This is a genomic window from Vibrio sp. Y42_MX_L11, from assembly GCF_024181785.1.
GTDB classification, from domain to species: domain Bacteria; phylum Pseudomonadota; class Gammaproteobacteria; order Enterobacterales; family Vibrionaceae; genus Vibrio; species Vibrio diabolicus.
In genome coordinates this window covers 115,344-160,878 of record NZ_JAMZAP010000012.1, presented here as the reverse complement: position 1 = coordinate 160,878, position 45,535 = coordinate 115,344, and the positions used below count along the sequence as shown (strand labels likewise).

Sequence of the window (45,535 nt, the reverse complement as noted above, 5' to 3'; positions counted from 1 at the left end):
AATAACAGTAATAGATCAAAACTGGGGATCGCGGTCAAGAGGTCTGTCGCACTAACATTTGTAAACGATCACTGGATCACATTGTTTTAATTCTGAAATTGGCTGCGGAATGACGGTTATACTAAAAGTGATTGCGTTCTTTTTTTATCAAGATATTTTGACTATCGTTTGTTGGTTATTTTTAATGATTATTGTGACATTAATGTTTGTGGTTATTTTAATGGCGTTGTTATTCTAAATTAATTGATAGTAAAAGTGTCGGATTTATTAGTTTTAATGACTTTATTTACACAGTTTTATATGGTTATTTTCACTTTTTAAAGTTAGAACAATTTATTATTATCTTAATCCAACTTTTTGGTTTTTTATCCAATAAATTGTACTCAAGATATTAGTGAATAATGCCTTGATTTATTTAAGTCATTGTTTTTGTTGTGCTTTCAAAGTTGGCACGGACTTTGATTATACCAAGTAGTCGCGGTGATAAGCGATTTGGTGATTTAAACAAAACAGATTTTAGAAAAGGAAATAGCGATGCCAACTCCAGCATATATGTCTATCCAAGGTGAGACTCAAGGCCATATTACTAAAGATACTTACTCTGCAGATTCAGTAGGTAACACATGGCAAGAAGCTCACGTTGATGAGTTCCTAGTACAAGAACTTGATCACGTGCTAACTGTTCCACGTGATCCACAAAGTGGTCAGCCAACTGGTCAACGTGTACACCGTCCACTTGTTGTAACTAAAGTTCAAGATCGCTCATCTCCACTACTATTCAACGCACTAGTATCTGGCGAAAAACTTCCTGAGTGTGTGATCCGCTTCTACCGTACTTCAGTTCAAGGTAAACAAGAGCACTACTACTCAATCAAATTGATTGATGCGCTACTTGTCGATATCCAAACTCGTATGAACCACTGTCAAGACGCAGCAACAGCTGACCGCGTGACAGAAGAAGTGCTTAAGTTCACTTACCGTGCGATCGAAGTAACTCACGAAAACTGTGGTACTGCAGGTAACGACGACTGGCGTGCTCCACGCGAAGCTTAATTGCTCGTCGCGTAAAGATTCAGGGCCAACGATTGTTGGCCCTAATTCGATTATTTGTATCAGGTAAAAGATATGGTGAATGACGTAGAATTTAAATTTGAAGTGCCTGGGTGTGGGCATGAATTTCGGGTTGAGAGCTTTCATGTTCATGAAGAGTTATCTAAGCCTTTCCACATCAATCTCTCATTACTTTCACTTGATCCAGATATCTCGTTCGATGAGTTAATACGTAAAGCAGGAACATTGACACTTTACGGACAAGGTGTTGGGGCTGCGCGTGTGTTCAACGGCGTGGTGAATGAAGTTCGTTACTTAGGGACTGGACGTCGTTTTTCTCGTTATCAATTAGTCTTGGTTCCTCAAGCTTGGTTCTTATCTCAGCGCCAAGATTGTCGTATTTTCCAGCAAAAGTCAGCGCAAGACATCATCACAGAAGTACTCGATGATGGAGCAGTCACCGATTACCGATTTGAAGTGTCGGGTACTTACCCTCCAAAAGAATACGTTCTGCAATATCGTGAGTCTGACTTGCACTTCGTGCAGCGCATGATGGCTGAACACGGTATGTGGTATTACTTTGACCATAGCGATTCAAATCATACGATGGTCATTGTCGACAGTAATGACGCGATTGCACCTTTGATAAGCTCGCCACTAAATGCTTCATACATTGGGCCGATTGTTTATCATGCCGATGGTGGGGGTGTTGCCGATCGCGAGCATATCTCTGATCTCGAGTTAGTTAACCGCGTTAGAACGGGACAGGTTACGTACACAGATTACAACTACGAACACCCTAAAATTCCACAAGAGATGACACAGGCTGGTGAGCTAGACCAAGATCTCAAGCAGTTTGATTATCCTGGACGATACGTTGACCCACTGATGGGTCAGGTGAGAACCACGGAATGGATGTCGGAACACATTGTCGATAATCAACAAGTGGAAGCAACGAGTGACGTAATGCGCTTAGCATCTGGTTACAGCTTTAACGTCAGTGACCATCCGCGCTCCGAGATCAACCGCGATTACCTTATGCTGTCAGTAATGCACACTGGGCAAGATCCGCAAGTGCATGAAGATGAAGCGAGTGGTATGCCAACCACTTACTACAACCAGTTCTCATGTACTCCACGTGATGTGATATTTAAAGCGCCTAAACTAGCGGCACCAGTAGTGGATGGCCCGCAAACGGCGGTTGTTGTAGGACCAGAAGGTGAAGAGATTTACACCGACAAACTTGGTCGAGTGAAAGTACAGTTCCATTGGGATCGCTATGGCGATAACGATGAACACTCAAGTTGCTGGATCCGCGTAAGCCAATCCATGGCGGCGCCAACATGGGGCGCAGTTTATTTGCCGCGTATTGGCCATGAAGTCGTAGTGACCTTCCTTGAGGGGGATCCAGATCGTCCGTTAGTTACGGGCGCAGTTTACAACGGTTTGCATTTCCCACCGTACTCTTTGCCGGAAAACAAAACTCGTACCACGTTCCGCACGCAAACGCACAAAGGAACAGGTTACAACGAGTTGAGTTTTGAAGACGAAGCGAACCAAGAAGAAGTCTATATTCACGCTCAAAAAGACATGTCGACCAAGGTGCTCAACAACCGTTACCGTGATATCGGTCAAGATGAATTCTTGAAGGTTGCACGTCACCAAACGAATGAAGTTCATGGTGACCATAAAGAAACCATTCATGGGCATAAAACGACACAAGTAAACAGTACGTTTACCGAGACAGTCGAGCAAGACGTTACCGTCACATACAACGCGAACGAAGCCCAGTATGTGAAAAACAATTCTGACTTAGAAATTGGTGATAACCGTACGACTAAGATCGGTAAAAATGATGACTTAGATATTGGTGAAAATAGTAACCTTACTATCGGTGCATCTAAGAGTTCAGACATTGGTGCGGATGATAACCAGACGGTTGGTGGCAACTTAACGGTATCAGTGAAAGGTAACACCGCTTATAAAGCCGATGGTGCGACGCAAATTATCAGTGGCGACAAGATCGTATTGAAAACGGGTGGTTCCTCTTTAGTGATGAACAGTGATGGTTCAATAAAGTTATCAGGCTCGGCTATTACGATCGAAGGCAGTGACAAAGTCGTCGTGAAAGGTGGCAACGTAGTGGTTAACTAACAATGGAAAAACAACCTCTTACAACAGAAGTAATATCAGAGCAGCAAGCCGAATCAACGGCTTGCTTTTCGCGTTTTGGAATAATAGTGGCTATCAATGAGTCTACGGGCAGTGTGCGAGTTGATTTTGATGGTAACCCATTTAAGCAGCCACTCACTGCGAGACTAGGACGTGGCTTTCGTCGTTCTGAACTGCAAATGGCTATCGATAATCGATTAAGTTGTCGAATTGAGTTTTTGAACGGCGACTTAAGCTTGCCTCTTGTGACGGACATTTTTTTCTCCATTCTGGATGACTCTGATGAGTTTGTACTGCGAGCGAAGAAGATGGTTATCGAGACAGAACAAGAATTGGTAGTCAAAAGTGGTGAGACAGAAACTCGCTATAGCGGGCGCGATGGACGAATTACCACTAAAGCGAAGTACGTCACTTCTCAAGCAGAAAAAGCACAAAAAATTCAAGGCGGAACGATCGCAATTAACTAGTTACATCGCGTTAGCTAATGGTTTTGTGTTAACAAGTCACGCCGAGTGAGCTAATTACTTCGAGTTAACTAATTGCAATCGCGTTATGGCACGCTAATAACGGACAACTAGATGCGACAAAGAATCGGTGCCGAGCACCTAAAGGCACCCATAACCAATCAAGAAGTCGAAGGCGCGTTAGCAAAAGCTGAGCGCGCTGTGAATGACCTTTCCCAGTTGCCAGTAACATGGCTGGATTTCTGTAATGAAAAGCTGTCCATTGCTTCTGAAAGTATCGGGTTTTTAATCAGGCAGCGAGTTCAAATTCACAAAAGGGGTTATCCAAGTCGTGAGTTGGCGTATCTCAAACTTATTGAACGCCAAATTGAAGAACTGAAGCAGGTGTACTTGTCGTTTTATCGGCTAGCGCCGGGCTTACTCCATCAATTAAGAAGCAAAGAGCCAGAAATCTATATCTGGCTCATGTTACAAGGAGAGCTAGGTTCAGATCTTGATAACCTTTTGTGTGGACTGAGTTTGCTCGAAGATATTGACGCTAAAACTGCAATGGTCGTTGCCGTGCAATCTCCGGTTGAATCTATGGATAGCACGCTTTCGGAGCTTATTGAGGGTAATGCGACATCCGGTGCGTTTTACTTTGAATGCTTACGTGTACGTCAAACACTAAGCGTCTCTCTCATCAAGCGTTGGCACAAAGCAAGCATCATTAGCTCTCATGTTGCTTTGCCACTACTCGCTTTACAAGACGTGAAAGAGGGGATTGATTGGCTCAATGACAATGAAGGCAGCGAACAATATCTATTTGAACGCTTGATTACCAAACGTGACAGAGGCACTTGGTTCCGTCAGAGCTTTGGCATCGAACCAAGTGGATTACCATCAGCGCAAGTGCTCACTTATGCCAAGTTGCTTGAGTTAAAAGAGTTTGAGGCGTTTGATATCTCTTCTCCATTAGCACCTGTTGATTTTGCTCTGAGTGGTGATTGGAAGTTGATGCCCCCAATCATCGAGCACTTGGAAAGTCTGGAGGAAGCGGAGGGTGAAATTTGGCTTCAAGCCTTGTATGTCGTCTACGGAAAACTTCTTCCTCTGACTCCGCAAGATGTTGGTGTCGAGTATGAATGGGAAGATATCGTCGATCTTCTCAATGAGTGGGTGGAAGATGAAAAATATATCCAAAATCTACCAAGCCGCTTGGGTTACGCATTGAGCTTCGAGTCTACGTTAGCTGCGATGCAAGATGCTAACGTTGATGTGCTGTTCCGCGATTGGCTATGGCGTCAACTCTGTATTCAATCCAGAGCCTACGTGCCTTGGGATATGGCAATGCCGATTCATCAACAAGACTGGAACTTTAACAATTTAAAGGCCGCACCTTCTGCGAGCGAACGATTCAACTTAAGGAATAGCAATGCAGTTATGGGATATTGAGGCGCACCCTGAGCTATCACTTAAAGGTCGTTTTCAACGTGACGAAAATGGCGATGAAGTCTGGGTTGTGGTCGCCAAACGCACATGGCAATTCGATGGTGTGGTTTGGCACGAATTAGGTGAAAGTGAAATCTTCGATGATCCCCAATATTTGGGCGAAGAAGGCTTCTCTGCGATGAAAGTTGACCACGAGTTCGCGTATACCAAAGAAAACACAGATGTACTTGTTTACGGCAAAGCGCGCAGCTACGCGAAAAAGCCAGTGACATACCAAGAGTGTCGTGTGCTGATTGATGGTCATATCGATAAGACTCTCGCTATTCACGGGGAACGCGTATGGGTTGAGCATGCTGGCAGTATCACGCTGAGCAATCCAGTCCCATTTATTGAAAAAGACATTGATTACACTTGCGCGGTAGGCGGTGATTTACGTAACCGAATAGGCGGTGGGGTTGCCGATTCCAACAAAGAATTGCTTGAACAGAAAGCACCTTCGGTTTTTTATCCTCGTGAGGATTGGAGTTCCGACGTGAAAAAACTACGCGTTGCGGGGTTCGGGCCAGTGCCTCCGTTCTTTGAGTCGCGCCAGAAGCTGGCTGGCACGTTCGATGACGACTGGATTGAGAACCGCAAGCCAATGTTGCCACTCGATTTTGATAAGCGGTTCTTCCAAAGCGCGCCTATTGATCAACAGTGCAAAGGCTTCCTTCGTGGGGGGCAGCGTTTGATGATGAGTGGTTTTTGTCATGATGACACGCTTTCATTTCGAATTCCTAAAGAAAAATACCGTGCGATCGCGACGTTCAAAGATCAAAGTTATCAAGCTGATATGGCGATGTACACCTTATTCGTTGATGCGGAAAAGAAAACCATATCAATCAGTTACACCGCTGCGTTTCCTTGTCAGGGTAAAGAGCATTTGTTGGTGTCGACATCGATCACTAAGTTGGAAGAGGTAAGCGAGCATGCATAATTCAACAGGTCGCTATGTGTTGGGTATGGAAGTGATGACACCAACTGGTATGAACTTAGATATTGCCAGTGCAGTTTCGTATGCTGATTTAGGAAGATTCGACCAATGTGTAGGGGATGATGGTATCGAGCGGTTTACTTACGCAAAAATCGAATACACCAAAGAAATGGAACAGTTTGAGAAAACGTGTGAGTTAATAACCCACTTGCTTGATTCATTGTTAGCGCAGTTACCACGTTCATTGAGACCAATACCTTTGCTTATAGCGGTGCCTGCGTCTGTTTCACTAGTAAAGGTGCAAGAATGGCTTGGTGAAAGTCACTACGCTGACTTTCTCTCTGTGGTGAATGCAGTTCATGCCAGTGGGCCTAGTTTCGTTCTCCAGGCCATGAAATCATTGGATAAATATGATGCCATGATGTGTATCAGTGTCGATTCCTTGGTGAATTCGATGCAAACACTCATCGACGATGCGATGGTAATGAGTACGAATAATCCATGGGGCGTTATTCCGAGCGAGGGTGGGGCAGGTTTAATTCTTTGTCGCAGAAATACCATAGAGACATTGAAACTTAAGCCTCAAGCGCAGCTTGGCTACATTGATACGGAATTAAACACTTCAGACCGAAGAGGCATGTTTCGACTTGTTCAACGTGCGAGTAAAAAGCTCGATTCATTTGGTGAAGTGTATTCCGATATGACGAACCTTCGCATGCACTCGGAAGATTACGGCTTTGCTCTGGGGGCTAAAGCAGAACGATTCACGAACCCAGAACAACCGCAGCTTATCAATGAGTTGTGGGGCACGATGGGCAGTTGCTCTTCTCTAGCTTTAATCGCCTTTGCGGTCAGAGATCACCATTTTAGGCAACCAACCACGTTGTTAATGTTTGACTTTCATGGTGACAAGGGGATTCTCCAGTTGCTGCAATGTTAGTAGGCACTCATCGATCAAATGGCAATGAAAATACACTCATATTATTAGGTTTACGTTTGTATCATGAAAAAGCGTATAACTGATGCAGTGAAAGCGTAAGTAAAAAACTCTAATAAGTTAGTAATAATAACTAAAATAATAGGCTTACTGTTTGTTTTAAATACTAGCCTTGATACAAGTATGTTCAAGAAAATATTATTCAACTCTAATAATATTTATTCTATGAAAGAGTACTAAGTGTCTAATAATCAGAGTACAGCCAAAGGATATATCGATCAGTTGGTTGTGAAAGCTATTGAGAAAAAGAAACTGAATGAGCAAAGGCTAGCAGAAAAAAATAAGCCAAAGCTTGAGTACGTGCTTTTTTCACAATTTGATGTATTAGACAAGCTTCCTTCTAAAAATGGTAAGACAACGGTTTACCATCTTGCAAAAAAAGGGCAGCCAGAAAAGCAGATCTGTTGCAAAGTTATCAATGATGACTCGCCAGAATTTGCGAGTAAAATGTTGGTTAACGAAGCGAGTCGATTAGAGCTTTCCCAACATCCTAGCGTGGCTAACTTCATAAAAATCGGCAACGAATTCGAACGCCCATATTTGATGTACGAGTGGATCCAAGGTGAATCACTGGCAGAAAAGATGGAGCGTCACTCTTCTAAAGGTTTCCGCCACGACCATATCGCTTGGTTGGTATATCAACTCGCTGGTGCCTTAGAGTTTATGCACACAAGAGGCATCTGCCATCTTGATATTAAGCCATCCAACGTGCTAGTGAGTGAAGGCGATTACGTTAAACTCATCGATTTCGGTGCTGCTCGTTATATTGGAGAAACGGAACCTTACGCAGAAGCAAGCTTGAACTACGCTTCACCTCTTTATATCGAAACTGGCATCGCGGAACCGCAAGATGATGTTTACTCCCTTGCTTTGCTCGCTGGACATTTATTTTTGGGTTCAATATTTGGTGATACTTGGAATAAACAATTAAAAGACCGAAAGCGTCCTGCATTGATCCCGGCTCATATTTGGAAGTTGCTCAAACAAGTCATCAATAAACCAAGAGGGCATGGCTATACCGCTATTTCTTTCGCCCAGCAGTTAGCACGAATCGATACTCAATCGATTAACTCAAATTCTAACGCACCAATTTTCAGTAGCTTGCGTAATGCGGATCTTCTGCTTACACACTGTAAGTCGAATGATAAAACAGCGTACGGACGCTTTAAAATATTAGAGGCGAGCTTAGTGTTGAGTGTGCTGGCAATGACAGGAAGTTATTTGTATCAGCAAGATTCGGATGCATTGGATGCTATTTTTGCCCAAGAAACGACACCTTTAAGTCACACAATCACGCCCGCAGATACTGCTTCTTTTTTGGCTGAGCCGCCATGGAAAATCAAAGAAGTATTAGCAAAAACTGAGCAGAGCGTTGATACGACTGAAGCCTACCGAGAAGCGTATCGAGTTCAGCAATTAAGCCTTTCGGGTTTATATAATGAAAAACAGACTCAGTTGAAGTCTTACCAAGCTTTAGCTGATGGACTACCACAGACACTAGTGGATTTACGCAAGGAGCTTGTCACGTTGCGAGAGGAACTCGTTCGTGATGGTGCATTGTTTCCCTATGCGGACGAAACACTGACTAAAGTGATGTCGGGTTTGAATGTCGCCTCTGTTGATTCCATGAAAGTATCTGCCATTGCTGGCAGTCGTGATAAGCAGGTTGCTCACTTAATTTTAGATGGTGAAGCTAAGCTCGCAGAAGAAGAAATGAAAGAGGCGTGGTTATTAAACCAGTCACAGGCATATTTCTATAGCCAAATTTTACCAAAGAGAGTGATGGAAAATATTAATGACTCCATTGATAAACATGCAGAAGCTCACTTTTATACCAAAGCGATTGAAGAAGCTGAATTAGCCAAAGACTACTTTGGTAATACGCCAGAACTAGAAAAAAAAATAACAGACTTAATCATCGCAAGAAGCGAATTTATTTTGTTTAGTACGGTGATGGAGCAATCCATTTTCGACAAACAGAAATTGCATGAGTCCCTTGCTGATTTAGAACGAAATGCGCCAAGAAAATTTACAGAAATCACAAAAATTCTAGATAGCATGGCGTCGGATGCGATTAATCAGAGTCATCAGTTTTCTAAGCCTGCAAATGGTGCCATTGCCGTAGCTCGTGCATTGAGAGACTACTTGACTGAAGGAGATGCGAATTTTGTCCAACATTGATACTGATCACCTTCTTAAACCGATTTCTGATGAATCTCCTGCGGGTAACGATGCTCGTTACGAGTTTTGCTATGAAATGATGGAAGCCGAGGTAAAAAAGTTCGGCTCTCTATTTGGCGAAACGGTCGACTGGAATGTAGTAAAAACCAATGCAATGGAAGTGCTCGAGCATCATAGTAAAGATTTAAAAGCACTTTGCTATTTAGTACGAGCGCTTGCCGAGGAATCTGGGCTCAAAGGTTTTGAGCAAGGTCTGAAACTGCTTAATGAGGCGTTAGCTTGCTTCGGTAGTGATCTTTACCCGTCACGGAAACGCGGTAGAGACGGTGCGGTGGAGTGGTTGAACCATCAATTTAAATTGATGAGCACTAAGCTTGCGGACAGTGCGCAATCTTGGGAATTAGTTTCAGGCTGTATTTCGGCGATTGAAGAAGTGCAGCGTCAGTACGACGATGTTTACCAAGATTCCGAAGCTGACTTCTTTGAGATTCGCACGCAGCTCAATGTGTTATCTCAACAAGCGGCGGCCGATGACCAGAGCGATGACGCAATAGCTACCATCGAACAAGCGGCACCAGCTACGCAGCCTGCCGCGGTAGAAATGCCAGCACAGAACGACGTTCAAACCGCTTCAGCGAAGATGGTTCCGCCGGCCCCTAAACCTGCGCCAGTTAAGAAAGCCGTAGCAAAAGAAGTCGATGTCGATACAGATTTCTCGTCGCCTACGGCTTCAAAACGCACGTTAAAAAAAGTCGCGGAAGTCATGCTTCATGCAAACCCAAGTGATCCGCTGGCTTACCGAATTTATCGTCATCTGACTTGGGATGACATTGATGGTCTACCTGACCACCAAAACAATCAAACGCCATTGAGCTTGGCGGTATCGTCCGATCAACAAGCGGAATACCGCGACAAAGCCAATCAGGAAAGTGACATCGACACGATTAAACGTTTGGAGCGCACGCTAACTGATGCGCCATTTTGGCTCACAGGCCACCATTTCGTGTATTTGATGCTTACTAACTTAGGTTTTGATGACGCAGCACTTGCCGTGAAACAAGAAGTAAAGCGGTTTGTTGAGTCACTGGAGGGCATCGAACACCTCTCTTTTAAGAATTCTATACCATTTGCAGATGAAGCAACATTGAGTTGGTTGTCTACTCAAGATGCTACTTCATCGGCAGCACAAACTGTCGTACAGACGGTTGTGATCGCTGAAGAAGATTCATTGCTGGTGGAGGATATCACTCTAGAAAATCTAGGGGAATATGCCGCAGAACTTGCCCGCAAGCTTGAGCTGGATGGCTCAGGGCGTGGACAGTTCATGCTGTATTTACAATTGATAGCAGCTTACCAGTCTGTTGGATTATACCCGTTGTGTTTGCCGTATCTTGAGAAGGGGTGGGAAGTACAAAATGCGTTTAATCTCGCGAGCTGGGAACCCCACTTATCGTCGCAGTTAGAAGACCTGATTCGAAAGACACTCCATCAGTTATTCAGAAGTAAGGATCTTTTACCTGAGAAGTATGAAGAGTGGAAAGCAATTTATGACTAATTAAAGAGTTAGATAAGGAACGAATTATGTCACGTGACGGCTCGGTGGCTCCTAAAGAGCGAATTAATATCCGTTATGTTCCAGCAACTGGCGATACGCAAGAAGACGTAGAACTGCCGCTAAGCATGATGGTGGTTGGCGACTTTACTGCACGTGCAGATGAGACGCCAATTGAAGAACGCACTCCAATCAATATCGATAAAGACAACTTTAACGAAGTGCTAGAAGGCATGTCTCCAAACGTTAAAGTGAACGTTGAAAACCGTCTTTCTGATGAAGAAGGCGGCCAAATCGGTGTTGATCTAACGTTCCAAAACATGAAGGACTTCTCTCCAGAAGCGATTGCGAAAAGCGTGCCTGAACTAAACAGCCTGCTTGAACTTCGCGAAGCCTTGGTGGCGCTGAAAGGCCCTCTAGGTAATGTTCCTGCATTCCGCAAGAAGATCGCATCGGTTCTTCAAGATGAAGACGCGAGAAAGAAACTGTTGGATGAACTAAGCATTGGTAACGACCAAGAAGCAAAAGAAGAGTAAGGGATATCATGTCTGCAGAAGCACAAGCGCCAGAACAAGAAGCAGCCTTAGTTGAATCAGGCTCACTTCTGGATAGCATTCTTAACGAAACTCGTTTAAAGCCAAGTGATGAAGGTTTTGACGTTGCAAAACGTGGCGTAGAAGCATTCATCAGTGAGTTACTAAGCAGTTCGAACACAGAGAAAGTCGACCAATCTCTGGTTGATCTGATGATCTCTGAAATTGACCAAAAACTGTCTAAGCAAGTCGATGCAATTCTTCACAACGAAGAAGTTCAAGCGATTGAATCAACGTGGCGTGGCCTTAAGTATCTGGTTGACCACACTGACTTCCGTGAGAACATTCAAATTGAATTGATCTCTGCGAAGAAAGATGAAGTTCTTGATGACTTCGAAGACGCGCCAGAAGTGGTGAAGTCTGGTTTGTACAAACAAATCTATACGCGTGAATATGGCCAATTTGGTGGTAAACCTGTTGGCGCAGTCATTTGTGACTACGATATGTCGGCTTCGTCTCCAGACATCAAACTGATGGAGTACATGGCAAACGTGGGTGCAATGTCTCATGCTCCATTTATTACATCGGCGTCTGCGAAGTTCTTTGGTCTAGATAGCTATGAAGAGCTACCGAATCTAAAAGATCTTAAGTCAGTATTTGAAGGCCCACAATACACTAAATGGCGTAGTCTACGTGAACACGAAGATGCACGTTACCTAGGTCTATGTACGTCTCGCTTTATGCTACGTACACCTTACTCTGTAGAAGATAACCCAATTAAGGCGTTTGACTACGATGAGCAAGTAACAGACAGCCATGACAACTACCTATGGGGTAACTCTGCGTACGCGATGGCATCAAAAATTAGTGAGTCTTTCGCTAAGTACCGTTGGTGTCCAAACATCATTGGTCCTCAAAGCGGTGGTACTGTGCATGACTTACCGGTTTACAACTTTGAAGCCATGGGTCAAATCGAAACTAAGATCCCAACTGAGATTCTTGTTTCTGACCGTCGCGAGTACGAGCTAGCAGAAGAAGGCTTCATTGCGCTAACCATGCGTAAAGGTTCTGACAACGCGGCGTTCTTCTCTGCAAACTCTGTTCAAAAACCGAAAGTGTTTGCGAACACGCCAGAAGGCAAACAAGCAGAGATGAACTACAAGCTAGGTACTCAGCTTCCTTACATGTTCATCATCAACCGTCTAGCACACTACATCAAAGTGCTACAGCGTGAGCAAATCGGTTCGTGGAAAGAGCGTTCAGACCTAGAAATTGAACTGAACAAGTGGATTCGTCAATACGTTTCTGACCAGGAAAACCCGCCAGCAGAAGTCCGTGGTCGTCGTCCACTACGTGCTGCTAAGGTTGAAGTATCAGACGTAGAAGGCGACCCAGGTTGGTACAAAGTATCAATGTCTGTACGTCCTCACTTCAAGTACATGGGTGCAAGCTTCGACTTGTCTCTAGTTGGTAAGTTAGACCAATAACCCATTGCTGAAACCATAAAGCAGCCAGTAAAGACTGGCTGCTTTTTTCGTAGGAGTGAAGATGGAAAAAGGTTATCGCCTTTTAGAGCGGATTGAGCTTGGTGAGCCCAAAAACTGTTACGAGAAAGTCGTTTCTCACAAGCATTTGATTGAATCTATTCATTCTCATCTCGCAGACTTGCTGAATACCCATTCTGGGAATGCAATGATCGACAATGAGTATGGTTTACCAGATTTTAATGACGTACTTTCTAACAACACGAACCTAGTTCGCCACATTCAAAAAAACATCACGTCAACCATAGAACGCTTTGAACCGCGACTGTTGAATGTCGAGGTTAATTACCGTGAAGATCACCATAACCCGCTACAACTCGGCTTTGGTATTCGCGGCGAAGTTTCCCATAACGGCGGTAAAGTCCCAATGTCGATAGACGTCTACATGGGAACCGACGGCCAATTTAACGTTTAGTAGGTGCCACTTGAGTAACAGTAAATACTTTCAAGATGAACTCACGTATTTGCGTGAGTCGGGTAGTGAGTTTGCCAAATATCATCCAAAGTTAACTCACTTTCTCTCTGAGGGAACCTTTGACCCAGATGTCGAACGACTGCTCGAAGGTTTTGCCTTTCTGACAGGTCGAATCCGCGAGAAGATTGATGATGAACTGCCTGAGCTGACGCAATCTCTGATGACTTTGCTGTGGCCACATTACATGCGTTCGATTCCGTCTTTGTGCATTAGCGAACTAAAACCGCATACCGGAAGTGTTACTGAGAAAACCGTGGTGAAACGTGGCGCAGAAATGGCGAGTGAACAGGTAGAGGGCACGCAATGTTTGTTCCGTACTTGTTACGACGTCAATCTATACCCAATTACGATCACTAACATCGAACAGACCAACAGCCGCACCAGTTCGATGATTGATGTGACTTTATCGACGGAGCATGGTCTTGAACTGTCTCGGATCGGTTTAGACACGCTGCGATTACACCTGCATGGCGAGATTCATATTACTCGAACTGTCTTTTTATGGCTGTTCCGTTACCTAGATTATGTCGAATTAGATGTTGGTGGTGGTTACAAACATCGCTTAGGGCCAGAATACGTTAAGCCAGTTGGGCATGAAGAGGACGAAGCGCTCTTGCCTTACAGCAAAAATTCATTTGCAGGCTATCGTTTGCTGCAAGAATTCTTCTCTTTGCCAGATAAGTTCATGTTCTTCGACATTAAAGGCTTAGAGTGGTTAAAAGGCATTCCACAACGTAGCACGGTCAAAATCAAATTCCACTTTAAGCGTGCATTACCGTCAGAAGTGGTGCTTAAAGATAAACACTTGAAATTGCACTGTACGCCTGCCGTTAATTTATTTGAAAAAGATGGCGATCCAATTCGTTTAGAGCACCGACGTAACGAGTACAAGGTACGTCCGCAAAGCAACACTCAGGAGCATTACGAAGTCTATTCCATTGAGCAAGTGGAAAGCTGGAGTAAAGACGAGCGTCGTCGAAAGTCTCTGATTGAATTTGAATCATTTGAGCATCAAATTAACCAACGAGATAAGCGCGAGTTCTACAAATCTAAAGTCGCTGAGCGTGTAAGCGGTAGAGGCCTTGAACGCTACATATCATTTCATACTCATAATGGGGACATTGCGGAACTGGGAACAGAAACGGTACTCATGAAACTGCAATGTAGTAACGCAGATTTGGCGGAACGTTTGTCAGTGGGGGACATCACTTACGCGACTCATAAATCACCGACCTATGCGACGTTTAGGAATATTACCAAGCCCACTCAATCGGTCAGTCCGCAAGTGAATGGTGAGCTTCAGTGGCAGTTAATTGCGAATATGTCACTCAACTACTTATCGCTGGCAAATATTGATGTACTTAAAGTGCTTCTCTCTACCTATGATTTCCACTCTCGTGTTGACAGACAAGCGCACCGTGCATCCATTCATCGGCTTGATGGGGTTATCTCTTCGGAAATGAAACCAATCGACCGAGTATTTCGTGGTGTTTCTGTACGTGGCAATCAGTTTAAGTTGGTCACCAATTCCAAATTTTTTGTCAATGAAGGCGACATGTTCTTGATGGCGACGGTGCTTAACGAATTCATCCGTTTGTATTCGAGTGTGAACTCCTTTACCGAACTGGAAGTGTTTGATGAAGCGACAGGCGAGGTTTATAACTGGGCAAGTCTTATCGGACAGCAGACGATACTATGATTAATACACTTTCTGATAAGTCGAATGAGTTTAGTTTCTATCAAGCAGTCTTGCTGCTAGAGAAGCATTATCAACTAGAGCAGAACTCTAACTTTGTCGCCGTCGGTGAGAACAAGTACTTCCACCAAGAACGTATTGAGTTCAGCGTTTCGCCAAACTTATCTTTTCCAAAGAGCGATATGGACTTTATTGCTCATATGGAGAGAAATGGCCAGCAGTATTCTAGAGTCGAAACTAACTTTCTTGGCTTGCATGGGTCAAGCTCACCACTTCCTGCTTCTTATACTGAGAAACTGGCAGGGCGAGATCCTGAAGACAATCCGGTAAAAGATTTCTTTGATTTTTTCCATAATCGGTACACCAGTTTGTTGTATCGGGTTTGGAAGAAATACCGATATCACGTGCAGTACCAAAGCGGGGCAAGTGATGCCTTCTCTGGACGTATTCTGCACTTGGCAGGCCTATCTAGCGTAATGCAAGATAGTAAGGTCGCAGAGTTAGATCGAGCGAAAATACTGTCTTATGTAAACCAACTTTCTACGCGTACGCGTTCGCCGAAGCTGATTTCCGGTATTGTTTCGCATTACTTCTCGTTGCCTAGCGTGCGCATTGAAGAGTGGGTATATCGCCGCGTAGAAATCGCAGAAAGCCAACGGAATAAACTCAACCGTGCTAATTGCATATTAGGGCAAAATTTGCACTTAGGACAAAGCATTGCGGACTTAAACGGCAAATTTAATCTCTGCATCGACAGCATCGATTTTGAAACATTTAAGCAGTTTTCCTACGATGGTGAGTTACACAAAACACTGGTTGGCCTGATGCGTTTCATTTTGCGTGACCCGATGTCGTGGGACTTAAAGTTGACAGTTAACTTAGATAGTATTCCAGAGAATAAGCTAGGTAATGGGGAAGGGAACCACTTAGGACAAACATTCTGGTTAGGTAACCCAAGTGATAAAGATGCCAAAATCCGAGTCATCGGAAGCATATAAGAAAGCCGCTCTACGAGCGGCTTTTTATGTTGTCATCAAAAAGGTCAGAAAAGCTTAACGACTGATCGGCTGGTGAAGTACGACGGTAGTATCAAGCCTTTGAATCCCGTTAAATGACTCAATTTCGTTACAAAGATGATGAATAGACTGCAGATCGGGCGCTTCAATTAGGGCAATAATATCAAAGTTGCCACCAACAACGCTTGTTAAGCGAACCTCAGGGATTTCTTTAAGCGCATTTGTTACATCATTTTTCTTACCCTTTTCACAAGATATCAATAGATAGCTTGCGGCTTTGCGCCCTTCGTTTTCTACACGAATTTGTGCGGTATAGCCTTTGATAATACCGGTCTTTTCTAAACGATTAATCCTTTCTGCTACTGCTGTACGAGACAAACCAATGTTTCGAGATAGATTCGCAATAGACTCACGCCCGTTTGACAATAGACTTGAAAGTATTTTTCGATCTAATTTATCTAAACCTTGTAAAGTCATGTTTGAAATCATGTGTTCTGCCTATTTTGTTTTTATATTGTTATTTAATCGACTCTGGGAGCGTAAAGTTATATAGCTCAGCAAGAGTGAATGGGTTTTTCTGCGTCAATGGAGTGATGCGTAAGCTTAAGTCCCTCCCTGACACTTTTATGTCACTGACAAAGCTGCCGTTATGAGTGTTTGTCAAGGTCGAGTCACCTAGCAATCTGTATATCGCCCATTGACCACTCTTATTTAAAACGTGCTGTCTACCTTCGTCTGTTACATCCTGGAGCGTGATACTAATATTGAAGTCACCATTTTGCGGTGGCCAGGCCATTTCACGAATTCGGCTTGGACCGTGGTAGTAACTCATATTGGTATCTGCAATTTTTAAACTGGCTCTAATTGCACTAGAGTCAAGGTCGAGTACTCTTGCACTAAACGGAATATGAACTCGGTTGGTGCTTTTATTAATTAATGTATCTCGAATGACATTATAGTTGCGTAGTTGCACTAGCAGAGCTGGAGAGATTGGCATCGTCTCACCATCTACCTGCTTTGGCGTCCACAAGTTCGTATCGTAGAACGGTGCAAAGTTTTTCTGAATAAATGTGTCTAACAAGCCACCTGAAGCAAATAGCAATTCGAAATCTTCAATTGAGATTTCCTCGGTCGCTGTTAGGTCAAATGGATATTTCCCTAATCCAATCTCTTTAAACTTGGTATAAATTTCACTGTACCACTGAGTTTGGATGCCTTTTGCGGACTCTGTAATCATTACTGACCAGCTTTGCTGAACCACATCTAGTAACCAGCTGCGAACGGGTTCTGGTGATTTTTGTGCAATCTGTTTAAGCTTGATTAATGGGTCCGCCTCAGTACTGTTCATTCGATGCTGTGCTGCTGCTAGCGCCGCCATTTGTGGATCTGGCGCGTCGGCGATGTCCTTCATGTAGGTGCGAACACGGCTCAACGCTGCAACGGTCTCATCCCAAGGAGTAGGGGAGTTTGGTGTCTCACTCACTTGAAGCTGGTTTAATAGGTGAAAGGCTTGCTCAACACGTTGCATTAGCAAGTAATCAGGCTTTACCACTTCTTCTACAGCATCTGATGCCGAATCTGCTGCTGCCGCGAGTTTCGGGTCAAGTTTTGAAATTAGAGCGCTTTTTTCGCCAACGGGTGAAAATTGTGTGTTGGCATAGACCTGCTTCAATACCGTTGTCATTGGTGAAGAAGGCCCAGAGATTAAGTCTATCGCGTTGGTCAGGTCACCAACGTTGTCATAGTTTTGGACTTTGAGCTCACTCAGCGCATTACGCCAGTTATTGATGTAGTCATCAGTATATTTTTTTCGCACTTCTTCTTTAAAGGCTTCTTGCTCTTCGTTGGTAGGGATGACATGTTGCGATAGACCTAGAACCCAGTTGTCGCTGATTACTCGTTGCGACATTAAGTCCACGCGTGGTCGATAAAAGGTGCTAAAACCAGTGGAGGTATAGATCTTATCGACGATTAAGCGTTCGCTATCGATTGGCGTATTAAATACATTGCTAAACTCAAAACCGACGGCTCGTTGCAGATCTAATGTTCCTAAATCAATAGAGCTTGCTTCGTTTAAAATGCCTGAATACACGAGGTCGACATTCGAATTTGCAAGTAATGAACGACGTGTTGCACGAACAAGATCCATATTGATATCGATTGGAGCAAATTGTGTGCGAAAGTAGGCGTCTAAGTAGCGCATGGCCTGATCAACGACGTCACTTTGGTTACTCAAATCACTCATCATTTGGAGTGTTTGATGACGTAAAAAACGGATATCACGCTTAGATGGATCGTTAAGCATTAAATACCCCTTCAATAGAGGTAAAGCGCGCGTGAAAGCGTTTTGATTTTGTGCCAATTGTAGGCGGTAACCTTTCTCAATCAGAGGTATTAGCTGCTGAGCGACTTCCTTAAGTAACGCTTCGTAGGCAATGCGAGTGCTTTGATCCAAACGGCTAATATTGAGTGGTAATATTTCCTCATCTAAAGCCTTAGAACCTTTAAGCCATGCCCCATAAGACGGTTCTATCGCTTTGGTTGCATTCCCTAAAAGCTCACTAAATCTTGCATCGTGCTCTGCTTGTGATTTGTCATCAATACTTAGTAGTTGATTCATCACATGTAAGTTACTGTCTAACGTAGTTGCAAAAAAGTAACTACCGCCAGCAAGCAGAATAATGGAGCCGAGTATGGCTAAACGGCTTTGTCTCTGAATTAGACGAAGATACGTCTTGTTTTCTCCCGCAAAATCGCTTTCAGGCAATATTTGCGAATCAATCAGAAAGCGAGAAAAATACGGTGTTTCCGTCAACTGGGTATGCTCAGAGGCGATAATTGGTAAGTTGAAGTAGTTACTACAACTTTTTGCTAGTAAATTGTATTTACGACCGCCTTGTAAACTTGAGCTAAAGAAAATTTCACGGATATCTAGCGAATAAACACCGTTGTTAACATCACACAGACGCTCAAGAACATAGCTGACTTCAGACTGACATAGCTCAAACTGCTTAGGGAAAGCGAGAATTGCCTGTTTCTCGTCGATATCTGTTGAGTTAGCTGATGCATCTAGCGCGTTACTTTCAAGCACTTTAACTAGATTTCGGTAGCTATCACGGTAGTATTCTGAAAAAACACCTTTGGCCTCTTTCAGCGGGATAGAAAGGAACTCTACACGTGTCTTAAGAGAGCTAAAATGCATGTATTCTTTAAATCCATCTAACTTGTCTAGCTTCGACATAATTAGATAAATGGGTAATGCTGACGACGTTTTAGAGTTGATAGTGCTCAAGCGCTCCAATAACGACGAAATAGTGTACTCTTTTTGTTCTGGCTCAGAGACGATCATGAACTCGAAGTCTATGAAGAATAAACAGCCAGAAAAGGGTTTTCTAGGTCGGTGGCGAATTACTTCTTCGATGAATGTATTCCATAAAGAAGCATCACTGCTTGATATTTCTTGAAACACTAAGCGTTGGTCAGGTTTGATGTATACAGCGCTGTCAGATTCGTACCATTCAAAAAAATCATTCTTAGCGGTTCTCGTGCGATCCATTGGTTTAATTGCACTAGAATTAAATAAAAATTGACGTCGCCCTGACCCTTTATTACCAAGCATCAGATAAATTGGTTTCTTACCTGAGTTAGCAAGAAGAGGTTGGATAACCATAGAAAGAGCTTCTTCCTCAGTTTCCAAATTTTGAGCTTTAGCGCTGTTCTTTTTTTTCAACCATAGTGTGAATTGAAAAGTGATGTAGAAAATGGCGATAACACCAAGGCTCAGCCAAAGATACAGTTTATCTGCATCTTTTAGAAAAAGAAGATAAATAGCGGTAATGGTTATCGCCACTAAAAGCGTTAATATAGTAGAAATCACAACTGGATTTCTAAACAGTTTTTGTTTGAACATAAGCCTAAAACTTCTTTAATTGTATTGTTATTTATTGTCAGTTTTTTCAGCTTGTAGCTGACTCAATTTATATAGGTAGATGTTCAGTAAAAGGGTTGCGCGGTCAATTTCCTTTTGCTGTGAATACTTTTCAGCGTATTCAATACGACCTAGAAGCGGGAATAGTGAGTTACTATATTCGTACGCCGTTTTAGAGTTCTTATCTACATTCTGTCTAGCTACGTTGGCAAACACCGTTCTTGCGTCTGAGAATCGCTTATACACATCCATAAACTGGTCTTCTAAATGGGCGCTCTGTGTCAAAAAGTTTTGACGTAGCTGCTGGGCAGAAGATGAATCTGGATAGATTGCGATTAATTCATTGGTCAAGCTATCGAGCTCGCTGACGTTACTTACTTTGGCCGAGTCTAAAAACCAGTTATTCATCATAATATCTACGCGATTAATAGTTGGTGTTTTCAGTGACTGGGCATATTTTTTATTTTCGTAATCTAACGAGGCGACCAACTTTACAAGTTCATTAAGTGAAGCTTGACTAATTTTTTGCTCCAGCGTTCGATAGCGTTGTTGTTCGTACACAAAATGTGAACATATCGCCGTAACAATCAAGCCAATGATGAAGTAGATCATAAATCGGCCGGACTTTGTTGGGGTCGTTTTTTCACTGTTATTGAGGGGGGATGGCGAGTCCGGGGCAGGAGAGGGAGATACATTCACTTTAATTTCAGGTGTTGCCTGTGCGGAAGCTGAAGCGTTAGTATTTGCTTGTTTTTTCTCGCGTAACTCTATGGCATGTTGTTGTTCTTTTATCTGTTCAGCCCATTGGTTTAAGATACGACGAATGCGACCAAATGAAGGCGCTTGAATACCGTAATGAAGGCGAAGCTCTTCCTCTATTCTTAAACACAACTGGTGCGCAGCTTCAATCAGTGGAAGTTCTTCCGGCAACGCACGGTGCTTATTAATACGTTTTTCAGTATGCTCCACCATCCATTCAATTGCGCTCATTCGTGCTTTTGACTTTGAATGTTCAGGGTATGCGGTGTTCCAATAGACGACACACACATCAAGCAATGAATTTAACCCTTCAACAAGGCCTCTTAGACCATCGTTATATGTTGATGCGACCGTGAAGTAGCAGCAACAACGTAAGTCTTTAGCGTGAGTGCTCAAGATTTTTTTTGAGAGTGTTTGAACCGTTTTCCAAGAGACTCTTCCGGTGACTTTATTAAGATTATTTATTTGACGTTTTATTTCGTCAAAGTCTTCAGAGCCATTAGGGTTAGAGCCGCTTGGGTTATTTTCATCGATTGGTCTTCGAGCGAAGTCGCTAAAAAACATAAGGCAAATTCCAACTGATCATATAGAAGTATTAAGGTATATAGGACTCCACTGCTGTTATATTAAATTGTAAGCAGTGCATTACCGAAGTGATTCTATAGATAAAAGAAGTTGTTTAGATAATAAAAACACTTAAAAAATAAATTAAATTATCCTTAGTGTGATCTTTGTTCATAATATTAATGTCAATAGTTCGATTTGTTTTTAAGGAGAGCCTTATATATGACGAAGTCGATCTTTTGAGTTAATAAATGTGACTAAATTGTTAACTTTGTCTGTTTTTTGTTCGCCTGTGTTCTTTAAATTAGCCCTCTTAAATTGGTGGTAGAGCCTTCTTAATTTTTATTTAATTAAATAGGTTTACAGGCTCATTGCTTTAACTCAGTTCGGTCCATTAGTTTTTGTTTGTAGGTAAAATAACCAACCCTATAGTTGAAATGTATTAAGTTATAGGTGTTTTTTTAGGCTTATTGAAAAAGAGAATATAATTGATATCTTTCGCCTCTAAGTAGAATATCGGTTTTCCTAGAGGGACGAAATGCTAAAACCAAGTCAAATCGGGCTGATTTCAGCCATGTGTCTATTTTCTTCTTTTGCAGTCGCAAAGGGAGAGCGTTATGGACTCTCTGCCAGTATGTTGACTATCGATAGCATTAATTACGAAGAAGGTAACAGTGGTGAACAAGACACTCTAAGGTTTGGCTTGGTTCATTCTCGCCCTATTGATGAAAATAATAACCGTTGGCGCTGGTGGTTAGGGCTTAACTACCTAGCAGAAGATATCGAAGCGCCAGCTAGCGGTCTATATCAAGAAGTAACTAACTATGAACTTCGTGTTGTACCGCAATATGCGCTGGCTTCTTGGAGCGTTTTCACACCGTACGTAGGTGCTGGTTTATCTGCAGGTTACTCACAATATTCAAACCGTTGGCAAGTTGACCCAGAAGGTTACCGCTATAAGAGTGTCGAGGACATCGATCAGTTCGAGCTGGGTGCAGTTATCGCCGTTGGTACGGTCATTAAGCTAGGTAGTAACCCAGATGCTCATATACAAATTATTCCTCAAGCCTCTTATATTCTCCCAGTTATCAATGATGGGATAGGTGGGCTTGAACTGTCTGTTTCTATGCTATTTTGAGGTATATAGATGCACTCAAATCAGCTAGTTCTATTTATTTCTAAATGCCCAGAGGAATACACGGGTGCTAAGCACATTGAAATGCCCGAGAATGGTGGTTCAATGGGGCGTTCACCAAGTTGTAGTGTGTCTTTAACCGATCACAACCGCTTTATATCAGGCACTCATTGCCTGATCAGTGTGTATGGAGATACCTACTATATTAGTGACGTATCCACTAATGGCACTATGGTTAACGGAAACAAAATACTCAAAAATCAACCTGTTGCGATAGTCGATGGCGATATTATTTCTTTAGGACAATATGAAATTGGCGTTTCTCTGGAGCATGTTACCTCGACACAAGACATTGCCGCTGATATAGCCCCTGAGCGAGTATCCAATGATCCTTTGGTTAGCCTCGGAGATGCAGTTGTCGAAGAAGAAGAAAAAGTAGGCGCTTTAGAAGATTTGTTTATGGAGACTAAACAGGATGACATTGATTGTCATGATCCTGTTGCGCACCTTAACTTTTCAATGCAGCGAGATGATGATCATTTAATTCGTGACGATGAGCATCCAGAACCTGAACAGCCTAAAACGGTGGAAAGCACACGTCAGGTGGTCGATGACAGTTTCAGCATATACTCCGAGTTCGATCAGCCAAGCCTCATCCCTGAAGATTGGATGGCTACGGAGACCAAGAGTAACGCATCAATAAATGGTTCGTTAGGGATAGAGGTAGAGAACGGTACGCCACATAGAGAAGATATTGTCTCAGAAGAGACGGTTCAACCCCAAACGACGATTCTAGATAGGGCAGTTCAAAGACAACATCGTGCACCTAACTCCACAGAGACGATCGTCGAACATACTGCTAAAGGTTCAAAATGGGAAGAGATGACACAGTCATTTACTCCTTCTTCTCAAACTAATCAGCCACTTCAAATGCCTGCGGTAGAACCTACGATAAACAGTACGACTAAAGAGCAAGCGGGTATCGAAGCAACCGCCTGTTCTCAAGATATAGCACAAGCGTTTTTTGATGGTTTGGGTATAAGAAATCCTGAGCTAATGACGAATGAAGCTCAGTTGTTCAAACAAATGGGCACTTGCTTGCGCTTATGTATTGATAACCTGCAGAAAGAATTACACGAAGTAGAGTCCTTGAAAGAAGAGCAGAGTACGAGTGAGTCTAACTCTAACATTGCAGAGCTGATGCTGACTCTCAATAGCCAACATCTACTGGCTCCAAATGAACTGGTAGAACAAATGCTTGATGAGTTGAATGACCACCAAGTCATGTTTAACAAAGCGCTGAATGAGCTCATTTTAGAACAATCAGAGACGAACGATCCCGTTGCATTTGCTAACAAAGTGGCGAGTCAATCTTTGTTCTCAACGAAGTCAAAACTGTGGGGCGAATATTTAGATTTCTACTCTAACAATCGTCGCCTGCTCAACGAAACATCCTTAAAAGGGCTGATTAAGAAAAACTATAACAAAGTGATTAAGGGAAACCATGCGTAGTATCGCCGTATTACTCGGATTTGCCATGTTGTCCGGTTGTTCCATGTGGGATCAATTTAAAGAGTCCACGGGTATCACACCAGAAACTTCGTCCATTGAATTGGTTATTGAGGCGTCACCTGTACTCAATGTGAGAGATGGGGGGCAGTCATCTCCGGTCATTCTCCGCCTTCACGAATTAAATTCGCCAGTTTTATTCCGGAGCTTAGATTTTTTTGCGCTGTTTGAAAACGATAAAGCGTCGTTGGGTGATGAGTACATCAAACGTTATGAATATCAAATACAGCCAGGTGGAAAAGTTCATGAAATGCTAACGCTAGACCCTGACACTCGTGCCATCGGTTTTTCTGTGGCCTTTCGTGATATTGATGGTTCGTCATGGCGTAAAGTTGAAGTCATTGAAGAGAAGAGCGAGTACTACATCAAGCTCAAGTTAGAAGGCAGTGAGTTAATTTCTGATAATACTCGCGGCATTGAACAGGTTTACTTTTAAGGGATAGAAACATGTCTTTATACAATCCAGTTGTTTGGCAAGATGGAATGTTCATGAAGCCGCAGCATTTTCAACAACTCGATCGTTCGCAAAGTAAACTGTCGAGTATGTTGAGCAGCAACGCATCTCCTTTACATTGGGGGATTAAGCGTTTGGAAATAAATTCACAACTGCTAGCCCTCGGTAAAATTGGTATTACGCGTGCAGAAGGTATCCTACAGGACCGCACGCCATTTGAACTTCCACTGCTCGCTGAACTACCAGAAGTGAAAGATGTGGATCCTTCGATTGCCGATAAAGTGGTTTATTTGTGCTGTCCGTTACCATCGGAACGTTCTGAGTTATTTGGCACTAAAAAAGATGGTGCACGTTATACGATGGAATCTCAAGAAGCGGTTGATGCTTGTTATGATTCGGAAGACATGGCAAATATCGTCGTCGGTAAGCTTAACTTTTGCTTAATGTACGATCATGAAGATAAAAGTGCTTACACGTCTATTCCGATCCTCAAGATCTCGGAAGTGAAGCCAGATGGTAGCGTGATCTTAGATGATAGTTTCATTCCTACCTGTATTGATATTCACGCATCTACGGTACTTAATAAGTTCGCGACTGAGTTTGCTTCTATGCTGAAGCACCGCGCAGAATCCATAGTTCAGCGCCTGGGAGTGGTGGATCAACAAGGCGTATCATCAGTTTCTGACTTTATGCTATTGCAAGCGCTCAATAGATACGAACCCTTGTTTTGGCATTTTGCAAACACAGAAGCTGTACACCCTGAGTCTTTGTATCGAATTCTTCTTCAGGCAGAGGGCGAGCTTTCGACGCTGTGCTCGACGACACGCCGACCTATTGAGTTTACTAAATACAATCATGGTGATCTTACTAGCTGTCTTTCTCGCGTTCTAGACAGTGCGAAAATGACATTGAGCGTGATGTCTGAACAAAGAGCAATTCCACTGACCTTAAAAGATCAGAACTATGGCATCAGAACGGCAGCGATACCTGACAATAAGATCATTGATACGACGACCTTTATCCTCGCAGTTAAAGCCGACGTAACCTTGGATGTCCTGCATACCCAGTTTGTCAGCCAAACGAAGATCGGCTCAATCGATAACATTCGCGACTTGATTAACCTTCAACTGCCTGGGATTGAGATTAAACCAATGCCAGTTGTGCCACGCGCGCTGCCGTATCACGCTGGCTATACCTATTTCGAGCTCGATAAAACGGGCGAAGAGTGGATGGCATTGAAGAACACTGCTGCGATTGCGATTCACGTTGCGGGCGATTTCGCTAACTTATCATTGCAACTTTGGGCCGTTCGTCTATGAGTTACGCAGAAACAGACGTCACCGTAGTCTTATTCCAACCAGAGCCTGGCAAACCAATGGAGGTAATGCCAGCGCCTGACTTATCGAGAAACATCGCAGTACAAGATCTATCTATCGACAACATGGGTATTAACCCGCTGGTGGATCAATTCTCATGGTTGATCGCCAGTCTGTCTTGTATGTCTTCGATCCCTTGGCTTGATGACCCGATGCCATTTCGTGAACAAGTGGCACGTGAGATTCGAAAAGGTGAACGAAAACTTAATGAAATGGAGCTCGATCGTGCTTCGGTTCTTGTTATTCGTTACTGCTTGTGTGCGGCGATTGATGAATCTGTTTGTCGGCAAGAATGGGGGGCAAATAGTCACTGGAGCCAGAACAGCTTACTGTCTGAATTCCATAACGAAACATCTGGTGGTGACAAGTTTTTCGTTATTCTCGACCGCTTAAAAGCCGACCCTCGCAAATACCGTCACGTTATAGAGTTTCTCTATTTATTGCTTCAACTTGGTTTCCAAGGCAAGTACGGCCGTGAAGAGCGTGGTAACGAAAAGTTAGCGGAAATTGGCAGCACCATTTATCGATTAGTGCGAGATGACCGCCTAGCAGAACAAGAAAAAGTTTCTTTAATTAACCTTAAAGCTAAATACCTAAAGAAGCCGTTAAAAAGGGTAATTTCACCCAAGCTGATCTTGAGTCTTAGTGCGATTACGTTTGCGCTTATGTATGCGGCAACCTACATCGTCATAGACTTAAAATTCCAGCAACTGCTTGAAGTGTATAGATAACCAGAAATCTAAAAATGAGATCTTCTGCCAGTTTTAAGGTTTGCTGTGAATATCACTGGTCTTTTAGTGAAATTCACTAGTCATTTAGAGAGATTGCAATGTGCGATCTCTTTTATCATTCAATCAATAAAATTCAAATGGATTGGTTATGGGCGTAACAGTTGGTGCGAATGGACTTTCGATAGTTCATAAAGGCTCAGGTGGTGAAGCGAATGCAACGCTCCCAGATGTTTGTTTAACTAAGGTCGGCAAGCCAGTCGTTCCTATCCCTTATGGCAACAATGCTAAATCAGCAGACCTTGCAGGTGGGACTACGACGGTCTCTATGGATGGCGGTAACAGTGTCGCTATCAAGGGCAGTACGTTCTCAAAAAGTACTGGCGATGCGGGCGGTGACAGAAAAGGCGTTGCCTCAGGCACGATAGAAGCCGAAGCAAAATTCATTTCAGCTTCACCAACGGTTAAATTTGAGGGCAAAGGCGTATGTCGTCTATCCGATCAAATGACCATGAACAAAGCTAATACCATGTGTCTTGGTGGGGCACAAAACCCATCGGTTTCTGTGACGGAAGAGCAGGAAGGGACGTATACGGTTGACTTATACCTCTCATACTCAGACGGTGAACCCGTTCAAGGCGCAACATACACTCTCACAGATCAATCTGGCGCAGTGTTTGAAGGAACTCTCGACAACAACGGTAAAGCATCTGTTAGTGGCGTTGCTCCGGGTGAGTTTGCCATAGAGTACGGCGAGGACAGCCGAGACTTTATGCCGAATGTTCCAACTAAGACCAATCCGAACTTTAATCCTAGTGCTAACGCTCAACTGATCATTGAAGAAACAAAGAAAGGCGAAGTTGGTTTCTGGGAAAATGCTTGGACGCGAATGTCTGGTGCTGCAAGCTGGGTTTGGGGCGTCATTCTTGGTGACTTTAACGATGATGCCTCCGTAGAACAGATCATTGCCAATACGGCCCTGACCATGATTCCTGTTGTCGATCAAGCAGCAGATGTCCGCGATTTATCAGCGAACATTATGACGTTGTTGAATGAGGAAGAACGTGAAAAGTCGGAAAACTGGCTGGCTCTTTCATTAACGCTTATCGGTTGTGTCCCGACATTTGGTAGTGCAGTCAAAGGTACGTGTAAAGTAGCCCTTAAAGGCGGAAAAGGAACATCAAAAGATACTTTACTGGCTGTTTTAAGAGGCATGGGTAAAGGCGATCCAGAGAAGTTCTTGCGTACGTTAGATTGGATGGATTATGCAAAACAAACCAGCCAGATTGTTAGTGATGTTTTAAAACCTTGTATTGAAGTGGCAACCGAGTTGGCTTCATACGCAAACAGAATGGGCGCGGATGAGCTCGGTGCGTATTTCTTGAAGCTAGCGGATGAGGTAAAAATCATCGACAAGATGGTACCCGACAAACTAAAAGAAGCGATGGGCGAGTTTGATGATCTTTTTGCTCGTATCCTAGGCAAGGGCGAAAAAACTTACCCAGCGAAAGTAAAACATAATACCGGCGAGTCTGCACAGTCAGGAAAGAATTCTGCAAAGGCGAATGAGAAAAAGGGTAGCGAAGAGTTTCATTGCCCAGTTTGCGGGAAGAAACCTGAAAAGTGCGATGCTTATTAAACGATGATAATGATATGACTAAGATGCGTAAAAAACCTAATCACAGCCTAATCAATGGGTCAGGTGCAAAGTTAGCTGCCCAGATTCGGAAAAACAATGGATACGGGTCCGATTTTAAGGAACACCCGTGGGCAGACAGCAGAGTAGAGAGTGATCAATGTGGTCTAGAAGCGCACCATATCATTACTACGAAGAATTTGGATACCCCTCAATGGAAAAAATATAGGGAAGCATATGAGTATGATATTAACTCTTGGGAAAATGGAGTGATGTTTCCCTCTGAGCCTGATATTGCTTGCCAAGCGTCTACTCACGTTCACCGTTCTAACCATAATGGTGGAATAGATTTCACGAGCGTTAAAACTAAATTTTGGAAGGGAAACGACCCCAGTGTTGAAGTAAAAGATGATGTTGCTGCATACCTACGAGGTTTAGATTATAAATACATAAAAGCTGTATACTCCGACATAGACTCAATTAAGCAGAATGCAAAATCAAAAGTGTATTGTAAACCAGGCAACAAAGAAAAATTTACATTACATATGAATCAAAAATCGAAAGCTATTCTAGCTAAACTTAACAGCTTTTTATACACTATTTCTACTTATGGTCATGACTATTCTCCTGTAAGTAAGGTCGGGTGTGCTGGTGGTGACTCTGAAAACAAAAGTAAAAATAGAGGATATTGTGAGCATCGCATGAAAAATACTTCACACGGCATCCTGAATCACCAAGATAATGAAATAAAACAAAGAACTTTAAAGGTCGGAAAATGAGCGATTATTACTTTGCTAGAGAAATTGTTGAAACACCACTTTATGATTTTCCGGATGAACTCTCTGATTCGGTTCCATCCAACGTATTTACATATCCTAACCAGCCAATTCCGCTTGTAAAAAGATTTGCTCCTACAGAAGGTTATAAGATTACTGATGTGTTTTTAATTCCTTCACTAGTAATAAGGAGTGATGTTTTTGAGAGTATTTCTTTCAATAATTTATTTGGAGTGAACTGGGTTGACATAACTCTTGTCGATAATGGAAATCATGCTTATAAAATGTTACAGCTTTGCAATGAAATAAACGTAATTGACAGAGATAAAAGTGACTTCGATTTTTACGATGAATTTGAAGGTGGAGAGTTTATCTCTGGAATGAATAGGTTGGTTGTAAATGATGATTTGATAGATAGCATAGAAATTGAAAAAAGACTTATATTTAGGGATTCTGGTTGGAAGGATAAAATATTTTACCATAAGTCCATTATGGAAATGTTTCTTGAGCAGAAAGTACAGGGGATAGAGTTTTTCTCTGTTGATGATTATTCGGAGTTTTTATAGATGTATATAAGATTTGAAGAAATAATTAAGATTTTACCGGAGAAAAGAAATAAGTTTGTTTTTTGCAATCCTGATATCTATATTAAGCTTCAAGCTAATAAGGTTGTTATATGGGACTCAATTTTATCTAACCTTGATAGTAAATGGTTAGAAGGCAAGTTTCTTTGGCCCACCCAATTTGATTTTGGTTCACATTCAGAGGACTATGAAAGACAATTTGATGATTACAAGACAATTGAGCTTTTACAGTTTCCTGTATTGGAAAGCTTAGATATTGAAAACTGTTATGCTTTTGTTTTCGATCAAAATCATGATCTATATATTCATGAAGATTTCATTCAAGCTCTAAAACTAGCTGGTTGTCAAGATGTTTGGTACGATACAACATACCCCTTTGGACGTTATTGATAATCATTAAATAAGCCCCGGCAGGCACTTTAAATTTATGAAGCTCAAGTTACTATATTGCTATTAATTCTAGAAATGCAAGTGAACGTAAAATATTAAAACTATGAACTTTTCAATAATCAGTGAAAACTTTCATGAGTCTACAACAAGTTTTGTTTGTATTGACACTAGAGAGCCATTATATAGCAAAGCGCAATTTGAGCCCACAAGCTCTTTAGAGCCTATTGTTTGGGAATCTACGGATGGTTTTATTAAAGGTGTAGGTAATATTGCGGATAATGGTGATCTCTGTGTTAGTAAGGAGTTCGCTGAACTGGTGATGAGTTTTGACCCTTATGGGATCGAATGTTACCCCGCAGAACTTAGATTACCAGATGGCTCGTTATCAAGTCGTTATTTGTTGGCACTAAATAATGTTTTAGATGTTATTGATGAATCTAAATCTAGAATGAGAAAGTCACCCAAGAGAAATAAGATGTTAGTTATGGAACTTTATTTATCTGAGGAGAAATTAAAAAAAATCCCTCTTCAAAATAGAGTTTTGTTCCGCGTTAAAGGGGCAGAGACCGCAACAATTTTCTGTGAGGAAATTTTTGATCTTGTGAGTGGCACTGAATCATTTAGTGATTTAAGAGCTTTTAAATTGGATTGTGATAAGGAAGTACCAAAGTACTGAGGCTTAAAATGAAAGAACAATATCATTTACTAACTAAACAAGACCTAGGTAACTTCCCATTCCAGCAAAGCCCTAAGCCAATAGTGCCAGTAGAGCCTGATCTGCTTTTGGAAATGACCTTTTCTCCAAAGCTATTTATCATCAGTGATATTGCGTCAAAAGTAGAGAAACTGGTCGTACACGGAGTAGAGTGGTTAGACGCTCGAGTGGATTGTTCCCCAAGCCAGCCATCTGATGATGAAATTAAAGTTTACGAAGATTATCGAATGCCTTATATCCATCAAACTTATAAATTGACGGACAAAGAAAAACAATACGGTATGTTGAGCTGGTTAGATATCGAATCAACAAAGTTTGACTTCTCTAAATTAGAAAATATTCCTTTAGAAGAACGATTAATATTTAAACTAGAAGAAGATTTTGGCTTCGTTTTCATTCACCAAAGTGTGATTGACCTTCTTAAAAAAGACGTCAAAGACGTTTGGATAAGAGATGTATAATTAATAGCGCCGAAAGGCGCTTTTTCTTTTATTAAAAATAAAGTATGGTCTCCCTCCTTTTAAAATGGTAAGTGTTGAATAATTCTACAGTGGTTAGGTAAATGAATAAAATAACTAAACTCGCTTTGGCTTTGTCCGTATTGACATCTGTTGTTGGGTGTCAACTGGTGTCAAATACGCCGATGCAATCGACAGCAACGAAGGAAATAATTGAAAAAGCAAAGGCAGAGTTTGATGGACAACGCTTTTATAAGTTGAATGAATATGATGAAGAAATCAACGTTTCAGATGATGGGGTCATTACCTTCAAGTCTTACTTACCACGCAGCGGCGGCTATGAATGGGTACCAATTGTGATACGCGATACTAGTTTTCGTGTTTCTTGCGATTATTTCAGTGAATATGTTGAAGCTGGAATGGTTGTTCAGGTTCAGTTTGTAGGTAAACGCGGGCGCATTGAAAATTACGACAAGCAACGTTGTGAAGAGTTTGGCGAGCCAACATGGCAATAAGAGCTATAGATAATTAAAGCGCCGACAGGCGCTTTTTATTTACGCCTTAATTAACGTTAGAAGAGGTTTAGACCAATCTTCGGAAGATTAGGCAAGCAATGCGTAGTATCTGGTTAACGAAAAAATACGAAAGTTGCAACAATGTACGTGTCAGTAAAGTAGGAGCGATAAAGCCTCCGCGTACTGTACTCATCGTGTGTTACGTTAATTAGGAGTGTCTACCATGAAAAGCCAGAACGACAATCAAGCAAGTTACCAAGATGAACCTGATGAAGGTCGTCGCAATATGATGAAAATGACGGGTACCAGCGTGGTTGCTATGGGAGTCGGATCGCTCTCAACGAGTTCCGTTCAAGCTGAGACGCAAATAAATCTTGGTGACACCTGGGATAAAACATTTACGAAAAGTAACCAAGTTCAACATCGCAAAGTGAGTTTTAAAAACCGTTATGGCATCACGTTGGCAGCGGATCTTTATAAACCTAAAAATAAAAGTGGCAAGCTTGCGGCTATCGTCATTAGTGGTCCATTTGGCGCTGTGAAAGAGCAGTCTTCAGGGTTATATGCTCAAACATTAGCCGAGCGAGGCTTCATTACTTTAGCGTTTGATCCGTCGTATACCGGAGAGAGTGGTGGTGAACCAAGAAACGTTGCATCACCTGATATCAATACAGAGGACTTTAGCGCAGCTGTGGACTTTATTGGCCTACAGAAAGACGTGGATCGTCAGAAAATTGGTGTGATAGGCATATGTGGTTGGGGCGGCATGGAGTTAAACGCAGTTGCTACAGATAAACGCGTCAAAGCAGTCGCAACCAGTACGATGTATGATATGACCCGTGTAATGTCTAAAGGCTATAACGACAGTACGACGTTTGAACAGCGCACGCAAACGTTAGAGCAGCTAAGCCTGCAACGATGGGAAGATGCCGAAAATGGAACGCCTACTTACGGGCCAGTATCGCTTGAGTTAGTTGGAGGTGAGCCCCAATTTGTTGTTGAGTATGCAGCCTATTACAAGTCTCCTGAACGTGGCTTTCATCCACGAGCCATTAATTCAAATGCAGCATGGACACTCACAACGCCGCTGTCGTTTATGAATATGCCAATTCTGACCTACATTGAAGAGATAGCTCCACGCCCAGTGTTGTTCATTCATGGCGAAAAGGCGCACTCTCGCTATTTCAGTGAAACGGCGTATGAAGCGGCGGCAGAGCCTAAAGAATTGATGGTCATTCCAAATGCGAATCATACGGATCTCTATGATCAATTGGATGTGATCCCATTTGATAAATTAGAGAGCTTCTTTAAGGTTAACTTAGTTTAGATCGCCCTCTAGAAGACAACTGAGGAGCGGTTACTATTGTGCTCCTCAGTTCCTATTGATTGAAAAATTCTCTAGATTCTCGGTGAACCATTACGGAGAGTATTTCATTATTATACTCACAAGTCGGTATGAACTTGTTTTGTAGAAAACGCTAATAAAATCGCTAAACAGCTACATGCTAATAGAACGACACCTAAGTTTTGTACTGTTCCAGCCATCGCTAATCCCGTCCCGATCATGATGTAGTACATGAGCCCAAATAAAGCACCTGCGCTACCTACCTGTTGTTTATAATCAACGAGTGCATCACTGAGTATGTTGGGTATCGCAATCCCATACGACATGACGACTAACATCATTGGAGCAACAAACCAGATTGATTGGCTCAGAATCAACACACCGACTGATCCCAAACTAAGCAATACTGCGGAGAGCCAAAGTAGTTGGTTTTTTCGAACATTTTTAGACACTAGGGATTTGTTTAAATAACTCCCAAGCAGAGTGCCTAACCCCAGTACCATGCCACTGTATCCAAATTGTTCGGAGCTATACCCAAGTGCTGAGAAAGTAAATGCGCCAAGCTGGTAATAAGAAAATAGAGCAATGTTATACAAAGCAACCAGTAATCCTGAGCGCCAAATTCGCGCGTCTCTTAGCATTTTCAAGCTAAGTTGATGCAACCGTACTGGTGTCTGTTCCTTCTGTGTTTCAGGAAGTTTAATAACGTTATAAGCGAGCAATACTAACGCGATTAAAAATAAAGCGAAAAACACATAACGGTATCCACCAAGCGCTGTAAGCTGCCCGCCTAATAGCATGCCAACTACCGGGCTGATTGATATACCCATCCCCATTAAGCTGAAGACTTTACTCAGTTCTTGACCATCAAATGCGTCACGAAGCATGGTCTGTGTGACAACGGAACCTACCGCGATACCAAATGCGCTCAGGGCTCGCGCTGCCATGACAACAGCAAAACTCTCGGTTTGAGTTGCGAGTAAAGACGCACAACTATAGATAAAGAGCCCAATAAGCATGGTAGGCCTTCTTCCCAGTTTATCTGCGAGCACTCCCCAAACTACAACGCCAATGGCAAACGCTAGGAAGTAAATCGACAGTGTTTGTGCTGCTTGTGCGTGGTTTACATCAAATGATAGAGCGATTGAGCTCAACGCTGGGCTATAGATGGTTTCTACAATTTGCGGAAACATCAACATAACCAGCATGAGCCATAAAGAGGGCTTAGTATTCATATTGTTACCCATTGTTAATGAAGTTGGCGGGCAGTATAAATGAGGCTATGATTGAGCCAATAACAACATAAAAACCAAATACATCAATATTCGGACAAAATGGCACTTATTGACGAAGAAACACAGTTTGACGCAGACAAAATTTCTAATTGTGTAGTGGGAATTGCTGCGGATATTGGCAAGCACGACTCGGGTATGCATCAGCACAAGAAAGGGCAATTGTTGTACGCACCTCAAGGTTGTATGAGTTTTGCTCTGGAAGACTCGATTTGTATTTTGCCACCGACAAAGGCGGTTTGGATCCCACCTAATACGCCGCATCGCGCACTAATGACGAATGTGGTTGCGTATCGATCTTTGTATTTTGATTGTGAGGAGTTTGCCTGTCCGAGTAAGATCACGATGATAGAAGTGAATAATTTACTCCAAGCTCTTATTGATAAAATTTCATTTTGGGAGTGGGCTAAGCCTAGCGGCGAGATGGTAAATACGACGGCGCTTTTTTGGGAGGAGTTTTATGCTGCGAAACGTTATTCGTTTCAGTTGCCTTTGCCATCACATCGGCGCTTAACAACGTTTCGTCGAGAGTTGGTTGAACCTTCATTTCTAGCTCCTTCGCTTACTACTCTTGCAAGCAAAGTTGGGGCAAGCACCAAGACGGTAACACGATTATTTAAGTCGGAAACGGGTATGAATTATCAAGATTGGCGTCAACAGTGGAGGCTCTTAAAAGCAGTTGAATTGTTATCTACGGGAATGCAAGTCAGCGCCGTTGCTGATTGGCTGGAGTTTTCGTCAGACAGTGCTTTTATTGCATTTTTCAAAAAGCAAACTGGGCAAACACCTCTGACGTTTATGAAAACCAAGCCCTAAGCATCAAAATACTCACACTCTTTCTAGAACAAATCCTAGGTTCATAGGCTCAGCCTATGAAGCGTACATAGAGAGATACCAACGTGCACGTTACTTGTGTTTACTCGGCAGCTGACGAAAATATTGAGTAGCACAATCAACAAAGGCTCGGATGCGTTTTGGTTGATGTCGGTCGTGATGGTAAAGAAGTGAAAACTCCACACTCGGAATGCTCCAGTCGGTAAACACTTCTTTTAGCTTGCCTGTCTGGAGTTCTTGTTGGCAATAAAGTGCTGGCACACGGATGATCCCATTTCCCGCCAAGGCTGCTTTTATCATTACTCTGCCGCTTTTACATCGTAACTGCCCACGTATTTGGTGCTCCGTCGACTGCTTTGTATTCGTATCCTCAAATGCCCACCGAGTCACACTGCCTGTCAAACAAACGTGATTTTCTAAGTCTTTTGGATGCGAAGGGTAGCCATGTGTTTCTAAATAGCTTGGGCTTGCGTACGTCCCCATTTCCACATCGATCAGTTTGCGAGCGATAAAGTTGGAGTCTTCTAACTTTCCCATTCGAAAAGCGATATCGAATTCATCTGCGATTAAATCGACACGATGGCTGCTAAAATCTAAGTTAATGTTCACTTGTGGGTGTTGGATTAGAAACTGAGCAACGATATCTGCGACAACGTCTTCCCCTAAATAACCCCCCACGCAGTTGATACGAATTTCGCCTCTTAATTCTTCTACATCATCAACCACTGCCATAACAGCTTGATCAATATTGTGAAGGGCGGTTTCACACTGTTTATACAGAACCTTGCCTGCTTCGGTGAGCTTCAGTGTTCGAGTGGTTCTTTGTAGCAAAGTGGCACCAATCTGTTGTTCCAGATTTGTTATTTGACGTGAAACGTGTGAGCGAGAAACGCCAAGTTGCTCTGCTGCTTTCGTGAAGTTTCCTAGTTGAGCGATTAGGACGAAAGAGCGGATATCCGCAAGGTTGATGTGTGTTTGCATGATGACTTCTGCGTAATTCAAAAAAGTATTGTTGCAGTATAACAACAGTGTTTCAACTAGGTCGGTATATATCAACAAACAAAGTTTTCTTAAACTTATCGCCATTGAGGTAAACCGTTCTATTAAGGATTCAAAATGAAAAAGTTAATTGTTATTACAGGCGCTAGTTCAGGCATTGGTGAAGCGATTTCACGTCATTTCAGCGAACAGGGCCATGCTCTTCTTTTGTTAGCAAGACGTGTAGAACGTTTAGAAGCATTAAACTTACCAAATACGCTTTGTGAAAAGGTAGATGTGACCGATAAAGCTTCTTTTGAAGCGGCAATTGAGAAAGCAGAAGCGTTGTATGGTCCGGTAGATGCACTTGTAAATAACGCAGGCGTTATGCTTCTAGGCCAGATAGATACTCAGGACGCATCGGAGTGGAAGCGCATGTTTGATGTGAACGTACTTGGCTTGCTCAATGGTATGCAGTCCGTCTTAGCACCGATGAAAGCACGCAACAGTGGTACGATCATTAATATCAGCTCTATTGCGGGCAAGAAAACATTCCCTGATCATGCCGCTTACTGTGGTACCAAATTTGCGGTTCATGCGATTTCTGAAAACGTACGTGAAGAAGTCGCATCATCGAATGTTCGCGTTACGACTATTGCACCTGGCGCTGTGGAAACTGAATTACTTTCACATACTACGTCCCAAGATATTAAAGATGGCTATGATGCTTGGAAAGAGGATATGGGGGGCGTGTTGGCAGCCGATGATATTGCACGAGCAGTGCTGTTTGCTTATCAGCAACCGCAAGGTGTATGTGTTCGCGAAATTGCTTTGGCACCGACAAAACAGCAACCTTAACATTAATTTACAGCGACTTCTGGATCATTAGGGCTGTGAATATTTGCACACCGATTCGTGATTGATATGGCATCTTTCAACTAAGTCGTATGAAAATTTAGGTTACCCATTTAAGTCCGTAGCCTAAGTGTGTTATTGCTTATACCCAAGTTACTCAAGGTGAGAAAAAACTTTGAGTAATTTGGGTTTTTATTTGGTCTCAATTTTTAGTATGTAGCTCTATTGGGGTCAGCGGGCCACAGTCGTAAAGAAAAGGAGAAGGTGACGTAAAGCAAAATGAAGCAATATCCATAGCTTAATGAGAATTGATTTCATCAACGTCACAAGCCGTTACAATTATCCGTTAGGTATTATACTTTGTGGGTGGTTAATATTTAACCAAACAAGGAGGTGTGTATGAAACGATTCGCGAACATACTTTTTGCAACACAAGGATTGCCTGGTCATAGTGAGGCGCTCGAACAAGCGATGAGGATCGCATCCAGCAACAAAGTACCTGTTTCAGGGCTAATTGCGTGCCCCGATTTCCCCGTGGATATGCTCCAGTATCAGCAAAGTTATGAGCAATCGCTACAAGACTCCCTCAAACAAAGCATTCAGGAATACAGACAGAAGCTCGATCTTTCTGAAGATGATCTGGCATTTCCTCTTACTGTGAAAAGCAGTGAAAAACCCGCTGTCTGTATCATTAAAGAAGCATTAGCTGACAACAAAGATCTTATCATCAAAGAAGCTGAACCACTCGGTGAAGGCGCTGAAGGCTTCAAAGCCATTGATATGACACTGTTACGCAAATGTCCTTGTCCATTATGGTTACACCGACCGATTGATAAGCCGAGAGACAAACGCCGTGTGGCTGTTGCTATAGATCCGTTAACGGCGAGCGATGAACAGCACTCATTAGCGGTGCGTTTACTTGAATTATCTCGTTCAATAGCCGACACCTGTGACAGTCGTTTACATGTGATTTCTTGCTGGGAATATTACTTAGAGAATTACCTACATGACAATGCTTGGATTCAAGTCGACGATGCTGAGTTGAAACATGAACTCGACAAAGCAAAAGCCGATCATAAACAAGCTCTACAACAACTGCTGGAAGAGTCGGGGATTACGGGTGAAATTGTGATTCATCATTTACACGGAAAGCCTGATGAAAAAATCCCGGATTACGTAGAAAGCATAGAAGTGGACGTTCTAGTCATGGGTACCTTAGCGAGAACAGGGATATCTGGCTACGTCATTGGTAATACGGCTGAAAACATTTTGCAATCTATAAACTGTAGTTTGGTCGCTCTTAAGCCCGATGGTTTTGTATCGCCGATTCAGTAATTGGTGTGTAACAAACCTGGGTTTAAGTGGTTGTTTTAGGTAAAGGAGGGAGACGGAGTTCTAGAACATGGAATTATCAGTGTATCAATAAGTTATCAGAGGAGAGTGACATGAAAAACCTATGCCCGAAATGCCACACAGAAATGATAGAACGTTCGAACGTTTATGTTTGTCCGAGAAATGATATCGGTGACTGCACCTACGATGCGTTCGAGTTAACTGATGACGATAATCCATACACATTCAGTCGAGAACACGTAAGTAGTGATCTACGTTCTTACACCGTAGCGGACAGCAAGTAGCTGTTTGTATTAACGTTCCTTTAAGTAGCATTCAGTGATTGCTGTTTGCTACTTATCCCTTGGTTTTATGATCTTTTTTGAAATACTTGGGCTAAAACAATCAAGTGGAGCTTTTTATCTTTGCGCCAAATAGGGCGAACTTTCTTATAAAAATGAATGGGCTGCGATGTTGAATAGCATAACGGGTAAAGAAAACCTGCCGAAAAATCCCGATAATCAGTTGGTCTTACTGATTTTCCCTGTGCTGCCAATTTTAATCTTCTCTTTTCTTTTTTACATCTACACACCCGCAGGCGTAAGCTGGAATGCGGAATGGATACCTAGCCTCGATATTAACTTCAGCTTTAGGTTAGATGGTCTGTCATTCCTTTTTGCCGGGCTGATCAGCGGGATTGGCGCACTGATCCAAATATACGCTTTGGCTTACTTACGAGAGAGTGATAGCCGATTTTCCTTTCATTTATACCTAACCCTATTCATGCTTGCCATGCTAGGGATTGTGATGAGCGATAACATCCTGTTGTTATTTGTTTTCTGGGAACTCACCACCATCACTTCTTACTTACTGATTGGTTTTAATCACGAAAACAAAACGTCACGAAAAAATGCACTGCAGTCGTTGATCGTTACAGGTGCTGGTGGATTAGCGTTGTTAGCTGGCCTTATCTTGTTGGGAGCGATGGCAGGGAGTTATGAGTTACATACGATCATCGCTCAGGCGGACACTATTGCGCAGCATGAATGGTTTATGCCATCTCTAGTGCTCATACTACTTGGCGCATTTACTAAATCTGCGCAGTTCCCGTTTCATTTTTGGCTACCTAACGCGATGGCAGCGCCCACTCCAGTCAGTGCGTATTTACACTCGGCAACAATGGTAAAGGCGGGCATTTACTTGTTAGCGCGTTTATCGCCAGTTTATGCTCATAGCGAGGTTTGGTTTTATGCCTTAGTGATCACAGGGAGTATCACCGCCGTTTGGTGCACGTTTGTCGCATTAAAACAAACTGACTTGAAGCTGATGCTAGCCTACAGCACGAATGTTGCTTTGGGTAAATTAACATTATTACTAGGTATGGGCACAGATTTGGCCGTGAGCGCAGTATTGATGTTTATTCTCGCTCACTCTTTCTATAAAGCAGCGCTGTTTATGGTGGTGGGGAATATCGACAAAGCGACAGGAACACGAGATATCGATCAACTGTACGGCTTGAAGTCAGTGCTCTTCATCAGCATGGTTGCGGGGAGTTTGGCTGCATTGTCGAAAGCTGGGTTTCCGCCGTTGTTAGGCTTTTTGAGCAAAGAATACATGTACAAAGCCGCCGTAGAGCTCAATAACTGGATCGCCTTTGTACTTTTAATCGTGAATATACTGATGGTTGCGCTAACCATTATGCTTATAGCGAGACCATTCTTTGCTCGCCGTGATCTCATGCCGATTGAAATGAAGCCAGTTGAGACAAAAAAAGCCATGTGGTTCTCGCCTTTGCTCTTGGCACTTGGCAGTCTCATCGTTCCGCTAGTCGGTTTAAATTGGTTAGATCACAATATCATCTTTCCTGGCTCTGCTGACATTCTGCCTGCAGCCGATATTAAAGCGACATCATTATGGCATGGTGTGAATGTACCGCTGGTCCTAAGCGTTATCACGCTAGTATTGGGGTATGTGGTGTACCGTGTTTATCCTACTGTGTCTGCATTTTTTCAGCGGTTACATCTATTCGTCCCCAAAGCGGAGAATGTTTTTGAACGACTATTAGATGGCATGATGACACTGGCGAAGTGGCAAACGGCGCTGTTGCAGCAAAAGAAGTTGAGTCGTTATGTCCTGCTATTTTTCGCGGTACTCGCCGTCGCTTTACTTGGTCAGGTAGCATTTATTCCTCTGCCTTTATTAGAGCAGCTTTCAAAAGTGGCTTTCTATGAGATTGGCATTGCCTTATTGCTGATTGGTGCAGCGATCGTATGTACGTTGTCTCACTCAAGGCTTCTTGCGATTTCTGCGCTAGGTATGATTGGTTTTATGACCACGCTTGTTTTTATGATCTACAGTGCTCCGGACGTCGCGAAGACTTTACTGTTAGTGGAAACATTAATGGTGGTCTTTTTAGCATTGTTAATGCGTCATATGCCGCGTTTAACCACTGTGCCCAAGCATTCAATAAAACGCAAATTGGCGAATGTTTGTATAGCGGGCGTGATAGGTGTTTCGATTACTTTCCTCTTGTTAGGAATCACGTCCCAGCCGATGGATTCATCGGTGTCGGAATTCTTTGCGGAAAATAGTGTCTCAGGCGGGCATGGGCGCAATATTGTCAACGTCATTCTCGTCGACTTTCGTGCGTTTGATACATTGGGAGAGGTTGTCGTCGTTGTCATTGCTGGGATTGCAGCAGTGAGCTTGCTTAAGACAAGAGCGAAAAAGCAAAACCGTATTCAATCATTAATTTTTGCAACCACGGCACATATCGTCGCGGCGCTCATGCTCGTGTTCTCAGTGTATCTGTTATTACGTGGTCATAACGAACCGGGTGGTGGCTTCATTGGTGCATTGATTGCCGTTATTGGCTTATCGCTTCTCATGTTCGCGGAATCACCGAAATACGTTCGTTCTAGATTGTATTTCAAGCCGTTTTTCATTGCGTTATCTGGCATTGCATTGAGCTTGATATCAGGAGCTTTGAGCTTTGCGTTTGATAAACCGTTTTTAACCGGGTTGTGGTGGAAAGATGTGATACCACTGGGTACGCCGTTGGTTTTTGATGTTGGTGTTTATCTTGCCGTTATAGGTGGCGTGATGGGGATGCTGCTTCGTATTAATGAGGAGCTAGAGTGATGGAAATTGTCTGGAGTGTTGTCGTTGGAGTATTTGTCGCCGCAGGTGTTTATTTAATGCTTGAAAAACATATCTTGCGTCTTTTGTTCGGTATCATGTTACTCAGCAGTGCGGTTAACCTTGCTATTTTTACCGCGGGAAGGCTGACTCCTGGAGAGCCGCCATTGATTGGCGATAATGCACTTTTTCCACCAGATGGCGCGGCAAACCCATTACCTCAAGCGCTGATTTTAACCGCGATAGTCATCGGTTTTGGGCTACTTATTTTTGCTTTAATGTTGTTCTATCGAGCTTATAAAGATTCTGGAACCGCAGACGTCGATGAAATGCAACGTTCTGAGGAGGGTCAATGAGTTCGATTTTGCTGACGTTACCTGTTGTTCTTTCATTGAGTACGGCGCTGACCATTTTCTTTGTACGTCGCTCAACAAAAAGTGCTGAGTGGTTAAGTGGCGCGAGTGTGATTTTGAACCTTGTCGTCGCAGGCCTTCTCACAGAAAACATCATAAGTAATGGTATTCAAGCCGTTGCTTTTGGCCAGTGGCAAGCACCGTTTGGTATCGTCTTTGTCGCAGATTACTTCAGCGTTGCCATGGTGATGATTACCGCAGTGATTGGTGCGATATGTGTTTTCTATGCCATGGCGGACCTTCACCGAAAACCTTCCTATAGCAATTACCATGCGTTGACGCACGTGTTGCTTGCTGGTGTTTATGGCGCGTTCCTCACCGGAGATATTTTTAATCTGTATGTTTGGTTCGAGGTCATGCTCATCGCGTCATTTGGTTTAATGGTATTAGATGCAACGAAAACTCAAATTGATGGGGCAGTGAAGTATGTGATGTTGAACCTGATTTCGACGCTAGTGTTCTTGCTTGCCATCGGTTTGTTGTATGGCGCAACGGGCACCTTGAACTTGGCCGATCTCTATACCAAAGCGGGAGAGAGCGAACTGAGCATCAACATGATGTTGTCCGCCTTGTTTTTGTTTGCCTTTTCTATCAAAGCGGCACTATTTCCTTTATTTGCTTGGTTGCCAGCTTCTTATCACACTTTACCAAGTGGTGTGGTTGCGCTGTTTGCTGCGTTGCTTACTAAAGTCGGCGTATACGCGTTAATACGAGTCTTCACATTAGTATTTCCGCTCGCCGAGAGTGGTTGGCAGCCGACGTTGATTTGGATTGCTGGCCTCACCATGTTAACGGGCGTTTTGGGGGCGGCAAGTCAATTCGATATTAAGAAAATTCTTTCTTTTCACATCATTAGCCAAATAGGTTACATGATAATGGGGTTGGCGATTTACACACCCTTAGCTTTGGCTGGTGCCATTTTCTACATTGTCCATCACATCATTGTAAAAGCGAATTTGTTCTTAATCGGTGGCTTTATTGAGCGCAAATATGGCTCTAGTCAACTTGAACATTTGGGCGGGGTATATAAAGCAATGCCTTGGTTAGCGTTCTTGTTTCTTGTCCCTGCGTTTTCTCTGGCAGGATTTCCGCCGCTCTCTGGTTTCTGGGGCAAATTTCTGGTGATCAAATCGAGTTTACAGGCTGAATATTACTGGTTAGCCGGTACCGCGCTGTTGGTGGGGCTGCTTACCGTCTACTCGATGACGAAGATTTGGAGTGAGGCATTCTGGAAAAAGCCGGTTAGGGAGAGAACAGAACAGACTCTGCAAGTCAAAGTACATTGGTTGTATTGCGTTCCAATTGCCGTATTGACCATGTTCACGTTGATCATAGGCTTGGTGGCGGAGCCTTTTTATCAGTTTTCTGTTCAAGCTGCTGAACAACTGTTAAATCCGAATGAATACATTCGAGCGGTATTGGGAGGAAATTTATGATCTATCTATTCCTCAATCTTTTCTTAGCATTAGCATGGATGATGTTAAACGGCAGTTATTCGAGTTTGAATTTTATTGTCGGATTTACGGTCGGTTTTTTTGCCTTACGGTTGAGCCAACCATTTGGATTAAAAACCAGCTACTTTCGACGTTTTGCGTCGGCATTAAAGTTACTGGTGTACTTCGCTTATGAAATGATCATATCGGTTGCAAGAGTCGTGTGGGATGTTGTGACGCCAACGCATTTGAGCCAGCCAGATATCGTCTATGTCCCTTTGGACGTCGATTCCGACCTTGAAGTCACCTTACTTGCGAATATGGTTTCGTTAACACCGGGCACACTCAGTTTGGACGTTACGCCTGATAAAAAGCATCTTATCGTTCATGCCATGTTTGCGCCTGAGCATGAAGCAGTTATTCGTGGAATTAAAAATGGATTAGAGCATCGAATTTTGGAGGTGACGCGTGGATAGCTGGCTGCAAATAAGTGTCACTTTTGCCTATGCAGGGCTATTACTCAGTTTTGTTATGGCTTTCTTCCGTTTAATTTTAGGACCAACGCTGGCTGACCGAGTTGTGGCGTTAGATTTGATTTCATTTATCACCATCGGTTTTATTACGGTTTACACCTTAGACAGTGGTGAGGATGCCTTGTTAGATATCGCCATTACATTAGGTTTGGTAGCATTTCTTGGCACAATCGCATTTGCACGTTTGATCGTTAAAAGGAAGGAGAAAGAATAATGGATGTGTTGATTGGGCTGTTTTTATGTTTAGGGACGTTATTGATCCTAAGCGCTAGTTTAGGTGTGTTGCGGTTGCCAGATCTATATACCCGAATGCATGCCGCAACCAAAGCCGGTACCGTTGGGGTTAGTTGCTTACTACTAGCGGTTGCTTTCTCAATTCCTGAAGTCACCGTGATCTCCCGAGTTATCGGTACGATGTTGTTTATCTTTCTCACGGCGCCAGTCGCCTCTCACCTACTCGGAAGAGCAATGCGAGAGGTCGGCTACAAAATTTGGCGCAATGATTAACCATTAGCGTCGAATAGTACTACGTCCTAGTTGAAATAAACTCGAAGCTGTATTGATGAAGTCGGAAGTAATTGACGGTATATTCAAATGCACGACCATCTTCTAGGTAACCAGTGGACTCAACTTTTAGAATAGGGGAAGCTTCTGATTCATTCAGGTATGAGGCCGTCTCTGCATCTAACAAATACGGTTTGACAGACTGACTGCTTTTCGCAATTTTCAATCCTTTGCTATTTTCAATGTACTCATATTTAGAACCATTCATTATGGCTATGCTCAAGTCTGGAAATAACATTGCTGGCATATGAGTGACTTCGTAAATTTCAGGCTCATCATTAATACATCTGAGTCTATGTATTTCATATGTATCATCATTGGGCGAGAGATTTAACTGCTTAGCAACCTGCTCATTCGGCTTTTTAAGTTCGAACTTTATGACTTGAGAGCTAGGAGTTTTCCCCTGTTTACTGACTTCCTCGATAAAACCCAGCAAATGTAAGGCATCATGTTGGGCTTTTAGATCGTTTACATAAGTTCCACTACCTCTTGTCCGACTAATTAAATTATTATCGACCAGAATTTGTAAGCTTTTTCTGATGGTTACGCGGCTTACGGAAAACTCTTCTTGCAAATCACTCTCTTTTGGAAGCATCGATTTAGGTTGTAGTTCCCCATCTTTGATCTTTTTTTCTAATCGTTCCGCAATGTCTATGTATTTGGGTTTCATAATACCTCGCTAAGTCTTGGATCATGATAGCAAGAATGTGATCTGAGATGTAGTTAATACTTTTCCTTAGGATCTTTGTGTGATTTTTATCTCGTATCTTTGTGCTTACACTTTAAAGGTATCATAAAAGTATTAATACTTATTTTATACATTTCCAGGGTAAACATTTGAGGTAGCGAAATGAAACGTCAAAAATTAACGATTGTTGGTGCTGGCAGTACATACACACTTGGTATGATGAACAGCCTTATTGCCGAAAAAGATAACTTTCCACTCGCAAAAGTCGTGTTTTACGACATAGATGAAAAACGCCAAGAGTCGAATGCATTAGCTACTGAAATTCTATTGCGAGAACACTATCCAGAAGTTGAAGAGTTTGTTTATACAACGGATAAATCTGTCGCATTCGCAGATTCGGACTTTTTCTTTATCCAGATCCGCACTGGTGGGTTGGCCATGCGCGAGCGCGATGAACAA

General features: G+C 42.7%; 43 protein-coding genes (1 of these 43 running past the window's edge). 37 read left to right on the top strand and 6 right to left on the bottom strand.

Features of this window, described 5'->3' with window-relative positions; genetic code table 11:
• The first annotated feature begins 534 nt into the window (after window positions 1-534).
• From NL643_RS13995 to tssG, 13 genes are all read left to right on the top strand, one after another.
• On the top strand, window positions 535-1,053 hold the full coding sequence (locus tag NL643_RS13995; RefSeq protein ID WP_005373415.1) for an Hcp family type VI secretion system effector: 519 nt from the start codon (window positions 535-537) through the stop codon (window positions 1,051-1,053).
• Window positions 1,054-1,125: 72 nt separating this feature from the next.
• Entirely contained in the window at window positions 1,126-3,204 is a 2,079-nt protein-coding gene (gene tssI / locus NL643_RS13990) for a type VI secretion system tip protein VgrG (protein WP_253644642.1), read from the top strand.
• Between the two features lie 2 nt (window positions 3,205-3,206).
• A complete protein-coding gene (locus tag NL643_RS13985) occupies window positions 3,207-3,689 on the top strand; it encodes a hypothetical protein (RefSeq protein WP_253644641.1) in 483 nt (160 codons plus the stop codon).
• A gap of 111 nt (window positions 3,690-3,800) precedes the next feature.
• Window positions 3,801-5,120, top strand: a complete 1,320-nt coding sequence (locus NL643_RS13980; RefSeq protein ID WP_253644640.1) for a hypothetical protein — start codon at window positions 3,801-3,803, stop codon at window positions 5,118-5,120.
• Window positions 5,101-6,093, top strand: coding sequence for a DUF2169 domain-containing protein (locus NL643_RS13975; RefSeq protein ID WP_253644639.1), 993 nt, complete (start codon window positions 5,101-5,103; stop codon window positions 6,091-6,093). Before NL643_RS13980 ends, NL643_RS13975 begins: the two co-directional genes overlap by 20 nt.
• Window positions 6,086-7,030 (top strand): hypothetical protein, encoded by a 945-nt coding sequence (locus NL643_RS13970; protein ID WP_253644638.1) that lies wholly within the window; start codon window positions 6,086-6,088, stop codon window positions 7,028-7,030. The genes NL643_RS13975 and NL643_RS13970 overlap by 8 nt, the downstream gene beginning before the upstream one ends.
• A gap of 237 nt (window positions 7,031-7,267) precedes the next feature.
• Window positions 7,268-9,268 carry a protein kinase gene (locus NL643_RS13965; RefSeq protein ID WP_253644637.1) on the top strand — a complete coding sequence of 667 codons (2,001 nt, stop codon included), beginning with the start codon at window positions 7,268-7,270 and terminating at the stop codon, window positions 9,266-9,268.
• Window positions 9,255-10,823 carry a type VI secretion system protein TssA gene (gene tssA, locus NL643_RS13960; protein WP_253644636.1) on the top strand — a complete coding sequence of 523 codons (1,569 nt, stop codon included), beginning with the start codon at window positions 9,255-9,257 and terminating at the stop codon, window positions 10,821-10,823. The genes NL643_RS13965 and tssA overlap by 14 nt, the downstream gene beginning before the upstream one ends.
• 26 nt (window positions 10,824-10,849) lie before the next feature.
• Complete coding sequence (gene tssB, locus NL643_RS13955) at window positions 10,850-11,356, top strand: type VI secretion system contractile sheath small subunit (RefSeq protein WP_006741091.1); 507 nt, start codon at window positions 10,850-10,852, stop codon at window positions 11,354-11,356.
• 8 nt (window positions 11,357-11,364) lie between these two features.
• Entirely contained in the window at window positions 11,365-12,840 is a 1,476-nt protein-coding gene (gene tssC / locus NL643_RS13950; RefSeq protein WP_005392635.1) for a type VI secretion system contractile sheath large subunit, read from the top strand.
• Between the two features lie 61 nt (window positions 12,841-12,901).
• Window positions 12,902-13,312 (top strand): type VI secretion system baseplate subunit TssE, encoded by a 411-nt coding sequence (gene tssE / locus NL643_RS13945; protein ID WP_005392634.1) that lies wholly within the window; start codon window positions 12,902-12,904, stop codon window positions 13,310-13,312.
• Between the two features lie 10 nt (window positions 13,313-13,322).
• Window positions 13,323-15,071, top strand: a complete 1,749-nt coding sequence (tssF, locus tag NL643_RS13940) for a type VI secretion system baseplate subunit TssF (RefSeq protein ID WP_006741090.1) — start codon at window positions 13,323-13,325, stop codon at window positions 15,069-15,071.
• Window positions 15,068-16,066: a type VI secretion system baseplate subunit TssG gene (gene tssG / locus NL643_RS13935; RefSeq protein WP_203342639.1), complete on the top strand. Its 999-nt coding sequence runs from the start codon at window positions 15,068-15,070 to the stop codon at window positions 16,064-16,066. The genes tssF and tssG overlap by 4 nt, the downstream gene beginning before the upstream one ends.
• A 54-nt stretch (window positions 16,067-16,120) precedes the next feature.
• On the opposite strand, the gene NL643_RS13930 is transcribed toward tssG, so the two are convergent.
• From NL643_RS13930 to NL643_RS13920, 3 genes are read right to left on the bottom strand one after another with little or no spacing between them, the layout of a single operon-like run.
• The gene (locus tag NL643_RS13930) at window positions 16,121-16,573 is read right to left on the bottom strand and encodes an Lrp/AsnC family transcriptional regulator (protein ID WP_005373369.1); all 453 of its coding nucleotides are present in this window, start codon (window positions 16,571-16,573) and stop codon (window positions 16,121-16,123) included.
• A gap of 28 nt (window positions 16,574-16,601) precedes the next feature.
• Window positions 16,602-19,994: a type VI secretion system membrane subunit TssM gene (gene tssM / locus NL643_RS13925; RefSeq protein WP_253644635.1), complete on the bottom strand. Its 3,393-nt coding sequence runs from the start codon at window positions 19,992-19,994 to the stop codon at window positions 16,602-16,604.
• Window positions 19,995-20,021: 27 nt separating this feature from the next.
• Window positions 20,022-21,335 carry a type VI secretion system ImpA family N-terminal domain-containing protein gene (locus tag NL643_RS13920; protein ID WP_203347561.1) on the bottom strand — a complete coding sequence of 438 codons (1,314 nt, stop codon included), beginning with the start codon at window positions 21,333-21,335 and terminating at the stop codon, window positions 20,022-20,024.
• A 538-nt stretch (window positions 21,336-21,873) separates the two neighbouring features.
• Here NL643_RS13920 and NL643_RS13915 point away from each other — a divergent pair.
• From NL643_RS13915 to NL643_RS13855, 13 genes are all read left to right on the top strand, one after another.
• Window positions 21,874-22,473 (top strand): hypothetical protein, encoded by a 600-nt coding sequence (locus NL643_RS13915; protein ID WP_005392629.1) that lies wholly within the window; start codon window positions 21,874-21,876, stop codon window positions 22,471-22,473.
• Window positions 22,474-22,482: 9 nt separating this feature from the next.
• Complete coding sequence (locus NL643_RS13910; protein WP_253644634.1) at window positions 22,483-23,982, top strand: type VI secretion system-associated FHA domain protein; 1,500 nt, start codon at window positions 22,483-22,485, stop codon at window positions 23,980-23,982.
• Complete coding sequence (tssJ, locus tag NL643_RS13905) at window positions 23,975-24,475, top strand: type VI secretion system lipoprotein TssJ (protein ID WP_225460992.1); 501 nt, start codon at window positions 23,975-23,977, stop codon at window positions 24,473-24,475. The genes NL643_RS13910 and tssJ overlap by 8 nt, the downstream gene beginning before the upstream one ends.
• Window positions 24,476-24,486: 11 nt before the next feature.
• Window positions 24,487-25,812 (top strand): type VI secretion system baseplate subunit TssK, encoded by a 1,326-nt coding sequence (tssK, locus tag NL643_RS13900; protein WP_047008196.1) that lies wholly within the window; start codon window positions 24,487-24,489, stop codon window positions 25,810-25,812.
• The gene (gene icmH, locus NL643_RS13895) at window positions 25,809-26,600 is read left to right on the top strand and encodes a type IVB secretion system protein IcmH/DotU (protein WP_006741083.1); all 792 of its coding nucleotides are present in this window, start codon (window positions 25,809-25,811) and stop codon (window positions 26,598-26,600) included. Before tssK ends, icmH begins: the two co-directional genes overlap by 4 nt.
• 148 nt (window positions 26,601-26,748) lie before the next feature.
• Complete coding sequence (locus NL643_RS13890) at window positions 26,749-28,236, top strand: PAAR-like domain-containing protein (protein WP_253644633.1); 1,488 nt, start codon at window positions 26,749-26,751, stop codon at window positions 28,234-28,236.
• Window positions 28,237-28,250: 14 nt separating this feature from the next.
• A complete protein-coding gene (locus NL643_RS13885; RefSeq protein ID WP_253644632.1) occupies window positions 28,251-29,012 on the top strand; it encodes an AHH domain-containing protein in 762 nt (253 codons plus the stop codon).
• The gene (locus tag NL643_RS13880) at window positions 29,009-29,575 is read left to right on the top strand and encodes a DUF1629 domain-containing protein (RefSeq protein ID WP_054867469.1); all 567 of its coding nucleotides are present in this window, start codon (window positions 29,009-29,011) and stop codon (window positions 29,573-29,575) included. Before NL643_RS13885 ends, NL643_RS13880 begins: the two co-directional genes overlap by 4 nt.
• Window positions 29,576-29,983 (top strand): hypothetical protein, encoded by a 408-nt coding sequence (locus NL643_RS13875; RefSeq protein ID WP_203342632.1) that lies wholly within the window; start codon window positions 29,576-29,578, stop codon window positions 29,981-29,983.
• Between the two features lie 103 nt (window positions 29,984-30,086).
• Window positions 30,087-30,659: a DUF1629 domain-containing protein gene (locus NL643_RS13870; protein ID WP_253644631.1), complete on the top strand. Its 573-nt coding sequence runs from the start codon at window positions 30,087-30,089 to the stop codon at window positions 30,657-30,659.
• Window positions 30,660-30,667: 8 nt separating this feature from the next.
• Entirely contained in the window at window positions 30,668-31,159 is a 492-nt protein-coding gene (locus tag NL643_RS13865; protein ID WP_253644630.1) for a hypothetical protein, read from the top strand.
• A 101-nt stretch (window positions 31,160-31,260) separates the two neighbouring features.
• The gene (locus NL643_RS13860; protein WP_006741077.1) at window positions 31,261-31,671 is read left to right on the top strand and encodes a hypothetical protein; all 411 of its coding nucleotides are present in this window, start codon (window positions 31,261-31,263) and stop codon (window positions 31,669-31,671) included.
• A 223-nt stretch (window positions 31,672-31,894) separates the two neighbouring features.
• The gene (locus tag NL643_RS13855) at window positions 31,895-32,998 is read left to right on the top strand and encodes an alpha/beta hydrolase (protein ID WP_253644629.1); all 1,104 of its coding nucleotides are present in this window, start codon (window positions 31,895-31,897) and stop codon (window positions 32,996-32,998) included.
• Between the two features lie 116 nt (window positions 32,999-33,114).
• Here NL643_RS13855 and NL643_RS13850 read toward each other — a convergent pair whose 3' ends face one another.
• A complete protein-coding gene (locus tag NL643_RS13850) occupies window positions 33,115-34,251 on the bottom strand; it encodes a multidrug effflux MFS transporter (protein ID WP_253644628.1) in 1,137 nt (378 codons plus the stop codon).
• Window positions 34,252-34,350: 99 nt separating this feature from the next.
• On the opposite strand from NL643_RS13850, the gene NL643_RS13845 reads away from it, so the two are divergent.
• Complete coding sequence (locus NL643_RS13845) at window positions 34,351-35,124, top strand: helix-turn-helix domain-containing protein (RefSeq protein WP_253644627.1); 774 nt, start codon at window positions 34,351-34,353, stop codon at window positions 35,122-35,124.
• Window positions 35,125-35,214: 90 nt separating this feature from the next.
• Here the strand turns inward: NL643_RS13845 and NL643_RS13840 are convergent, their stop codons facing one another.
• On the bottom strand, window positions 35,215-36,123 hold the full coding sequence (locus NL643_RS13840) for a LysR family transcriptional regulator (protein WP_253644626.1): 909 nt from the start codon (window positions 36,121-36,123) through the stop codon (window positions 35,215-35,217).
• Between the two features lie 135 nt (window positions 36,124-36,258).
• Between NL643_RS13840 and NL643_RS13835 the strand changes: the two genes are divergently transcribed.
• The 9 genes from NL643_RS13835 (at window position 36,259) to mnhG (ending at window position 44,331) form a co-directional block, all read left to right on the top strand.
• A complete protein-coding gene (locus NL643_RS13835) occupies window positions 36,259-36,978 on the top strand; it encodes an SDR family oxidoreductase (protein WP_253644625.1) in 720 nt (239 codons plus the stop codon).
• A 396-nt stretch (window positions 36,979-37,374) separates the two neighbouring features.
• Window positions 37,375-38,310, top strand: a complete 936-nt coding sequence (locus NL643_RS13830; protein ID WP_005392612.1) for a universal stress protein — start codon at window positions 37,375-37,377, stop codon at window positions 38,308-38,310.
• Between the two features lie 110 nt (window positions 38,311-38,420).
• Window positions 38,421-38,612 carry a hypothetical protein gene (locus tag NL643_RS13825; protein WP_005392611.1) on the top strand — a complete coding sequence of 64 codons (192 nt, stop codon included), beginning with the start codon at window positions 38,421-38,423 and terminating at the stop codon, window positions 38,610-38,612.
• Window positions 38,613-38,778: 166 nt separating this feature from the next.
• A complete protein-coding gene (mbhE, locus tag NL643_RS13820; RefSeq protein ID WP_253644624.1) occupies window positions 38,779-41,448 on the top strand; it encodes a hydrogen gas-evolving membrane-bound hydrogenase subunit E in 2,670 nt (889 codons plus the stop codon).
• On the top strand, window positions 41,448-41,801 hold the full coding sequence (locus NL643_RS13815) for a Na+/H+ antiporter subunit C (protein ID WP_182032890.1): 354 nt from the start codon (window positions 41,448-41,450) through the stop codon (window positions 41,799-41,801). The genes mbhE and NL643_RS13815 overlap by 1 nt, the downstream gene beginning before the upstream one ends.
• Window positions 41,798-43,294 carry a Na+/H+ antiporter subunit D gene (locus NL643_RS13810; protein ID WP_253644623.1) on the top strand — a complete coding sequence of 499 codons (1,497 nt, stop codon included), beginning with the start codon at window positions 41,798-41,800 and terminating at the stop codon, window positions 43,292-43,294. Before NL643_RS13815 ends, NL643_RS13810 begins: the two co-directional genes overlap by 4 nt.
• Window positions 43,291-43,767, top strand: a complete 477-nt coding sequence (locus NL643_RS13805; protein ID WP_253644622.1) for a Na+/H+ antiporter subunit E — start codon at window positions 43,291-43,293, stop codon at window positions 43,765-43,767. The genes NL643_RS13810 and NL643_RS13805 overlap by 4 nt, the downstream gene beginning before the upstream one ends.
• On the top strand, window positions 43,760-44,038 hold the full coding sequence (locus tag NL643_RS13800) for a cation:proton antiporter (protein ID WP_005392606.1): 279 nt from the start codon (window positions 43,760-43,762) through the stop codon (window positions 44,036-44,038). Before NL643_RS13805 ends, NL643_RS13800 begins: the two co-directional genes overlap by 8 nt.
• A complete protein-coding gene (mnhG, locus tag NL643_RS13795; RefSeq protein WP_253644621.1) occupies window positions 44,038-44,331 on the top strand; it encodes a monovalent cation/H(+) antiporter subunit G in 294 nt (97 codons plus the stop codon). The genes NL643_RS13800 and mnhG overlap by 1 nt, the downstream gene beginning before the upstream one ends.
• Before the next feature lie 19 nt (window positions 44,332-44,350).
• Here the strand turns inward: mnhG and NL643_RS13790 are convergent, their stop codons facing one another.
• Window positions 44,351-45,058, bottom strand: coding sequence for a GntR family transcriptional regulator (locus NL643_RS13790; protein WP_053307578.1), 708 nt, complete (start codon window positions 45,056-45,058; stop codon window positions 44,351-44,353).
• Window positions 45,059-45,238: 180 nt separating this feature from the next.
• Between NL643_RS13790 and NL643_RS13785 the strand changes: the two genes are divergently transcribed.
• Window positions 45,239-45,535 carry the 5' end (the start) of a 6-phospho-alpha-glucosidase gene (locus tag NL643_RS13785; RefSeq protein WP_006741068.1) on the top strand. It continues 1,032 nt past the right edge of the window, so the window shows 297 of its 1,329 coding nt (coding positions 1-297); it begins with the start codon at window positions 45,239-45,241; the stop codon falls past the right edge of the window.

Bases quoted from the DNA above. Each gene is read 5' to 3' on its own strand.
- NL643_RS13995 (WP_005373415.1), top strand. From the start codon at position 535: ATGCCAACTCCAGCATATATGTCTATCCAAGGTGAGACTCAAGGCCAT.
- tssI (WP_253644642.1), top strand. From the start codon at position 1,126: ATGGTGAATGACGTAGAATTTAAATTTGAAGTGCCTGGGTGTGGGCAT.
- NL643_RS13985 (WP_253644641.1), top strand. From the start codon at position 3,207: ATGGAAAAACAACCTCTTACAACAGAAGTAATATCAGAGCAGCAAGCC.
- NL643_RS13980 (WP_253644640.1), top strand. From the start codon at position 3,801: ATGCGACAAAGAATCGGTGCCGAGCACCTAAAGGCACCCATAACCAAT.
- NL643_RS13975 (WP_253644639.1), top strand. From the start codon at position 5,101: ATGCAGTTATGGGATATTGAGGCGCACCCTGAGCTATCACTTAAAGGT.
- NL643_RS13970 (WP_253644638.1), top strand. From the start codon at position 6,086: ATGCATAATTCAACAGGTCGCTATGTGTTGGGTATGGAAGTGATGACA.
- tssB (WP_006741091.1), top strand. From the start codon at position 10,850: ATGTCACGTGACGGCTCGGTGGCTCCTAAAGAGCGAATTAATATCCGT.
- tssC (WP_005392635.1), top strand. From the start codon at position 11,365: ATGTCTGCAGAAGCACAAGCGCCAGAACAAGAAGCAGCCTTAGTTGAA.
- tssE (WP_005392634.1), top strand. From the start codon at position 12,902: ATGGAAAAAGGTTATCGCCTTTTAGAGCGGATTGAGCTTGGTGAGCCC.
- tssG (WP_203342639.1), top strand. From the start codon at position 15,068: ATGATTAATACACTTTCTGATAAGTCGAATGAGTTTAGTTTCTATCAA.
- NL643_RS13930 (WP_005373369.1), bottom strand. From the start codon at position 16,573: ATGATTTCAAACATGACTTTACAAGGTTTAGATAAATTAGATCGAAAA.
- tssM (WP_253644635.1), bottom strand. From the start codon at position 19,994: ATGTTCAAACAAAAACTGTTTAGAAATCCAGTTGTGATTTCTACTATA.
- NL643_RS13920 (WP_203347561.1), bottom strand. From the start codon at position 21,335: ATGTTTTTTAGCGACTTCGCTCGAAGACCAATCGATGAAAATAACCCA.
- NL643_RS13915 (WP_005392629.1), top strand. From the start codon at position 21,874: ATGCTAAAACCAAGTCAAATCGGGCTGATTTCAGCCATGTGTCTATTT.
- NL643_RS13910 (WP_253644634.1), top strand. From the start codon at position 22,483: ATGCACTCAAATCAGCTAGTTCTATTTATTTCTAAATGCCCAGAGGAA.
- tssJ (WP_225460992.1), top strand. From the start codon at position 23,975: ATGCGTAGTATCGCCGTATTACTCGGATTTGCCATGTTGTCCGGTTGT.
- tssK (WP_047008196.1), top strand. From the start codon at position 24,487: ATGTCTTTATACAATCCAGTTGTTTGGCAAGATGGAATGTTCATGAAG.
- icmH (WP_006741083.1), top strand. From the start codon at position 25,809: ATGAGTTACGCAGAAACAGACGTCACCGTAGTCTTATTCCAACCAGAG.
- NL643_RS13890 (WP_253644633.1), top strand. From the start codon at position 26,749: ATGGGCGTAACAGTTGGTGCGAATGGACTTTCGATAGTTCATAAAGGC.
- NL643_RS13885 (WP_253644632.1), top strand. From the start codon at position 28,251: ATGACTAAGATGCGTAAAAAACCTAATCACAGCCTAATCAATGGGTCA.
- NL643_RS13880 (WP_054867469.1), top strand. From the start codon at position 29,009: ATGAGCGATTATTACTTTGCTAGAGAAATTGTTGAAACACCACTTTAT.
- NL643_RS13875 (WP_203342632.1), top strand. From the start codon at position 29,576: ATGTATATAAGATTTGAAGAAATAATTAAGATTTTACCGGAGAAAAGA.
- NL643_RS13870 (WP_253644631.1), top strand. From the start codon at position 30,087: ATGAACTTTTCAATAATCAGTGAAAACTTTCATGAGTCTACAACAAGT.
- NL643_RS13865 (WP_253644630.1), top strand. From the start codon at position 30,668: ATGAAAGAACAATATCATTTACTAACTAAACAAGACCTAGGTAACTTC.
- NL643_RS13860 (WP_006741077.1), top strand. From the start codon at position 31,261: ATGAATAAAATAACTAAACTCGCTTTGGCTTTGTCCGTATTGACATCT.
- NL643_RS13855 (WP_253644629.1), top strand. From the start codon at position 31,895: ATGAAAAGCCAGAACGACAATCAAGCAAGTTACCAAGATGAACCTGAT.
- NL643_RS13850 (WP_253644628.1), bottom strand. From the start codon at position 34,251: ATGAATACTAAGCCCTCTTTATGGCTCATGCTGGTTATGTTGATGTTT.
- NL643_RS13845 (WP_253644627.1), top strand. From the start codon at position 34,351: ATGGCACTTATTGACGAAGAAACACAGTTTGACGCAGACAAAATTTCT.
- NL643_RS13840 (WP_253644626.1), bottom strand. From the start codon at position 36,123: ATGCAAACACACATCAACCTTGCGGATATCCGCTCTTTCGTCCTAATC.
- NL643_RS13835 (WP_253644625.1), top strand. From the start codon at position 36,259: ATGAAAAAGTTAATTGTTATTACAGGCGCTAGTTCAGGCATTGGTGAA.
- NL643_RS13830 (WP_005392612.1), top strand. From the start codon at position 37,375: ATGAAACGATTCGCGAACATACTTTTTGCAACACAAGGATTGCCTGGT.
- NL643_RS13825 (WP_005392611.1), top strand. From the start codon at position 38,421: ATGAAAAACCTATGCCCGAAATGCCACACAGAAATGATAGAACGTTCG.
- mbhE (WP_253644624.1), top strand. From the start codon at position 38,779: ATGTTGAATAGCATAACGGGTAAAGAAAACCTGCCGAAAAATCCCGAT.
- NL643_RS13815 (WP_182032890.1), top strand. From the start codon at position 41,448: ATGGAAATTGTCTGGAGTGTTGTCGTTGGAGTATTTGTCGCCGCAGGT.
- NL643_RS13810 (WP_253644623.1), top strand. From the start codon at position 41,798: ATGAGTTCGATTTTGCTGACGTTACCTGTTGTTCTTTCATTGAGTACG.
- NL643_RS13805 (WP_253644622.1), top strand. From the start codon at position 43,291: ATGATCTATCTATTCCTCAATCTTTTCTTAGCATTAGCATGGATGATG.
- mnhG (WP_253644621.1), top strand. From the start codon at position 44,038: ATGGATGTGTTGATTGGGCTGTTTTTATGTTTAGGGACGTTATTGATC.
- NL643_RS13790 (WP_053307578.1), bottom strand. From the start codon at position 45,058: ATGAAACCCAAATACATAGACATTGCGGAACGATTAGAAAAAAAGATC.